This window comes from Mesorhizobium sp. 43Arga (genome assembly GCF_053714255.1).
The window spans coordinates 1-57,671 of the sequence record NZ_JBSKBO010000017.1; the positions used below are offsets into that span (position 1 = coordinate 1).

Below are 57,671 nucleotides of genomic sequence, written 5' to 3' on the forward strand. Positions count from 1 at the left end.
GGCGACGCCGGCCGCCGTGTTGCCGGCGCTGCCGCCGGAGGCTTCGATCGCCGGACCCATGCGGCTGTAGAGCAGTTCGGCGCGGTGGGTGTCGATGAGGTTCATCGCGCCCTTGATGATGCCGTTGGTCTGGAGGAAGTCCTCTTCGCACTGGGCGATGAGGTCGACAATCGCATTGCCGATGCAAAGCACATCATAATCCGGCATCAATGTCTCCGCCAAAAACCAAGCCGGCTTCTCGCCATGCCCGCGCGGGTGCCCTCGTTGCTATGGTCTGCCGCTTGCAGAGCCGTCATTGGCCTCACGCTGCAGCCAAACCTGGCTCACGACGCAACTCGTCCACCTTGTCGGTCCTTTCCCAAGTGAACTCAGGCTCTTCACGGCCGAAGTGCCCATAGGTCGCGGTCTTGCGGTATATCGGGCGCAACAGATCAAGCATCTTGATAATGCCTTTGGGCCTGAGATCGAACAGCTCAAGAATGAGGCGCTCGATCCTTTCTTCCTCGATCGTGGCCGTCCCAAACGTGTTGACGAAAACCGAAACCGGATTGGCCACGCCGATTGCGTAGGCAATCTGCACCTCGCAAACTTCGGCAAGTCCGGCAGCAACGACATTCTTGGCGACGTACCGGGCCGCATAAGCAGCAGAACGGTCAACCTTGGAGGGGTCCTTGCCCGAAAAGGCGCCACCGCCGTAGCGGCCCATCCCACCGTAGGAGTCGACGATGATCTTTCGTCCGGTGAGGCCGCAGTCGCCACGCGGTCCGCCGACCACGAACCGTCCTGTCGGGTTGACCAGGATTCTGATCCCTGTCGTATCCAGGTCGGCCGGCAAGATCGGCTTTATGATCTCCTCAATAACGCCTTCACGCACGGCTTCCTGCGAAACCTCCTCGTCATGTTGGGTCGACAGGACGATTGTATCCAGCGCCACCGGACGCAAACCTTCATAACGGACCGAGACTTGCGATTTCACGTCGGGACATAGCCAGCTGAGCTGTCCTGCTTTACGGACCTCTGCCTGCCTTTTCGTTAAGTGGTGAGCGAGCTGGATTGGCAAGGGCATCAGTGTATCGGTCTCGCTGCAAGCGTATCCGAACATGAGGCCCTGATCCCCCGCCCCCTGATCGAGATCAACTCCTCGTCCTTGATCGACGCCCCGGCTGATGCCCGCCGACTGTTCGTTGATGGCCAGAACGACTGCACAACGCCGACCATCAAACCCGATGGCGTCGTCATCGTATCCGATATCGAGAATGGTATCGCGAGCAACTTGACTGTAATCGATCTGGGCGTCACTGGTGATCTCGCCAGCCAGCACGACCATCCCTGTCTTCACCAAAGTCTCACAGTTTTTCACCAGCGCTTCACAGGCCACGCGCCCCTTGGGATCTTTACTGAGGACCGCATCGAGAACGGCATCCGAGATGTTGTCGGCCATCTTGTCCGGATGTCCGGCGCCGACGGATTCGGAGGAGAAAACGAACTGTCTAGCCATGGAGTAGCCTCGCTTCTGGTAATGGAGTTGCATGGTTCGTTTAGGCTGCCTTCCCGGTCTGAGATGCCAGGTATCGGAAATGCAGCGCATAAGTTCGCAACCTCGTTCCGCACGCCGGCGTGAACAACTGCGTCGTCAGGGTGTGCGAAAATCGTGGAGATAAAGGCAGCGATCTGTTCCATTTCCTCCTCACGCATGCCCATGGACGTCACGGCTGGCGTCCCCACGCGAATCCCGCTTGTGGCGCCCGGATCGCGACGGTCGCCCGGCACCAAATTGAAGTTCGTGATAATGCCTGCCTCAGTCAGGCGCGCCGCATAGGCTTTGCCTGACAGTGGCGATCCCGCAGATCAAGGATCAGCATGTGATTGTCAGTCCCCCGGTGACCAGGTCAAAACCTCGGTCCTGAAGCGCTTCGCCCAGAGCCCTGGCATTCTTCACGATCTGCTGACCGTAGGCACGGAAGGACGGGGTCGCGGCCTCTTGCAAGGCCACAGCCAAAGCCGCGATGACATTCATATGCGCTCCACCTTGCAGGTCAGGGAAGACGGAGCGATCTATACGTTTCGCCAGATTGTATTTGCTCCTGGGGTGATAGCGTGCCTGATAGCGATCTTCATTTTTCGATAAAATGAAGCCTCCACGCTGGCCGCGGATCGACGTGTGAGACGTGCTGGTAACGACGTCGCAATGGCCCACTGGATTGGGGTGGGCTCCGGCGACGATCAGTTCACTTATCTGAGCAACGTCAGCTCCGAGATAGGCCCCCACCTCGAGGGCGATTTCAGCCACTACAGTGTAATCAAGTGCGCGTGGATAAGCAGTTCTGCCGATCCAAATGAGCTTCGGCCCTTCCCGCCTGGCTAGGTCGCGCAAGCGATCGTAGTCGATTTTCTGCGTCGTTTCGTCCAGTCCATAAGGTACGCGCTGGTAATCAATGCCTGGGAAGTTGACGGCCCGGCCGTGGGTGAAATGGCCACCTTCGGGGAGATGCAACGCCATGACTTTGTCTCCAGGAGTCAAAAGCGCACGGTGAACAGCTTGGTTGGCCGACGAACCGGAATACGGTTGGACGTTAGCGTGTTCACTTCCGAACGGCGCCTGCATGCGCTCTACAGCCAGCTTCTCAAGCTCCTCGGCGATCTTATTCCCCGAATAGAACCGGCGCCCGGATCCCTCTCGGAATGTTTGTTTATGAAAATCGAGCCGGTCGCTTCCAAAACGGCGAAGGAGGCAAAGTTCTCGGATGCGACGAGTTTAAGTGTCGTCCGCTCCTGCCGCTGCTGCCTCAGAATCAATTCGCGCACGCGGGGATCCACCCGGGCCAGCGCCGATTCTCCATGGGGGTTTGGTGTTACCCAAGACAGCTCCGGAAATGAGTTCATTGTTATATCCCCTTCTTATTTTCGTTTTTCGTCATTCGCTGCAAGCCTGTGGTTCTCGTTCGGCGATCGGAGCACGAAGCGGCACCAGACTTGCAGCCGCTGGATATCGGACGTTTGCGGGCAGTGTACCATCAGCAACGATATTCGATCGCAAAAGGTCTGTGAATTTGCTTCAAGGATCTGTTGCAGTCGTCAAAATTGAGAATGTAATTCAACGAGCGGTCATGCGTCGCCGCTCGAAGGCGTCTAGCTATAGCTAAGCTAGCGTCTTCTGCTCCCGGCCTGCGGAGGGCAACGGTGCTTAACAGCAGCGGCTCGGTATACAGTATTGAAAACGACATGCGCGCCGACACTCGTGCCGATAGTGTCCCGATGGCTGTGCTCTGACGACTATGCGCGAGCGCGACCGGCATTTTCAGGGCCACCTCGACCGTGCTCGAACCGCTGTCGGAGAAGAAGGCCGACTCGAGAGCTGCCGCAGCCATGTCAGCCAGCGCGGAGCGATTGCTTGATCTGCTTGATGGCAGCGGCCGGCGAGGATCATCTGATCGAGAGTTTCGGGTGCTGCGTTGCGGATCGGCTCATGATCTAGGAGCGGTGGCTGCGGGTGACGACCGACCAGGAGCATCGCATCGCCTCCGCGCGTCTCGAGAGAGGAGCCCTCGATCGGCACGACGGTCGGCGCTCCGGGTGGCATGTTGGGGAATAGCAAACAGCGAGCGGCTCAATGTGGCGCTCCAGGAAGTCGGCGACACGAGCCCCGCGGGGCTGCGGTAAGCGCCTCGGCACGTACACGCCTGCCATGTCTGCGGTGAAACGGAACCGCCATGCGCCACCGGCGAAGCGGATTTCGTTCATGCTTCTATGCTTCAACGCGTCCAAACGGAGCACCGATTCCCTGAGCGCTATGACCACACCTCAGTCGCCTTGTCGGAGCACTTTCCGCCGGTACTCTCTCGGCGAGCGCAATAATGCGGAATCAAGGGCGGCTTCGTCGGAACACGCCGCGTCTTGTGCACAGGGGAAGGAGAACCGCGGGATCGGTTATTGAATCGCAATTCTATCACCGGTCGCGCGGTTCAATAACTGCGGCGGTCGAGGCGCATCTGCGCGGGGACGCGCTAGACTGCTAATCAGCAGTGCATAGCACCACCGGCCTGACCCGTGCGGAGCGCTATGCCGAAGAGGCGGGGCGGCTCCCCCGATCGGCGACGGGCACCGTTGAGCAACTGCGGAGTGTGGGCGCAAGTGCGCGAGGTTCAGGCGGATTTGACCGGAATATGGATATTTACTCAGTTCGGTGGCGGCGGATCAGGAGAGCGTCCAATCGTGGTGCTGAGCTGTGACCGTGAGCGCCAGCCCCCATTAGAAAACTCTTGATGACTCCCAACCACGAACTCCGTCAGGTCATCGCAAGTCGAGTTCGCTGCATTCAGCACACTTGGCCAAGTTCACGGCAATGCATCGGCTGTCCGGACGGCCATCAAGGCATTAGGCGTCGACGTAGCAGTGCCGCCGAAAGGCAGAACGGCACCACAGTGTATAGGCACAGCGCGCCGACATGCAGGCCGACAGCACCGGCCGGGTGGCCAAGGATGGCCGGACGAATTAGCTCGATTGAATGTGCAAGCGGCAGGAAGCCGCCTACCTGCTGAAAAACCCCAGGCATTCGGCTCACCGGGAAGACAGCTCCGGAGAGGAAAAGCATGGGTGTGATGACGAGCGTCTGGTAAAAAATGACGTAGTCGTAACTGGGTGCGAGCGACGTCACGACCATCGCCAGGCTCGCGAAAGCAAGGCCAGTGAGAGCAAGGACAGGCAGCGCATAGAGCGCGGAGGGCCATGTCACATAGCCCAGCATAGTGGCTACAATCATGATTCCGGTGCCGGCCATAAAAGCCTTCGTGGCTGCCCACGCCAATTCACCCAGCACGATGTCGCCGAGCGTGAGCTGTGTGTACAGGATTCCTTCCCAGGTCCGCTGCATTCGGCCGAAAGTTGCATAGATCGTTTCGAAAGTGGAGGAGGTCATCGCGCTAGCGGCGACCATGCCCGCTGTTAGAAATGCTATGTAGGACGTGCCCTCAATGCGCCCCACCATCATTCCGAGGCCAAAGCCGAGCCCGAACAGCGAGATCATAGGGTCGGCCAAGTTGCCGATAAGCGAGGCAAGCGCCGCCTTTTTCCATGCGAGGTAGTTACGGCGCCATACCGCGACCCAGTTCCACGCATTGGCTGGCAGAGCCGCCGCATTACGTTCGCCTATCATCATTTCTCCATCCCGCGCCCGGTCAGCCGCAAAAAGACGTCTTCCAGGTTCGGTGGACGCTGCAGGAGACGCAGACCCGCGTGTCCGTGGAGCTGCACCCGTACCTGCTCGGGATCGTGCGCATAGCAAAAGAGCGTCTCGCCGCTCACCTCGATGCGCTCAACGTGGGGCTTGATTATCGCACTCAGCTCATTCGGGTCACCACCGTATATCTCAAGCACCTGGCACCCGATCTGCTCTTCGATCAGCGCGTGTGGGCGCCCCTCGGCGATAATGCGCCCTGCCTCTAGGACGCACAGTCGGTTGCACAGTCGCTCGGCCTCTTCCATGAAGTGGGTGGTCAAAATGATCGTCTTGCCTTGCGCCAGGAGCCTGCGCAGCCGCTCCCAGATTAGGTGGCGCGCGTGCGGATCAAGGCCTGTGGTGGGCTCGTCCATCACAAGCAACTGCGGGTCATTGATCAGCGCTCGCGCGAGCGTCAGGCGCCGCTTCATGCCACCGGACAGCGCGCCGACGCGTGCATCGGCCTTGCTCTCGAGGCGGGCGAACTCGAGCAGCGACGGTATCACTGCTTTCAACGCGCGTGTGCTCATGCCGAAGTAGCGCCCGAACACGAGCAGGTTTTCACGTACGGTGAACTCGAGGTCGAGGTTATCGAATTGAGGGACCACCCCAATGCGCCCGCGTGCCAGCCGAGCGCGTGCTGGTACTGGCATGCCGAGCACCGTGATCCTGCCGGAATCAGGCGGTGTCATGCCAAGGAGCATACGCGTAATCGTGCTCTTGCCCGCGCCGTTCGGACCCAGCAGGCCAAAGCATTCTCCCGCCGCCACAGTGAACGACAGCCCGTCCACAACCAACTTGTTGCCGTAGGACTTGTTCACGCGGTCAAGGTCGATGGCTAGCGCGGACATGTACTCGTCTCCCCCTGCAGAACGCCGCCGACCAGCATCAGGTCACATGGAGAAAATTGCGAAGACTCGAGCGGAGAGAGGAGGGGGACGTCGCTGATGACCGAGATCGGTGAATTGGGCGCACCGTGCCAGCAGTCGCTCACGAGCCTATCACCACCTTTTGCATCCTGACCGCCTCCCGCGACGGCGGTCCCACCCGTTTCAAGATACTCGGCAATCTGATTGGGCAGAGCCTCGCCTTGCTTCTCCTGTTCAAAGTGACAGAAGAGGCATCCGTCCTCGACATGGGCAGTCGCCCCGTCACGCGTTAGATTCATGCCGCAGGTGCGCATAGTGCCTCCATTTTATCGCCCGCGCGCTATTCAGCCTTCACAGAGAGGTCTACCTTCACTCAGACGCCGCCTCGGCTCCTGGGTGTGCGGTCGTGAACCGCTCGTGGAGCTCTGCTCCTTCCTCCCCACCAGACAAAGCATCGCTAAGAAGTACCCGACCTGAGTGAGCACGGCGCAGAGAACCGACTGACCGAACGAACCGGTCAAGCAATAGGTCGCCGCGGCGAAGGCCGCTGATGCACCGATCACGTGTATCAAGAAATATGATACTTCCATTCGGCTCTCCTAGTCTCCCGCTTTCGTCGGCCGGAATTCGATCCACCCCGAATCGAACGTCGAAACCGGAGCACGCCGTCTTTGTTGATGATTCACATCTACACCTGCTGACGGTCGGCGTGGTCTTATGGGGCATGCTGTTGCGGTGTCGGCGCCAGCGGCGTGCCCAAGCACCGACCAGTGGCATCGCGCGCTGAACGAAAGCCAAATGCCGCCCGACATAGTCGCAAGCCTTCGGATAGCCGCGCGCATACCGGCCTTGACCGCGGCGGCCGTATAGAATTTCCGCAGCGACAATCAGATCGACGGCTCCTGGCTCGAGAACATTTCAACCTCTCCGACCCTGAGGCAGACGTGTTGAGCTCGTTCTTCGGTTCCGCCTTCGAGCTTGCGCTCGCCGCACGACGGCGATGACCGTGAGCCGGCGGTAGTGGGTCGAAAGTTTTCGCCAAACGCGCCGGTCCCGCATCCGATTTGGAGCGCGTTGCTGACAGAACCTGGGGAAAGCGACGGCTCGAGCGCTTCAGGGTGATTCCCGCGCTCGAACGCCTTGCCGTCGAGCCGCCATGAATCGTCCGTGGCCAATTCTAAATGCAACCAGCGACGGCCACCATCCTCTGCCAAGACTTGTCTCCTAGTCCGATAGGCAATCACTCTTGGGTGCCGAAGCCGGATGACGTCACCGTCGAGAACGCCCCCAAAAGAGTGGGCCAGCGCGATGGCGCCGCACTATCCGGCAAGTCCGTGGCTATCGAACCAACATCGGGGTTTCTGATCGGGACGCCTTTGCCACCGCCGCTGGGAACCGTGGCAGCAGAGTCGCGCGACAACCAATCGCTGTTGCTCAATGTGCAAAGCGCATACGCTTTCAACGGAAGTAAAAGGAACAGATTGATGGGCGTGTGTAGACAAAACCCCAGAAATCGTAGTTCGCGAGCACGAAACGCTGCCACACTGCAGCGGATCATGGTCATGGCCGTAATCATGGCGCCTGTCCACCAAGGCACTGTTTCAGTCAGCGCCAGCTGCGCGATCCCCGTTAATACCGAGACGGCGAGGAGCAGCGGCCCGACATTTTGTCCGACCACGTCCAATGTGAGATAGCGATCGAGACTGGGTAGCAGGCGCAGCGAAAGCAGCGTGTCTCGGAAGGTGCTCCGCGCCCATCGCAGTTGTTGGCGCAAGTATGGCCGCAGCCGATCCGGCACGACCGTTGCTGCAATCGCGTCCGGAATGTACTCGGTCCGCAGGCCTGCTTTCAGCATGAGGATCGTGAGATGGCGATCCTCACCGAAATCGCTTAGCTTGCCACGAAACTGCTGCGTTTCGTACTGATCAAGAACCATGAGAAGCGCCGACCGGCGGTACATGGCACAGGGGCCACAGCAGCACATGACCGCACCGAAACGAGCCTGCGCCGCGCGCTCCTCGTTGCAAGCAAGCCAGTACTCCATGTCGATCAACCAGGTCAGCCAATTCTCGTTCCTGTTGCTGGCTATCAACTGACCCATGGCCGCGCCGATCTGTGTATCTCTCATTTTCAGCGCAAGCTTCGTCACGGCGTCGGAAGCCAGTGTCGTGTCGGAGTCGACGTTGAGCACCAAGTCTCCGGATGAGCGGCGTATGGCGGCGATCTGTGCCTTGCGCTTTCCAACATTCTGCGGCAGCAGAATGAAGTTGAACCTCCCGTCGAGCGCGTAAAGGTCGTGAACAGGTCCCACGGCAAGGCGATTTGCAGAGCCGTCATCGACTACATAGACTCGCAGTTCTCCGCCATAGTCTTGGTCCGCAATTGACGCTAGGCAGGCCGAGAGCGTGCCCGGATCCTCATTGTAGCAAGGGATGATGACGTCCACGCTCGGCAGACGATGGGAGCCGGCCTGGCCGTCCGAGGTCGACGACAGGTCGGCCGGTGAAGCATAAACCGTCTGCATGCTTTTGTACGCGGCCGAGAGCAGCGCATAGGTCGAGACAGCACCAGTGCTGATTGCGTCGAGCAAGGTCATGGGGTTTCACTTCGTTGAGTGGTGTCGGGGAGGGAGCGGATTGCAAATCCCCGCTCATGAAGCTCTGGAATGAGACGAGACAGAACCGTCAGCGTCTGGTCCCGCAGACCGGCCTGAGTGTCCGGCCTGAACTCGTCGGGAGGGCAGCCATCGTGCAACAGCACCATTGCGCCTGGACGGACAGAGGCAATGACTGCGTCGACAATCGCGTCGACCCCGGGACGAGACCAGTCGCGAGGGTCGATCGACCAGTGGACCGGGACGAGACCAGCACGCCCACAATGCGTGAGCACTTGTTCGGTCCAGTTGCCATACGGCGCGCGCATATGTACGACCGAAGCTTGTGGACAGGCGATCCGAATGACCCTGTCTGCCTCGAGTATTTCATAGTGTACCTGGGAGGGCCGGCATCCAGACAAGTCTGGATGCGTCATCGTGTGATTGCCGACCCGGTGCCCTTCTGCAATCATTCGTTGGATGAGTTTGGGCTGGTCTGCCGCATACGCTCCGATAACGAAGAAGGTTGCCGACGCGTGGTTTTCCGCCAGCAGATCGAGGACGTCCGGTGTGCAAACCGGATTAGGACCGTCGTCAAACGTCAAATAAACTGCGCGTCGGCCAGTGCCGTCGGCACATTCATCATCGACTTCGGATATGCAGTCGAGGGGTCTCACAGCTCTGGTCCGTTCCGTTCGATTAACGTGCCGGCGGGCCATTCGGACATCGGCTGCGCAATCGGGAGAACAATTAGGACTACGTCCTCCGTGCGGGTTGGCGGTTTGTCCAGACGCGCACATGGAAGGGTCGATCGCACGCGGATCCCCGGCATGATCGTCGCCAGGCCATTTCGACTGAACCTTGCAATGTGGTTCTGGAGTGCCGGTCGAACCGTGCCAAAGGCGAATGGGACGTTGAGTTCCCGCAGTACTGGATGCATGACCCGGACTGAATGGGCAATCCAGAGCCCCTCAAGATCCGGACGTACCCCGTATAGGCCAAGTTCTGCCACCAGAAGATCGACGGTGCCGATCCTGATGAAGCGGCGCAGCAGGCCGATGTGAGCCGCCACCCCCTTGCAGTCATAGCCGATTGCACGCAGCTCAGGCCTCGCACCGCTCCAACTTTGGCTGCCTTCGAATGGTTTTGCGTTGAAACTGCCGGTCTTCCCATAAATCTTGCGGAGGAACGCGGAAAGTTCCACATGGTCGTCAAGATCAAGTTCATTCTCCCAACGCAGCCTCCAGCTCAACTGAGAGCGAATGGAACAACATGATCTTTCTTGATGTCTTGACTCACGCATCACGCGATCCGATTTAGTAACAATTCGAAAGATATGCGTTATGGCCCGATTAGCTTGACGGGAGCTTGGTAGGTTCAATCAACGCGATATGGGCTGGGCATCGTCCCGAAGCACATGACAACAGACATAGGAATCAGTTTACGCTCTCTCAAACCAGGGCTTCCTCTGGAATTCAGGTCGTAGACAGAAATCCTTATTTGGGTTTCGATTGTAAGCTTCGAGTTACTTAATGCAGTATTTGCTAAAATAGGTAAAATCGATTGTTTTGATGGAAATCATCCAGGTCATGGATGGCAGCTGACCTGAGCACCTCAAGCGTCACGAGCAGCCTTACGCCCGTTCCGACACACACGGCCTGTTGTAATCTGGACGGCCGATCGCGAGTACGCACGTAGCCGACCAAGGCGCCCCGCCGTCGCTGGAGATACGGAGTCGAGGCCATCTTCCAGCTTTGGGTCGCAAGGTGGCGAGCAATCGTTAAGGCGAGCATAGAAACCATTGCTTACGACAACCTGACGAAGTCGCGATCCATGGTCGCCCATTTTTGCAGAACTTGACGCACACAACCGCTTCTTCCGCGAGTGCCAGATCAGCTAAGGGGGGTACGACAGGCCGCGGGCTGCCGGAAAATGATTTCGTCGTGATCTGCTAGCGGTTGCCGCATTGTGACCTCATCTCTCGCTGCTCCAGGTGCCACAGACGCATAAAGGTCAGCACTGCCCGGGCCGCGCCTTGTGCCTGGCCATGGCTTGCATCGAATAGGAAATACCGTGGCGGTTTAGCGGATGGCCCGCCCCGAATTGCCTGTGAACTTCCATCCGAATTGGCCGAGTATTTCCCCTACGTCTGGCCGGCGAAGGGGCATGCCCAGTCGCCACTTCGCGCATGGCCCAGGTGAGGCGCAGTTCTCTGGCTTCCGCCATTGCGTTCATGATCGAGCTGTTCGGCGTTCGTTTCGCCCACCGCGTGAACGAACTCCTTGTTGTGTGAATTGGGCTCTCCGTGACTGATCGTGGCAGTGACGAACGGCTTGATCTTGGCGAGGGAGCGGTAAGGTTGCCAAGCTGGGCCTCACCGATGGTTCCCTTGGCGACACCAGATGGGAATGCCCCAGAATCACGAACGCGCGAGCCCCCACCACCCTTGTTGCATGTTCCAGGCTGCCGACGATGTCATTGTTGACGAAATTGCCGGCGATGCGCAGGCAGAGATATCGCCGATGCGCTGATCGAATGTAGTTCACTTCACATGGGGTGGATGTGACGAGATGGACGAAGTCACAGGCGATGGCCATGCCGAATTGCTCGGCCACGGCTCGCTCGAGATCACATTCGCCTACCACAACGGCGACGAAGCCCTCCTCAAGGCAATACGGCAAACTTCTTCAACAGACTGCTAGAGGTTTAGCGACCCTCCTTAAGGTCCCAAATTTAAGCTTCGACTCTTAATGCAGCATTCTCTAAAATGTCGAAATCGATTGGTTTGATGTACGCTATCCAGGGTATGGATGGGAGAAGCGCGCTTCCCTGAGCAGGATCAAGCGTCACGATCCGCTTTTCGTTCGACCATTGCACTCAGTCCGCCCTAGGATGGCGGCCCGCCAAGGAAGTAGGGTCGAATAGCGTGCGCCAAAGCGGCAGCAGAAGCGGCCTGATTTTATGAAATGAGGCCGAGGAGGGCCGCAGTCTATCATTGGAAGAGACCCACCACAGCCGCGCCGAGAAACGGCATGAGCATAACAGAACATGGGGGGCGACTGCCCTTCCCACCAGCGGAGCCGGCAGGTTTTGCTGCGCGGCGCGACGACTTTGTCCGAGGCAGGGGATGATGGCGTCGACTCCTGAAGCACCAGAACGCGTGCTGGCGACAGATCAGTGACGGTACTCGTCTCAAATGGACAAGACGGGCTGATATCCATGACGGTGTCCAGATTTTGACCCCCATGCTCGCCTTTGCCGTCGAGCCTTTTTTGGTCGAAGTGCACAGTTGCGCCCTTGTCGCAAAGGACAGATAAGCTCGCGTTCGCCGGAACCGCGGAGCCTAACGAGGGGCAGGTCGCCGCTTGCCGCCACGACGACCAGTCACACGGTCGCCGATCTCAAAAAATCTCGCGTAAGGTCCGCCTGCAAAGTGGCGCCGCAACTCTTCGAAATTCTCTATCGTTTGGTTCAGGGGGCGAGCTTCCTGGCGCTTAAGGATGGCTTCACCAGGGAGCCCAACAAGCGGTGGAACTTCCAGAAAATCCCAGATCGGTGCCAAGCACGTGAACGGCTCGCTAAGAAGGCTTTCATACTCGACCACATGCAAGTTGGTGGACCCAAAGGAGCGCGCGACGCGATCGTGGAATTCGTCGGCGCTCTTGAAGTAAGCCTCGCAGCAGGCGATTCCCAGTTTCACGGATGGAGCGGCGTCGTTGTCCGAACTGAACTTCAGCCACTGGCGGGTCTGCCTCGCCTGTGTCAGCGATCGCAGCGATTCCAACGTGTTTTTGCGGATCAGGAGGATCACCTTGAGGCCTGGCCAACGGGCAAGCTTCGCAAAAAAGCTCGGACGCTCGTTGAACTGAGGTTCGTTGATCTTGCAACCAACGCGCGTCGCCTTCTTGTTGGTTCCGTTGGGGTAACGCAAGTAGGCAAGCTCAAGAAGCGCGCCATCGCTGCCTGCCAAGCGATCCTTATCGACCCAATTCGTATCGTAAGTGTTGAGCAACTCACCGTTGCTCAGTACGTTCGGGTGCTCGTTCAGCAATTCTTCCAGGTAGTGCGTGCCCGTCCTAGGCATCGCAAGGATCACAAATGGGCCAGGCGACGGCACGGGTCGGGTCATTGCGTGTCTCCGATCAATATTGCTGATGATAGTCGTGTTGACCAAGTGGATAGAATCTTGGATGAAACGGTGCAGCAGGCCTCACACTTTCGGTGCCTTTGCGTCTGGCGTTCAGAAGTCCCCAGGGGTTTCGAGAGAAACGTGGCGAGTTCGACGTGGTTGGCAAGCTCCGTCGATCATTCCCGCCGAACTAGGAAGGCGGATCGAATCACTTCCCCCTGCTGCTTGGCCGGGGCCCGCGTCACGCGATCCAACCAGAAAGTTTGGGATGCGTGGGCAGCTTTGCCCAGTGTCCTAAACCGCTCACGGGGAGCTTTTGTTGTGGGCGCGCCATGCCCATCGGCTGAGCACCTCGGGAGCCAGGCAAAGTGAACAGGCATGATATGTGCTTTCGCGATTGACATTTTTCTATGCAGGTCCTCATACAAGGCGTAAAATCAATTGTTTTGATGCATCCCATCCACGCTATGGATAACTAACAAGTGCGCTTCAAGGGCCTTGATCTAAACCTTCTCGTCGTGCTTGACGCGTTGATGAACAAGCGCAACCTCACCGCTGCCGCACGCAGCATCAATCTGAGCCAGCCTGCCATGAGCGCGGCTGTCGACCGGTTGCGCGACTTTTTCCGCGACGAGCTATTTACGATGAGGGGCCGCGAACTTGTCCCCACTCCGCGCGCGGAAGACCTCGCCCCCGTGGTCCGCGAGGCACTGCTTCACATCCAGCTCTCAATTATTTCCCGGGACAGGTTCAACCCAGTTCAGTCGGAGCGCCGGTTCAAAGTCAGCCTTTCCGATTTCATGACCCTTATATATTTTCAAAAGGTTGTAGAGCGTGTCGCGCGGGAAGCTCCCTCCGTCAGCTTCGAGGTCGTACCTCTCATGGACCACCCTGACGAGCTTCTCCGACGGGGTGAGATCGATTTTCTAATTCTTCCGGACGTGTTCATGTCGAGCGAGCATCCCAGAGCAGCACTGTTTGAGGACACGCTCGTGTGCGTCGGCTGCGCCACGAACAAGCATTTATCGCGTCCGCTTACGTTTGAGCGATACATGTCCATGGGGCACGTCACTGTCAAGTTCGGGCGTACGCGGCAGCCCTCCATCGAAGAATGGTTTTTGCTCGAGCACGGCCGCAAGAGGCGTATCGAGGTGGTGGTGCAGGGCTTTGGCATGGTTCCCGCTATGCTATCAGGCACGGAGCGGATAGCGACCCTACCCTTACGGTTGGTCGAATATTTCGCACCATTGATACCGCTGAAGATCGTTGATCTTCCGCTGCCGCTTCCCCCACTCGCGGAGACCGTGCAATGGCCTGCCATTCACAACAGCGATTCGGCGAGCATCTGGATGCGGGACATATTACTCCAGGAAGCGTCCCGCATGGCTCCGCCGCACAAGATCGCGAAGGTCTGAACGTTCCTCAAGTGGATTGCCGAGACTTTAGCGTGCGGCGGCCCCATTCGACTGGTATCGTCACGCCGCGACCTCTCTCGCGCAATCTACCGTCGCTTTCGCCAAGTTTGTCGGACCGCCCCTTGGGCGACCTCTGGGTTTTGCGGCACCAACGCGTCGCCAAGGCGCAGAGGCGCCGCAAATGACAGGTCAGCTATGCTGCAGGCGCTGATCCAAAATCGGCTCCGTCTCAATCGTCATGCTGGACACCTGGTGACAGGCTCGAGCCAGCAAGCCGAGCCGCGGCTTCGCGTATCGGCATGTCAATGACTGTGACGGCGTATGCTGCGAGGAAACGGCGTTCGTTTTTGGTCAGCACCGACCCATCGATCAGCGCGAAATGTGGCCCGTCAGACCGCTTCATGATCTGCCGGGCGTAGGTGCGCAGCATCTGATCGTCGAAGCGGCAGCCGATGAAGAAAAAACCCCGATTGCTGCGCCGCTGCTTCACCTGATCAGGGATCGGCGTCTGGATATCGAGGTCTGTCAACGCTTCGACATAGTCGGAATCTGAGACCAGGAAGTTTGCCGCCGGCCTGACACTGCCGTGAGGCACATAGAGGACCGTCTCAACCGGGGGTACCACGTCGAGCTCGATCCCGGACAAATCGTAGGCCCTCGTCCAAATGTCCCCGATTTCGTTCGCCCGCGTCAGCCCTTGTATCTCGACGACATCCGTTCGGCCGGTCGCGACCAGGGCCGCGCGCATGGCGCCATCATACCAACTGTCGACGATGAGCGAGAGCGGCAGCGTGGCGAGCCAGGCGTGGAGGACCGTCGGCGCCGCCGGCGCGGCGAAAATCTCGGCCATCCAAGCCTGGAGCGTCCGGCGATGCCGGCGCTGCTCGATGAACTGCGCGACAGACCACATATTGGTGCGGATCTTGGATGGAGCCGGGGCGCGCTTGTTAAGTGCCTCAGCGACTGCTTCTGGAGTATCCGGTACAACGGGCTTTGCGCACCCGAGTTGGAGGAGACCCGGGCCAAGATAAGGAATGATCGCGTCGGCCGCGAGCGCTCCCTTGAGCAGATCAAGCCGCGTGTCTGCATGGCTGTCCCGAGTGATTAAAAGATGGCGCGGGAAAGTGTTCATGCTCGGTCCTCCTGGCTTCATGCCCGTCAACCCGCCGTCCTAATCCCCGTCGGATATTTTCCTGGCCTCAACGGTGATTGGCAGGCGCGTATCTCGCGGAAGGTCGGGCAGGACGAAGCGCCAGCCGTTCCTGAGTATGACGGCCCCGCCCCACAAGCCTTCGTTCTCAACCTGAACGATCGGCTCTTCGAGATCCTTCTTGGGAACATAGGCCGACAGGCCGTTGCCGGTCCTGCGGATCATCAACTTCATCCGGCTGCTCCCTTGCCAGGAGCAGACGTAATTTCCGCCCCGGCATTCTCGAGGCTCACCATTTCGCGCGCACGCATTCCCACGACCGTGCCACGGCCGATCCATTCGACAGCATATATGTAGAACTGCTGGAGAAAGGTGCCGATGTCACGCACGTACCCTTCGTCACCCTTCAACACCAGGCTTTCTCCGATCTCCCTGCCAGGGTAGGTACCGTCATTCTTGATGTGACGTGTGGCGCGGACCCGTTCACCGGGCATAAACCGTGGAGGCTTGCGGATTTCAACCTCGTGTTCGGGCCGAAGGGTCATGGCTGTTCTTCCTCTTCGCAGTTGAGGTTGGAACGAAGAACTCGAGGCGCCTCGCGAGCCGATCGGACGTCAGGCGGGTACGCAGGTCATCTCCACCGGACAGACCAAGGCGCATTGCTGTGCATCGAAGGTGTCCTTGCATTCGGTGCACTTCTCCGGGTCGATAACGTAGGCCTCGCCTTTGAATTTGATTGCACCGGAAGGACATTCGAACTCGCAGGCACCGCATTGGGTGCATTGGGATGCGATGATCTTGAACGCCATTTGTCGTCAACTCCTGGTCAGTTGATTGAGAGATGTCAGGCCGTCGCGGCCAATGGTTTGGCCCCAAACTCGGCGGCGTAGACCGTGCTGATCGCGGTCTCGACATGCTCATAGCCATAATCATCAATGGCCCGGATACCGGCTCCCCTGAGCTGAGCCTTCGGGCAATCCCCGATTTTGGCGCACAGCACGACGTCTATTCCTTCGAGGGCCGCGATCACGCCTTTTAGGGTGGCATCTTCGCCCCAGCCACCCAGGCAATATTGCTCGACCGTCCGATGCCCGACCAAGCGGATTCCTTGCGGCGAGGCCTCATAGAGCTGGAATTCTCTCGCGTGACCGAAGTGTGCGTTGACGCGGCCGCCGCCTTTGCTGGCCACGGCGATAAGAAGTGACTTGCCCGAACCCGCTCCTTTGACCAGCTTGGTCGCCTCGCTTTTAGCCGCCGCTCGATCGCCGCGCTCGCGCGCGACCACCTCGCGATAAACGTCGCGCCTGCTTGCGTCATAGGTGACCTCCTCGCAGATCCGGTCGAGGCTGAACTCCTGGCCACGATCGTCGCCCAGCAAGCCAACGGCATCGGCCCTGCACTGCCGGCAATGGCGCATTAATCTAGCGCCGCCCTCTAGACGATCTTGAAGAGCCTTCAGCTCCATCGCCTTTGGGCCTCGCTGCCCGGTCAGGCCGTAATGGGTGCCGTGCTCCGGGTTCGAAATCAGTGGCATGATGTTGTGCAGGAAGGCACCGCGCTCCTTGACCCATCTATTGACCTCGATCAGGTGCTCGTCGTTGACGCCTGGGATCATCACTGAATTGATCTTGGTCAGGATGCCGCGCGCCGTCAGCATTTCCAGGCCCAACATCTGCCGCTCGTTCAAGATCCGGGCGGCTTCGACCCCGGTGTAGCGGCGTTGCTTGTAAAAGATCCAAGGATAGATCCTCGCGCCAACTTCCGGGTCGACCATGTTGATGGTGATTGTCACGTGGTCGACATTCATGTCGCAAAGCTCGGCGACATGGTCCGGCAACGCCAGCCCGTTGGTGGAGATGCAAAGCTTGAGGTCGGGGATTTCGTTGACGATGCGTTTGAATGTGGCCTGTGTCTTGTTCCAGTCGAAGCAGGCGTCGCCCGGTCCAGCGATGCCGACCACGGAAAGCTGCGGTACTTGATTGGCGACCGCGATCACCTTGCGCACCGCCTGATCTGGCGTCAGCTTTTCCGAGACGACCCCAGGTCGGCTTTCGTTGGCACAGTCAAACTTGCGATTGCAGTAATTGCACTGAATGTTGCAGGCCGGGGCGACCGCCACGTGCATGCGCGCGAAATAATGGTGCGCCTCTTCTGAATAGCACGGATGGTCCTTGACCTTCTCCCAGATGGTCGGCTCCATGTCGCTAGGCCCGGCGGAGGATCCGCACGCTGACGATGCGCATCCAGCCGATTTCGCGGTGGTCTCGCGTTCAGGCGAAATCTTCGGTGTCGACATCGAATAGCTCTGTTCCTGGCTGACCTGCACTTCCAGCCGCAAGAGCTATGCCAACCACGAAAGGCGACGCTCACCCGAAATCTCGGCTTTTCGTGTCTGATTTATCAGCTTGCCTACGACCTGGATTTGTCGGGCTTCCGACATCGGAGAAGCGTGTGGGATCGCCACAGCGACCGTCTCTGGTCCGCACAGGGCGGGGGCACTTCCAAACTTCACATCATCCAGACGTTAGGCCTAGAATTTCTTCACCTCAATACCGTGCCGGCGTAGAGCATAGCCGACTTGCCGCGGCGTGAGACCGAGGAGACGAGCCGCCTTAGCCTGGACGGAGCCTGCCTTTTCCATGGCCTCGATCAGCCGGTCGCGTTCCGTCAGGCGCGGGCTGCCCATTGCGTGACAATTGGGATCGTTCCGATCGGCCGGCAGATGCGATCCTCGGTTCATCGTGCCACGAGCGAGATCGGCGACGGCGTTTGTGCCCTGAGAACAGCCGGCTCCTTTCCAGATGAGCGAAGAAAGACACTGGCCACTCCTGCAGGCGAAATCCGACTGACCTATCGTCTTCGACCGGGCAAGTGTCGCCGTCCTTCGAACGCAGTTTTCCAGCTCTCGGATGTTGCCAGGGAAGGGGCATTGCGAGATCACATCAAGCCCCGAGGATGCGAAGGTGAGATCGCGATTGTTCTCCTTGTCAAACCGATCGAGAAAGAATTCGGCAAGGAGTCGAATGTCTCCGGGGCGCTCCCTGAGCGGAGGCAACGCAATTGGTATCACACTGATGCGGTAATAAAGGTCGTCCCTGAACTCCCCATTCCGCACAGCGGTTTCAAGGTCCTTGTTGGTGGCGCATATAAGCCGGACATCGAACTTTAGCGTTCTGGTGCCGCCGACCCGCTCCAGTTCGCCTTCCTGCAAGACGCGCAGCAGCTTGGCTTGAAAGGAAGGAGAAATCTCGCCGATTTCATCAAGCAACAGGGTTCCGCCATGCGCCATTTCGAAACGGCCGGCGCGCTGCGCGATAGCCCCAGTAAAGGCGCCCTTTTCGTGCCCGAACAGTTCCGATTCCAGGACGGTTTCAGAGAGCGCGGCGCAGTTCAACCTGACGAAGGGCTTGTTCTTCCGAGGTGAGAATTGATGGATTGCCTCTGCGACGGCTTCCTTGCCGGTGCCGCTTTCCCCCCGCAGCAGCACGGGGGCATTCGTGCTTGCCACGACCGGGATCATTTCGAGCACCTGTATGAGCGCGGGACTCTCCCCCACGATACCGTCGATTTTGACGTGCGGATGCCGGTCACGATCCGTCCTTCCATCGCCGGGCGAGGGTTCCGGTTTCTCTTCGGTAAGCCGTTGACCCAACGTGCTCGGAAGGCGATCGAGATAGATGATTTGGCCGACGAGGATGGCGACCATGCTTAGGAAGCCCACGGCCTCGTCATTGCGGAAATTGATCGAGCCGTCCCCGACGCGGTCGATCCACAATGTTCCAAGGGTTTCATGCTGAGCTTTGAGGGGAACACCGATAAAGCTCACCGGCACAGTGTCGCCGCTCAAGGGCATCTGGGAATCAGCCTGAAATAGTTCCGACTTGCTGATATCCTGTTCGACCACCGGGATCCCCGTCGCGACGATTTGGTCTAATACGGCCTTCGGGATGGCTGATTGAAGTGGATAGACGCCGCCAGCAGTGACGACAAACCCCGACTCTCTGTCAGTCCCGGCGACAATGATTTCCCCATGACGCATTTGCACAAACGAGGAGAGTCGGGCTATGGCGTTGGCAAGCCTGGTCTCCAGCCTGAAGGGGGCGGTCAGGACCTTCGATATCTCGTAGATCCCCTCGAGCGGAAGATGCGCTCCGCGCCCGCTTTCGATGGTGTCGCCAGGCTCTGCATGATCGACTTCATCCCGCCGCGTGTAATCCATGGAAGTGCCTCCGAATTTGTCTGGGATGCACTCGCCAAGCACACCTTAAACTGAAGTTTCTAGAGATATCCCGAGCAATCATTACGAGATGCGGGTCGACTTGGGGCTTGCGGGTTGGCGCAAACAATCGGCGGGGCGGCGTATCGAGATCCTTGAAGCTTGCCGGACAGCACCGCCGATTATGTCGCAACCCCTTGTGAAAATTTCATCGCCGAGCGATGGCGAAGATAGCGCTGGCCACCAGGCATCTTCACCGCGCGCTCCTCAAAGCGGATTTGTGGACGTCCGCGAAGCGCCGGGCGAAGCAACCAGACAGCCCGGCCGCTCGGTCCGCCAGACCCAGCAAAAGCGCGTCAGAATCCGAACGTCCACAGTCAAAACCGGCAACGGCGTGCTTTAGAGCAGGTGCGAACTCAAACTGATCCGATATCACTGTGGCGGCATCCGGGCGCTCCTCGATTAAAGCTAAGCTGCTTCGCAAAACAACTTTCCCGATTTGGGAGCCGGATGCACTTCAACAATGCGAGAGGTGCGCTGCAACGCATAAGATGCGACAGGTTGCCGCAATTATAAGTTGCAACCTGGCTCACTCTGCTGCTGAATGCGTCAGCTATCCGAACTTAAAGAGGACACCGAAACCGCCGCGCGGATAGTTCCACGTGATCTCGCCACTCGCCTCGCACAGCACTCGGCATGTGCCGCACTCCATGCACCCGTCGGCTGCGATCTCAACTTGGCCCGTGGCGTTCAGCTCATAGCATTTGGCAGGGCAGATGCATGTCAACGCGAGCAGGCTCGCGCTCGGGCTTTGGTGAGGTCGCACCTTGATGTGGGGGCGCCCTGCATCGATGAGATAACGGTTTTGATATAGCTTGTCTTCGACACGTACGGCCGGCACTGCGATCGTCATCTTACTCTCCCTCAACGCCAGGCCAACGCCATGCGAAGCGCGTCGCCGACCAGCCCCCAGCGCGAACGCGCCTTGATGAACGCAGCAGTGGTCGCTTTTTCCTTATCGATTTTCGGAGTGCCGTCGACCCGCACGAGATTCTGCGCGGCCAGAGAAATCAGCTGCGGGTATGTCACAAAAAAGTTATGCGAGTTGGTGTGCAGCAGTGCCGGCATGTCCTTGTGTTTTCGCAAGTCCTTGAGGACAAACGACCTGTCCAGCATGGTTTTGTAAAGGACGAGGTTCCGCTTGCTCATCCGGGCGTTCCGGCTCTTGATGTCAACGATCGCCTCGCCTGCGATGCGGCCGGAGGTCATGGCGAGATTCGAACCCTCACGGTGAACCGCGTTGTTCAATTGCGCTGCATCTCCGACTGCGACCCAACCGTCGCCGAAGAGCGGCGGGATCGCCTTATAGCCACCTTCGGGAATAAGATGGGCGGCATATTCCTTCACCTCCGAGCCCGCTATCAGCGTTCGGACTGAGGGGTGGTTCTTGAATGCGTCGAGCAGGACGTAGGGGCTCTCCATCGTGGCGGCGAAATCGGAAACGAGACAACCAATGCCAAGTGAGATCGATTCCCTGTTCGTGTAGAGAAACGCGAGGCCCGTCATGCTGCGGGAGATGGTGCCTGCCGCCTCGATCACGCAGCCTTCATTGCCCTTGAGGCCGAAGCGCTGCTCGATCACCTCTTCGGGCAGGAAATGCATTTCCTTGACGGCGAGAGCCACGGTCTCTGGCCTTGGCGTTTCGCGCAGGCGCGACCGCGTGCCAAGCAGTCCGTTAACGCCTTCTGCGAGTACGACCACGTCCGCCAAGATCCTCTCGCCGGCTCTGTCGGTGCGAACGCCTATGACCTTGCCCGTGTTGTCGTATGCGAGCTCTGTCGCCGTCGTCTCGCACAGGAGGGTCGCGCCGGCCTCGCGCACCTTGCGCGAAAACCACTTGTCGAACTGGGCGCGGATGATTGTGTAACGGTTTGGCTTTGCCTCGTTGAAGTCGTCGGACCGATAGTGGATCCCAGTATGGGATGTATTGTCCATCATCCAGAAGCGCTGCTCGATCAGATGCCGCTCAAGAGGCGCGTCATCGCGAAAGTCCGGGATGATCTTCTCCAACATGTTTGCATACATGATGGCGCCCTGAACATTCTTGGAGCCCGGATACTCGCCGCGCTCCAGTTGCAGCACCTTCAGGCCGCAGCTTGCCATCGTGAAAGCAGCTGCGTTCCCGGCCATGCCGGCGCCAATGACGATAGCGTCGAACTTTTCCTCGACCATGGCCGTCTCCCTTAGCTCGCAAGCTTGTCGCGACTGTGCGGCGACAGTCGCCGGGTGAAGGCTTCCGTCAACGCCGGCAGGAAGCGGATCGCATCGGTGGCGATACCGATATGGGCGAAATCGAAAATCGGCGCGTTCGGATCGGTATTGATGGCCACGATCAGATCGGCGCTTTCAATGCCCACCCGGTGCTGGATGGCGCCGGAAATTCCGGCCGCGATGTAGAGCTTCGGTCTGATGGTCTTGCCAGTCTGGCCGATCTGCCGTTCAGCTGGCATCCAGCCCTTCTGGACCAGCGGGCGCGAACAGCCATATTCGGCGCCGAGCGTCCGCGCGAGCTTCGTGACGACCTGCAGGTTCTCCGCCCCGCCCAGACCGAGACCACCCGCGACCACGACATCGGCATAGGCCAGATTCGCCTTGACCGACTGCGCATCGGGCAAGAAGCCAAGGACCTTGGTGACGATCTCTTCTTCGAGCATCGACATCTTGTGTTGGACAACCTGCCCGACTGGCCTTTCCATACGCTGCGGCAACGCCATGACTCTCGGTCGCACTGTCGCCATCTGTGGCCGGCAATTGAGCGTATAAATGGTGCATAGCAACGAACCCCCGAAAGTCGGCCGGGTCGCGGCAAGCGAACCGTCAGGATCCACGTCAAGTTGGGTGCAGTCGGCCGTGAGCCCAGTCAGTAGGGTGGTCGCCACGGAGCCGGCAAGATCCCGGCCACGCATGGTGGCACCCAGAAGCAAAATCTCGGGTTTGTATTGATTGACCAAGTCAGTCATTGCCTTGGTGAAGGGCTCGTTGCGGTAGTCGGCGAGCAGCGGCGCCTCCACGATATAGACAAGGTCGGCACCATAGGCGAAGGCCTGGGCAACGGCATACCCGGAGGCCTCTCCCGGCGGTCCGAGCACGACTCCCGCAAGCTGCACACCGAGCTTGTCGGCCAGCTTACGGCCTTCCCCGAGCAGTTCGAAAGAAACCGGATGGACTTCGCCGCGCTCCAACTCGATGAAAACCCAGACGTGCCGGTAGTCCTTGAAACGCTCGGGCAAATCCTTCTTCATGCCGGCACGACCACTGGCGGCAGGCGGGGTTTCTTGATTCACAAGCGACATCCTAAGCTTCCTCGCCCCGAGCCACCCTCGAAGGCCAATTCGTGTTCCAGCGCCGGCTGGTGCGCGAAAATTGCGGCAATCAGCTCGTCGGCGAGATCTCGCAGCGCCTTGTCTGCAGTGTCGATTTGCACCGCCTTTTCTCCCCGGCTGGGCGGGGCGAACACACGCTTCACGACAGTTGGCGATCCGCGTAGGCCGCATTTGCCCAGGTCCCCGATACCAGCCTCGGCCGCACTCCACCTTACGATCTGGCTGCGCGCGGCGCGCAGAGCATCGTGCAGCGAGCCGCGACGGATCTCGTTGACACCTTCCAGCACCGTAATGAGGCAAGGAAGCTTGCTCTTCAGCATCTGCATGCCGCCTTCCGCGCGGCGCTCGACCGTGATCTCTCGCGCATCGAGATCAAGGGAGGCGATTCTCGCGACATAGGTGAGTTGCAGGAGATCGAGGCGCTTGGCGATGCCTGGCCCGACCTGGGCCGTGTCGCCGTCGATCGTTTGCTTGCCAGTGAAGACGATGTCTGGTGGGCCGAACATCTCGCCGATCTTGCCGATTGCCTGAGACAGAGCGAAGGAAGTCGCCAGGGTGTCGGAACCTGCAAAAAACCGGTCGGTCAGGAGCACGGCGCGGTCAGCGCCGTAGGTGAGCGCCTTGCGCAGCGCATCCTCTGCCATAGGCGGCCCCATGGTGAGCACGGTGACCTCGCCGCCGTCGATGTCGCGTAGTCTCAGTGCTGCTTCAAGGGCAAACAGATCGTATGGGTTGATGATAGTCGGCACACCCTGGCGCATGATGGTGTTCGTCACCGGGTGGACGCGTATCTGGGCGGAGTCCGGCACCTGTTTGATACAGACGACGATATGCATGCGGTCTCTCTGGCTTCTATCGGGATGCGGCTTGGTGGTTGACCTGCCTGCAAGCACCATTCGTACCAACCGTTAAGTATGGCGCCATAGCTTTGAGATGCGGCACTATGCTCCTGAGGCGTCTCCGTAGGAGGCGGGTTTGTGAGCTTCACGACATGTCCTGTGGCAAACGTGTCGCGTTCACTCCTTTCCGAACGGCTTCAGGACGGAATCGAACGGGACGAAGGGGCGGCCCGGCGTGGCGGGCCGATTTGGGTCGCGGTCTTTCAGCACCTTGAAGACTCGTTGCTTGAGTGGCGAGGAAGTCGCGAAGTCCTCATAGGCGCGTTCGAGTGTGGCGCGCGCGCGTGCGGCGATCACCTGGTCGGTGAGACCTGAGAAATCCTCTTCGGCAAGATATTGGCCCATGCGCTTCATGATGTGGAGCCGCGAGACATTGAGCACCTTCGGATCATAGAAGGTGCCAAGGGCCACGAAGAACTCCTCCGCAGCAGACAAGCCTTTCAGCCGCGTGAGAATGTCGGTGACGTCGACGATTGGCCTTTCGGTGGAACAGTGGCTCATTTGTAAACTCCTTGGTGATGATGGTCTCTCGGGCTCGGCTTCCTTCTCCACCAAAATCCGCATTCAAATCCCCTCGCCGTATCCGTTGCAGGCCGGGTAGGGGTCGCGCAGCTTCGCCACCAGTGCGGGCATGACCTCGAGCACCCGGTCGATATCCTTCCCGCTGTTGTAGCGCGACAAGGAGAAGCGGATTGCCCCTTGTGCAGCGCTGCCGGCAACGTTCATTGCTTTCAGGACATGGCTGAGCTCCTGCGAGCCGCAACTGCAGGCCGAGCCAGAGGAACAGGCGATGCCCTCGCGATCGAGAAGAAGCAGCAGGCCATCGGCTTCGATATTCTCGAAGGCGATGTTGGTCGTATTCGGGAGCCGATCCAGCGGATCGCCGGTCACGAAAGCGTGTGGAATGCGCTGGAGAAGCCCGCGCTCCAAGCTATCGCGGAGAGATCTTATCAGCTTGCTGTCCTCATCCATGAATTTCATGGCAAGTTCGGCTGCCTTGCCGAGCCCGACTATACCAGGGGTATTCTCTGTACCGGCGCGCCGGTTGCGCTCCTGGTGCCCCCCCTTGATCAGCGAACGGAAGCGCACGCCGCGCTTGACATAAAGCCCACCGATCCCTTTGGGGCCGTGCAGCTTGTGCCCGGAGAGCGACAGCATGTCGATTGCTGTTGATTTCAGGTCCATCGGGAGCTTACCGACCGCCTGCACCGCGTCCGTATGGAACAGGGCACCGACTTCCTTGGCCGATTTAGCAAGCTCCGCCGTAGGGAAAATCGTGCCGGTCTCATTGTTTGCCCACATGATCGAGACGATTGCCACGTCGCCGGTGAGGGCAGCCTGATAGGCGTCAACGTCGAGCCGGCCACGGCCATCCACCGGGATCTTGTGCACCTTGATGCCGCATGTCTTCTCAAGATGTTCGCAGAGCGCCAGCACGGCCGGATGCTCGACCGCGGAGATCACGATCTCTGTGCGGTTAGGCATCACCCCGAGCGCCGAAAGGATCGCCGCATTGTTGCTTTCCGTTCCGCCCGACGTGAAGGCGATTTCATCGTCGAATTGCGCGCCGATCAGCGCTTGCACCTGCTGACGCGCCTTTTTCATGGCCACGCTCACGGCAGCGCCAAATCCGTGCTTTGACGAAGGATTGCCGAACTGATCCATATACAGCGGCCGCATCGCCTCATAGACTTCAGGATACACTCGTGTGGTTGCGTTGTTGTCGAGATAGACCGGCCTCATGAAGCTCTCCTTGACTGACCGAAAACACGCGCTTTGGGCAAGACCCGGCCGTTGACGAGTCTCTCAGGCAATCAGCCGAAGGACTTCCCACAAGCGCATTTCTCCCGTGCTTTCGGGTTATCGAAGACAAAGCCAGAGGATTCGAAGCTCGTGACGAAATCGACCGTCATACCAGCGACATGGGGTTGCGAGCCTACGTCCACGAACACCCTCACGCCGTCTGTCTCGATGACCGCATCGCCCTCACGCGCAAGGCTTTCCAAGCCCATGAGATACTTCAGTCCCGCGCAGCCGCCTTCTTCGACCTTGATGCGCAGGCCTTCCGCAGGCTCGCTGCCTTGGGAAAGCGCGGTCCTCACCGCGGCGACAGCATTTTCGGTGAGCGTGATCATGGGACGCCTTTCTCCTCGAGTGCGCGATGCGTTCACCGATGTCGACGCATGTACCGTGCCAAGGAGAAAGTTGTTTTCTAAAACACTGCAATGTTGTTAGCCCGGCACGTCGCATGGCGTAAATCGTCGGATATCGCACAACATGCAGCCGATGCGATGGCGTGGGCAGGGCTTTTCCTGCGCCTCCGCTCTTCCTCTAGAAATGCTGGGCACCAAACAAACCGACTGTCGGATTTGTCGATCATCGCGTGTCCGCCAGCGTCCTCTTAGGCCCCTTCAAGTTATTGAATAACATGAGGATCTGTTCTGTCAGGTCTTTCGACGCAATTGGCATGGCTTTTGATGCTCCCTCGTCGCGAGGCGGCAGGAAAGCGACCGCCATTCATGTCACCCGTGACATCGCAACGAAAGAAGGACAACATCATGTCAGGTCTGCCTCAGATCCCCATTCAATGGGCCACGTGGCATTTATATTGGCCACCTCCCAAAACACGTTCGCCGCCATTGTCGATCTTCAGCAAAATATCTTGATCGTCAGCTGCGAGCCACCGGCCACTCCATCGGCACACCGTAGCTTCTGCGTCGACGTTTCGGAATCGCCCCGAGACCGGCAGCGAACTGGTTGACGTCGGGATAGCCGGGGGCGAGGCGACGACGATGGAGCCAACTGGTCTCAAGCGGACTGCGGGACGTCCTGCCCCGCAGTTTCCTCCATTGTTCATTTCAGTCTTCGCCTTGGAAGGTGTCGATTCCGATTTGGATGGCGACGCATGCCCGCCCGGCGACCCGCCGGTTGCAAGATCATTCCACCCAGAGGGGGCAACAACCTGCCGAAGCACTCGCGTCTTTAGCCGGGCCGAGCTCAGCCGTTTGCTTGCTCACCACACCAACGGCCGGGGACACACAAAGTGGAACGCCAACCTTGGGTAAACATCCTCCAGCAGGTTCTTGTTCCGGTCCGCCGCCCCCCTAGCTCACCAAAGCAGAAGCAACCAGATCTAGAAGTTGTGCCCGTGGACAGTCATGCTGATGGCGGGGCAACCGGTCCGAGGAATTCGCTCGCGCATGGGGCGGCGGCGGTTTGGGGCCGGGGCCTGAGCACGCTCACACGTATCACATGCATAAATTTGCGGCACCGGCGGCAGGTTGCCTTCGCGATTGGATCGACTTTCATCGCTGCAATTCTCCAATTGCTCATTCCTGAAGTGCTCGGTGGGGTTGTTGATCAGCTCCGGATCGGCGGTACGTTCGAACGAGCGCTTTGGGTATGGGGCCTCCTGCTGCTCGCACTCAGTGTGCTACGTGGCCTTTTCACATTGGCGCAGAACTACTTTGCCGAATCGGTCGGGCATCACTTCGCCTATGAGCTGCGTCTCGCCTGCTATGAGAAGATCCAGCGCCTCAGCTTCTCCTTTCATGACCGGGGGCATTCAGCCGATCTGATCACAGTCTGCATGCTCGATGTCGAAGGCGTGTGCTGGTATTTCTCCACAGCACTGGTCCGCGCCGTGCTACTGGCCATGCTAATCGGCATTGGCGCCTACATTCTGCTCTCCACCGATCTGGTGCTAGGTATTCTGGCGCTGAGCTTTGTTCCGTTCGTCGCTTGGCGCTCATCGCGCAGCCAGCTCACGCTGCGCGCCACCTGGTTCGAACTGCAAGGGCGGCTTGCGGTTCTAAGCCGCGTCATGGAGGAAAATCTCTGCGGCATTCGCGTTGTCCGCGCTTTTTCTGCGCAGGCGTACGAGATGCTGAAGTTCGATCGAGCGTCCAAGAGTGCGCTCGCACTTTCCCAAGAACGCGTGGACATCCAAGCGCGCAACACTGCGGCGATGACCTTCTCCTTCTTTTTTGCCATGGGGCTGGTCCTCTGGATTGGCGGCAACGAGGTCATCGACGATCACATCAGCGTCGGAACGCTCATGACGTTCCTGTCATTGATGACCGTCCTGCAAATGCCGGTCCGCCAAATCGGGCTGATGGTCAACGCCTTCGCTCGCGCTTCGACATGCGGTTCGCGCCTGTTCGGCTTCCTCGACCTGGACATCACGATCAAGGATGCCCCCCTCGCTAGCCCCCTCGAGATTAGCGAGGGCACTGTGCGTTTTGAGAATGTCTCGTTCGCCTACCCTGGCGCCGAAAACCGCCAGATCCTGCGGAACATCAGTTTTCAGGCCCGCAGAGGCGAGACCGTCGCTATCGTCGGTCCACCCGGCTCGGGCAAGTCGACAATCGCTCACTTGATCCCGCGTTTTTACGATGTCACCGGCGGCACCATCACAGTTGATGGGCAAGATGTCCGCAACATTACCCTTTCCTCGCTTCGCAGGGCGGTCGCGGTCGTGCAGCAAGATCCGTTCTTGTTCACCACAACGGTCGAGAACAACATCGCTTATGGAGACCCCTGGGCCAACGAACCGCGGATCGAACGCGCAAGCCAATCCGCCCAGCTGCACAATTACATCCTGGGCCTGCCCGCTCGCTACAAGACAGTCGTGGGCGAACGTGGCGTTTCCCTCTCGGGCGGCCAGCGCCAGCGTCTCACAATTGCCCGCGCGATAATGTTGCGTCCATCAGTCATTGTTTTTGACGACTCGACCGCAGCGGTCGACGCCGCTACCGAACAGCGCATTCGCTCCGCCATGCGCCGTTTCGCCAAAGACCGCGTGACGATAATCATTTCCCACCGGCTGTCTTCCGTCATGCACGCCGATCAAATTCTTTTCGTTGAAAATGGCGAGATCGTCGAACGTGGCACTCACGAAGAGCTTCTGGTCAAGGGAGGGCGCTACCAGGCCCTTCACAATCTCCAGACGCGCCCACGCGATGACAACGGCGCGAACTGATGTCCCAGATCGTCGAAGGTGAAAGCGAACGCAACGATATCCGCGACGGCATGCGTCCGCCGCGCGCTGTCGTCGGCTCGCATCGGATCGAAGATGAGGTGTTCGGACAGGCTTTTGACAAGAACATTGTCCGGCGGATCTGGGCATTCGTTGAACCTTACCGGATCAAGGCTGTTATCGCCGTTGTCGCAGTCCTGATCTGCACCGGCGTGCAGCTTCTCATCCCGCTGATCATCCGCTACGCGGTCGAGCACGCCACAAGCCGCGATCGCTCTGCGCTGCTTGCGGCCGCTGGCGCCTTTTTTCTCGCGATTCTGGCCAATTACGCTGCCAGCAACATGCAACAGAGCGTGATCGGCAAGATTGTCGAGGGTGTGCTCTTCGACATTCGACGCGCCATGTTCGGCCATCTGCAGAAGGTATCGCTTTCCTTTATGGACCAGACCGAGGTCGGACGTCTGATGTCGCGACTCCAGGGCGATGTCAGTTCAATCCAAGAATTTCTCGAGACATCAGTGCTTTCGGTGGGCGATATCGCACTTCTTTCCGGCATCGTCGTCGTTATGCTGTGGCTGGACCTATGGTTGGCGCTGCTTACGCTTTCGGTCTTGCCAGTCCTCTTCATGGTCCGCATCTTCTGGCTGCCGGGCGCCCGCACTGCCTTCATGGCAGCGACTGAGACCAATTCGGCCGCCAATGGCGCGCTGGCCGAGGCCATTCATGGCGTGCGGGCCGTCCAATCCATGGATCGCCAGCAGGTCAATTTTGTCCTATATGACGACAAGGCCCGTGCCAACCTCAAGACCCAACTGACAGCGGCCAAATACGCCCAGATCATGGTACCGATCGTCGATACCCTCACAGGCCTTGCCATGGCCGCCATCGTCGTGGGCGGTTCAAAGGTCGTGAACGACCGCATTGATGTGGGCGTGACGATAGCATTCTTGTTTTATATCCAGCGCTTCTTCGACCCGATCCGGTCGCTCACGCTGCAGTATTCTGTCATGCAACGCGCAATGGCCTCCGGCAAACGGTTGACAGAGGTGCTCGACCTGGACATCGAGATTCATGACAAGCCGGACGCCAAGGCGCTTTCGCCGCAGATGGACGGTTCGGTCGAATTCAGGAATGTCACTTTCGGCTACGATCCCGAACATCCGGTGCTGAAAAACATTTCCTTGAAGATCAGCCCCGGCGAGACGGTCGCCCTGGTCGGCCCAACGGGTTCGGGCAAATCGAGCGTCATGGCGCTCGTTCACCGCTTCTATGATGTGCAGCGCGGCCAAGTGCTGGTCGGTGGACATGATGTGCGCGACCTGACCCAGGATTCGCTCGGACGGCAGGTCGCCATGGTCCTGCAGGAGCCGTTCCTCTTCACGGGGACGGTCTTCGACAACATCCGCTACCATAGGACGGACGCGACGCGCGACCAGGTCATCGAAGCCGCCAAAGCTGTCGGCGCCCATAACTTCATTGTGAACCTGGCCGGCGGCTACGACACCCCTCTGGGCGAGCGCGGCGGCAATCTCTCGCTCGGTCAGCGCCAGCTCATCAGTTTCGCACGCGCTCTCGTTGCCGATGCCAAGATCCTCGTCCTCGACGAGGCGACCGCCAATATCGACAGCTTCACGGAAATGCTGATCCAGAAGGCTCTGACAAAGCTTCTTGAAGGCCGCACTGGCTTGGTGATTGCCCACCGTCTTGCCACGATCCGCAATGTCGACCACATCATCGTGCTGCAGAACGGAGAGGTGATCGAAACCGGCAACCACGATCAGCTGATGGCCATGGGCGGACACTACTTCAAAATGTACAACCTCAATTATGCGTCGTTCGACACCCTTCCCGAGGAGCATCCCGGTGTCACCGCGCAAAGGGGGGAACAGACTTGATGCCGTGGGCAGCTGTCACGCGGATTGCCAGGAACTGGTCAGCGGGGGAGCGAACGCACGCCGGGTGACTGACCTCGGCCGGACAAACGCCACAGCCACCTCTCACCAATCAAGAACGCCATCGACGTGGATGGTGAAGCTTTCGCCGCTGACGAGCGGGCAGATTTGATCAAGGCTAGCCACGCTTCTCCCGGCGCCGTTGCACGGAGGAGGGGATGTTCATTGCCTCCCGGTATTTCATGACGGTGCGGCGAGCAAGGTCGATGCCGTTTTCCCTCAGCCGCACGGCAATGTCCTCATCGGAAAGCACGGCTTCTTCCGCGGCGATCATCGCCTTGATCTGATGGCGAACGGCTTCGGCGGAGTGGGGGGCGCCGCCTTCGCAAGAGCCGATCGCGACGGTGAAGAAATACTTCATTTCGAACACGCCACGCGGCGTGAGCATGTACTTGTTCGACGTCACCCGGCTGACAGTCGACTCATGCATATTGATTGCTTCGGCGACGGTTTTAAGATTGAGGGGCCGCAGATAGTCCACGCCATGTCTCAAAAAGGCATCCTGCTGGTGGACAATTTCAGCGGCCACCTTGAGGATCGTCCTGGCGCGCTGATCGAGGCTGCGGACGAGCCAGTTCGCGTTCTCCAGGCATTCGTTTAGGAATGTCTGATCCTTCGGGTTTTGGGCGGTAAGCCCGGACACCTCGGCGAAATAGCTATGGTTGACCAGCACCCTGGGCAACGTGTCAGGATCAAGTTCGACATTCCATCCACCTTCGGCGGATGGCTGGACCCACACATCGGGTACAATGGATTCCAGTCCCCCTGATTGGAATCGATGACCAGGCTTGGGATCGAGCGCACACAGTTCGTGCCGCATGTCTAGAAGGTCCTCATCATCGACCCCGCAGAGCCGCTTCAATGCCTTGAAGTCACGGTCAGCAACCATCTGCAGATTGTCGACCAGAGTTGCCATGGCTGGATCGAACCGGTCTTTTTGGCGCAACTGTATTTCCAGGCACTCGCCGAGGCCCCGCGCGAATATCCCCGGTGGGTCAAAAAGCTGCAAGGTTGCTAGAACCCTTTCCACAACAGCCACCGGGAGGTTTAGCATTTCCGCTAGCTCCAAAAGGTCCACCTGAAGATAGCCGGCGTCGTCCAGATGACTGGCAAGCGCGCCGGCAATCATCCGCTCCTGTGGGTTGAACGCGGTGAGGGCGATCTGGCGGGCGACATGTTCGTGCAGTGTTTCGGGATTGGCGACAAACGTTTCCGCGGAAAGGTTTTCCCCGAGCCCGACAGCGGGTGTGTCACGCGTTGACTTCTGTTGCCTTAGCCGCTCCGAAGACTCCGCCCTGAGAGGCCTATCAACAACGGTTTCGCGTTCGCCGCTGAGCGGGTCCTCCCCCAAAATCGGCGAGCCATCAGCCTCACTGTCGTTTGTGGTCATCTCCAAAAAGGGGTTCTTCTCGACTTCCTGCTCTACGAATTGACGCAGTTCCGTGTGCGCCAGTTGCAGCAAGCGAATCGACTCAATGAGTTGAGGTGTGAGGACCAGAGATTGCTTCTGGCTCTGAAGCAGACTTGCTGAAGGCTTCATGATTACCGCAACGCCTCTGGTCTGTGCGCAACTGGTCCTGAGACGTTGACTCCACCAGGCCATACAGCGGCCGTGGTTTTAACGCCCCTCAGGATGCCAAGAATGTTCTGCGGTGACGAGACGCCATAGGGGTCGGTTTCGCAGTTATCGGAGAAACCTTCCTCCTCGAACCATTGCTCCACGACACCATCGTTGATGAGTGCAGCGTAACGCCAGGAGCGCATACCGAAGCCGACATTGTCCTTGGCCACCAGCATACCCATCTTGCGCGTAAACTCGCCCGAGCCGTCCGGAATGAGCTGAACCTTCCTCAGCCCCAAGGCCTTGCCCCACGCATTCATGACGAAGACGTCATTGACCGAGACGCAGTAGATCGCCTCAACTCCCTCTTTCTCGAACTCATCATAGAGCTCTTCAAAATCCGGCACTTGGTAAATCGAGCAAGTCGGCGTGAAGGCCCCAGGCAGCGAGAAAAGGATGACGCGCTTGCCTCTGAAATAGTCGTCGGATGTGTTGTCATCCCAACGGTATGGATTCGGCCCGCCAATAGAGTCATCTCGAATACGCGTGCGAAAGGTTACCAACGGAATCTTATTTTTCACGATCATCAAGGTTGCTCCTCAAAAAAGGGAAACGGGTGCGGTACTTCGGTGTTGGGACGACACAACGCCGACCGCCAACCGGGCATGAGTATGAAGGCCATGGGCGTTCCCAATCCGGGGAGCCCTGGTTCCTGCTCTTCGGCATCCGACAACAGCAATGTGGTTGACCTGGATGCTCTGGCACGCCTTCGGCGGCCATGCCGTTGGAGGGGAAACCGATGAGGAACGGTTGGTCCTCGCGCAAAAGGTGCCGGTTCCGTCACGTCAACATGGATGTCGCGACGGACACAGCGATATCCATCGAAAGCAACAACCTCTTGACCGGCATGGTCGCCACGCTCCAATTGAATCGTCCGGCGGACTCTCAAACCGCCGCAAACGTCCGCCGATCTCTGAACGCACCGGAAATGTGTTGCCTCACGGTCAATAACGGCGGTGGCGCGCAAAGCGCGCGCAGCCGGCGGCATAGCGAAATGCGCAGGATGCAGGCCGCATCCACATTGCCATTGGGCTTGCAGCAAGGCTCATCTCCTTAGTCCGTGAAGCGTTTGCGGATATCGACGCATTTACCGTGCCAAGGGGGAAATCGTTTCTGAAACAAGCTGGCGGTTCCAATATGCCTTGTCGCATGTCGGACATCGGACAAGGGCAGTCGGATGGCTCGGGCAATTCCGCGTCTGCTGCGCAGAATCCTGTCCACCATTCCTGAGGATGCTGAAACGGACACCGCAGTGTCGGGTTTGTCGAATTGGTTATGCTCGTGTCGTCCGCTTCTTGCCGCGCTCCCAATAAGGTCACGAGAAATGCCTTCTAGGGTTCCCGTTGTGTCGTTGGCGCCCCAGTTGGCACGCCGTTTGAATCCGTCACCACGAGCGGTAGGACGCAGGCTTTCCAAGTCGCGGATGACGTCGCCACCGAGGGACGAAGCAGGGAAGCAAAATGTCAGGTCAGTCTCAGGGCATTGTTAGGAAACCGGGCCTCACTGGCGGAGTTCGAACGCCCTATCGGCCTGATCGGCTTCTACACCAATACGCGCCTGGCGCCGTTCAATGGCCTTCGATTGATCCGGCGGTCAGGTTCGATGAACATGTCCTTGCGTGCGTCCTCTCAAGAGCGCTCGAGGAGATCGATGCCGGCGAGGCGACTGCGACACAGGCAACCGGCCTTTCGCGCGCCGAACTGCGTGATGTCCTGACCGACCGTCTCCCGCATGTCCCTTCCAGTGCCTTCGCCTTGGAAGAGGCGACCGACGTCGAGCCGGAGATGGAGGAACAATTGCTCCGCGACCTGCTGCTGGCGCAGGCCCGGCCGGAAGACCCGGCGAGCGCCCAGTTTGCCAAAATCATCGCTCGGCGCGCCATGCGCGATGACCATCTCTGGCAGGATCTTGGCCTTTTCAACCGGGCCGAACTCAGCCGCTTGCTCGCCACGCATTTCCCGACACTGGCAGCCGGCAACACCAAGAACATGAAATGGAAGAAATACCTGTACCGTATGCTCTGCGAGGCTGATGGCTTTTCAATATGCACCGCGCCCAGTTGCCGCCAATGCAATGATTTCGAAAGCTGCTTTGGCTCCGAAGAAGACGAAAGCGGCCTTGCGCGGATCCGGGAACGACATCGGTCTGAATGAAAGCCGCTTCCTTCAGAGCTACGCCGCCAGCGGTTGCTGGGAGAGGGAGGTTCATCCCTTCGCACTTTTTGTGACGGTGCGCTCGAGCGGGAGGCCGAACCCCATACGGCCCCAAGGAGGCGTCAGATGAAGAAAAGCGAAGCTGCGAGCAATCCTGTTCCAGGTCATATCCCGCCCGAACTGGTAAGGGACTTCAGCCTGTTCACGTCGCCTGGGATGCCACCCACGGCCAACGGGGATCCCCACGCAGCCGTGGCCTGCGTCCATACCGGGCCGCCGATCTTTTACGCCCCACACAACACGCGCGATGGCCGGGGTACCTGGGTCATCACGCGCGCCAGAGACCAGCGTAGCGTGCTGCAGGACACCGAAACCTTTTCCAGCTACCGCAGCATCTTCGCCTCCGCGCTCGGCGAAAACTGGCCGATGATCCCACTCGAACTCGACCCACCGGCTCATGGCAAATTTCGTTCACTCCTCAACCACTGTTTTCGCCCCAGCGGGTAAGAGCGCTGGAACCCGCTATCCGGGAGCGGGCGACCGTACTCATCGACAGGATCGCCGCCTCGGACACAAGCTGCGATGTTATGAAGGATTTCGCCTTCCCTTTCGCGGTCAACATCTTTCTTCGCTTTCTCGGGCTGTCCGACGACCGACTCGACATATTCGTCGGCTGGGGGAAGGATCTCCTCCACGGTGAGGCTGTCCGCTGCGGCCGCTATTGCGATCTATTTCAGAAGCGGGAAGGGGCATGGCGGATTGCCGAACGGACGGTGGTCTACGATTGGCTGGAGGAGCAGATCCCGCCGGCGGGCTTCGAGCCAGAGCGGTTCGGGCCCCGGCAGCCGATCGGAGCACCGCATCCAGTCGACCCGGTCTACGCGCTCACCACGCGCCGCGGCCGAGGCAAAAGACTGTGACTGTGGTGCGATGTCCCAGCCCCTCTCCGGCGAAAGCCTGTCAGCTCGCCTTGCTGCGGAGAAGATTCGTGACCCAGAGCGGACCTGGCCCACTTGGGCGGAGATCCTTCCGACGCCTGGCGTCGCAGGGGCCGAGATCGGTGGCGCCGATGGCGGCGATGGCTCATGAACCGGCTGGCAGGACGCATCGTGATCATTACAGGCGCTGCAGGCGGGATCGGCCATGTCCTGGCGAATACCCTTGCTGCAGGTGGAGATGTCGTCGTTGCGGTGGACCTTCCCGGCAGTGGGGTGCTTAAACTCGCCCGCGGTCTCGGCCGTCCGCATATCGGCCCCGAGTACGATGTCTCGAAGGAGGAGGACATCCTTGCGCTTTACCGCCGGGTCGAAGCACAGTTCGCGCAGATTGGCGTACTCGTCAACAACGCTGCTATTGGGCCCACCATGGATGCCACTGTCGAGACCAGTATCGAGTCCTTTCTTCCGGGTTACGATCGCCGACCGGAAGCGGCCTACCGCAGTGTGGTGGACTGAACGACCACCAACACAGCGTCGACACCGCGGCCAACGCCTCGACGCACATCTCAAGCATCCCCCGCTCAGCCAACGTCCGTGAAACAAGGAACCATCATGGAATTCGCGACATTCATGCTGGCCGCTCAACGGGGCTATCATCAATCGTCCAGCAGTGTGATCCGCAACTCCATTAGACAGGCGGTGGTTTCCGAGCAGGTTCAATTCAACACCGTCTGGTTCGCCGAGCACCACTTCAACAATTACAGCCTGATTCCGTCGCCCTTGATGATGGTGGCGCACTGAGTCGGTGTGACGAACACCATTCGGCTCGGCACCGGCGTGTGCGTTCTCCCGCTCCATCAGCCACAGCGCCTCCTCTCCCAGATCGGCTTCGCCGACGTCGTATCGAACGGCCGCCTCGAGCTCGGAGTCGGCTCGGGGTACCAGCAGTTCGAGTTCGAGCGTTTCGGCCTCGATGTCGATGAGACGCCAGCTGTATTTTTCTGAATATTTGGATATTCTTCTGAAGGGCCTCAACCAAAAGATCTTCGAGCACAATGGCCAGTATGAGAAGATACCGCCGACAGCGATCTCGTTACGCACCCTTCAGAAGCCGATCCCCCGATCTGGATTGCTGCCGGGACCGCGCCCAGCTTGGGCCGGGCCTATCGTGAGGGACACAATCTTTTTGTCACGGCATTCCATAGCGGCTTGGAGACAATGCGGATGCTGCGCGAAAGCATCGAAGGCGGCTTGCGAGGCCAAGAATGCCGCCCACGCCAGGATATCGCTGTTGCGATGCTGCGGGGTTTCAAATTCGCAAGGGCCTGAATTGAATTAGTCTGTGCTGGCGTGGGGCTGGGCTCGACAGACTCCTTTTGAACGACGTCGCTCTTGGTTCGACCAAGCGCGCCCCAATTTCACGGGCGGGAATGGGAACCCAGCTTCAACCTTCGGCGTGATGGCCCAGTTCGTCAGGGTGTCGTCAGCAACGATCTCTATCGAGGCCGTGGTGATCCGCCTGTGAGTCAAAGCAGGCAGGGTGACTTTGATCTCCAATTTGACCAGGAGTTAGAAAATGAAGAGGTCCTTCCTGCTGCCGGCCACTGCAGTTGGCTTGCTCGCTCTGTTTATCACAGCGACATCGTTTGCGTCGGAAGTCAACGACCGCTTGGCTCCAGCGCCCACGCCCACCCGGCACCCGGGACATGCACGGCATTAAGCGACGACGCCCAAGATGCCTCCGTTGATCCGGCCGGTGTTCTTGGGTTCGGCGAAAGAATCCGCTGCTTTCTAGGGCTGGGGAAGTGCGCCCCCGATCCTCGGTTCTGAACGATTAGCTCTCTCCATCGGAATGAGACCTTGCCGTCGGTGGCCGGGATCAGTCAGAGCATCTGCTCCGGTCCGCCTGGCCCCTGATGGCTGCTCCGTCAGGATGTCGTCAGCAGCGGTGCGTAGGTTCGTCAAATAGGCTCGCCCCATCCTGCGGCTCAAAGCCGGCAGAGTGGCATGGACCCGATCTGCCGTTCCCAAATTGATCAACGGAGACAGAAATGAAGAGGACCATTTTTCAGCGGCAACCGCGATTGGCTTGCTGGGCTTTCTTGTGACAGCGAGATCTGTCCGGAGTCGATCAATCGGACTCGGCAACGGCCACGACACCGAGAGACGATGAGAACCATGACGCCACAACCCAAGCAGATGATCATCCCATAAAGGACAACCACGATTGCATCTGCCTGAACGTGCCATGGGCTTGCTGGGTGTGAGAGCGAAATCGTCTGCGTCCGAAGTCACGACCCTCGGCTCCAGTAACGGCCGCGGCAACAGGAGATGATAGGTTCGATGCCAGCGCCTGAGCAGCCGATGATCCTGCTGGTGGAGGCAAGCGACTCAACCAGCCCGGACGGGCTCTCGCGCACCGGCCATGTGCGGTTTTTGGTAGAGATGGTCATCTCTTACAATGATGGTGTGAACATCCACGCGGCCATTGTCAGGGGTTTGTCGATTGCGGAACTGTGGCTGTGGGTCACTGTCTACATAACCAATCGACACCTATGTAGGCTTTGTCGGATCCGCGACATAGGTGTTTGGCCAATATCAGCCGTCTTGCATGAGGATAGACAGCTGAAAACAAATGCCAATTTTTCTTCAGGTCGGCACCACGCAGGTTGGCACGAGTTTTGATCCGTTCTTAGGAGCGGCACGTGATCTGCCGACCGGTCATTCGCGTATTGGCCCCACTATATGGAACGAAGGAAGGAAAGCTACATGTCGCGTTTGCGTCAAATCGCATTCTACGGAAAGGGGGGCATCGGGAAGTCTACCACCTCCCAAAATACGCTCGCTGCCCTTGTCGACCTCGGGCAGAGGATTCTCATAGTGGGCTGCGACCCTAAGGCCGACTCTACCCGTCTTATCCTAAACGCCAAGGCGCAAGACACTGTGCTCCACCTTGCCGCACAGGAAGGATCCGTCGAAGACCTCGAACTCCAAGACGTGCTGAAGATCGGTTACAAGGACATCAAGTGTGTCGAATCCGGCGGACCCGAGCCGGGCGTCGGTTGCGCAGGCCGAGGCGTCATCACTTCCATCAATTTCCTTGAGGAGAACGGCGCCTACGAAGACGTGGACTACGTCTCGTACGACGTGCTTGGTGACGTTGTGTGTGGCGGCTTCGCAATGCCTATCCGCGAGAATAAGGCTCAGGAAATTTACATCGTCATGTCCGGTGAGATGATGGCGCTCTATGCTGCCAACAACATCGCCAAGGGTATTTTGAAATATGCCCATTCGGGCGGCGTGCGTCTCGGCGGGCTGATCTGTAACGAGCGCCAGACCGACCGCGAACTCGATCTGGCCGAGGCTCTCTCGAAAAAGCTGAATTCCAAGCTCATCCACTTCGTACCGCGCGACAACATCGTCCAGCACGCCGAACTGCGTAAGATGACGGTGATCCAATATGCGCCAGACTCCAAGCAGGCCGGGGAATACCGCGCCCTTGCCGAGAAAATCCACGCCAATGGCGGCCAAGGCACCGTCCCGACTCCCATCACCATGGAAGAGCTCGAAGACATGCTGCTCGATTTCGGCATCATGAAGACGGAGGAGCAGATGCTTGCCGAGCTTGCGGCAAAGGAAGCCGCACCTGCGGCCGCTCAATAGTCCCGCCCAAGGCGCCGGGTATCCCGGCGCCTTCACCGAACGGCGTCTACCAGGCGCCAGACGACGAACATCAAAAAGGGCAGCTTTATGAGCCTTGACTCCCAAAATGACGGCGCCTTGCACACCAAGCTCATCGAGGACGTGCTATCGCGATATCCAGACAAGACGGCAAAGCGGCGCAAGAAACACTTGGGCGTCGCTACCAGCAGCCACGAGGTTGCCGGAGAGGCGGAGCCATTCTCCGAATGCGACGTCAAATCTAACATCAAGTCCATTCCCGGTGTGATGACGATCCGGGGCTGCGCCTATGCGGGTTCCAAAGGCGTGGTGTGGGGGCCGGTGAAGGACATGGTCCACATCTCGCATGGGCCTGTCGGGTGTGGCCAATATTCCTGGTCGCAGCGCCGCAACTACTATGTCGGCACCACGAGCATCGACAGTTTTGTGACGATGCAGTTCACCTCGGACTTTCAGGAAAAGGATATCGTCTTCGGCGGCGATAAGAAGCTGGAAAAGATCATCGACGAGATCGAGGAGCTTTTCCCGCTGAACAACGGCATTAGCATCCAGTCGGAATGCCCGATTGGGTTGATCGGCGACGACATCGAAGCGGTCTCGCGCAAGAAGGCCAAGCAGCACGAAAAAACCATCGTGCCGGTGCGCTGCGAGGGATTCCGCGGGGTCTCGCAGTCGCTCGGCCACCACATCGCCAATGACGCAATCCGCGACTGGGTCTTTGAGAAGAAGGAAAATGAGTTCGAGGCGGGCCCTTACGATGTCAACGTCATCGGCGACTACAATATTGGCGGTGATGCCTGGGCATCACGTATCCTGCTCGAGGAGATGGGCCTGCGCGTGGTCGGCAACTGGTCGGGTGACGCTACGCTCGCCGAAATCGAGCGCGCGCCGAAAGCCAAGCTCAACCTCATCCATTGCTATCGATCGATGAACTATATCTGCCGGCACATGGAAGAAAAATACGGCATCGCCTGGATGGAGTACAATTTCTTCGGACCCTCCCAGATCGAAGCCTCGATGCGCACCATCGCCAAGCATTTCGGCCCGGAGATCCAGGAAAAAACCGAGTACGTGATTGCCAAATACCGCCCGCAGGTGGAAGCGGTCATCGACAAGTATTGGCCGCGCCTCGAGGGCAGGACGGTGATGCTATACGTTGGTGGCCTGCGCCCTCGGCACGTGATCTCCGCCTACCAAGACCTTGGCATGGAGATCGTCGGGACAGGCTACGAATTCGGACACAACGACGACTATCAGCGCACCGGTCATTACGTGAACGAGGGCACGCTGATCTATGACGACGTGACTGGTTACGAACTGGAGAAGTTCATTGAGGGGATCCGTCCTGATCTCGTCGGCTCCGGCATCAAGGAAAAGTACCCGGTCCAGAAGATGGGAATACCATTCCGTCAAATGCACTCCTGGGACTATTCCGGCCCCTATCACGGATATGACGGCTTCGCCATCTTCGCTCGCGACATGGACATGGCCATCAACAACCCGGTCTGGGACCTCTACGACGCGCCCTGGAAGAACAGACCCGCGCCGTCGGCGGCCATCGCAGCCGAATGAGAACCTTGCTTCGCATCGCCTGCGAGGCCTCGAGCGCCTGCGGTCCTTGATTCGCGGGAGACCCGAACATCCTGAAGTCCCTGTGCCGCCGGATGGCGCCGCCAGATCAATAGAGGTAATCATGCCGCAATCGGCCGAAAAAGTTCTCGATCATGCTCCTCTGTTCCGCGAGCCGGAATACAGGCAGATGCTCGCCGCAAAGAAGCTGAATTTCGAATGTCCGCATCCGGATCACATCGTTACGGACCAACGCGAATTCACCAAAACCTGGGAATATCGCGACAAGAACCTCGCTCGCGAGGCGCTCGTCGTTAATCCGGCGAAGGCCTGCCAGCCACTTGGCGCGGTGTTCGCCGCCGCGGGCTTCGAACGCACCATGTCGTTCGTCCACGGCAGTCAGGGATGCGTGGCCTACTACCGTTCGCACCTGTCACGCCACTTCAAGGAGCCGTCGTCGGTGGTCTCGTCCTCCATGACCGAGGACGCAGCGGTGTTTGGCGGCCTGAAGAACATGATCGACGGGCTCGCCAACACCTACAAGCTCTACGAGCCGAAGATGATCACGGTCTCCACCACCTGCATGGCAGAGGTGATCGGTGACGATCTACATTCGTTCATCGAAAATGCCAGGCAGGAAGGCTCAGTCCCGCAGGACTTCGAAGTGCCTTACGCACACACCCCAGCCTTCGTCGGCAGCCATGTCGATGGCTATGATGTCATGGTCAAGGGTGTATTGGAAAATTTCTGGAAGGGGAAGCAACGCTCCGCAGTCGCCAACAGCGTAAACATCATCCCCGGTTTCGACGGCTTCTGCGTCGGCAACAATCGCGAGCTTAAGCGTCTGCTGGATCTGATGGGTGTATCCTACACCTTTATCCAGGACGCTTCGGATCAGTATGACACCCCGTCGGACGGCGAATTTCGCATGTATGACGGCGGCACCAAGATCGAGGACGTGAAAGCGGCACTCAACGCCGATACAACGCTGTCGCTGCAACATTACAACACCCGCAAGACGCTGGAATATTGCGAGGAAGTCGGGCAGACAACGGCCTCCTTCCACTATCCCATCGGGGTCGAAGCCACCGACGAGCTTCTGATGAGGGTGTCGGAGATATCCGGCAAAGAAATCCCGGAGGCGATCCGCCTCGAACGTGGACGCCTGGTGGATGCGATGGCCGACAGCCAGTCGTGGCTGCACGGGAAGAAATACGCCATCTATGGTGACCCGGACTTCGTTCACGCTATGGCCCGCTTCGTCATGGAGACAGGCGGCGAGCCGACCCACTGCTTGGCTACCAATGGCACCAGTGCCTGGGAAGCTGAGATGAAGAGGCTGCTCGCGACCTCCTCCTTTGGCAAGGAGGCCCAGGTCTGGGCGGGCAAGGACCTATGGGCGATGCGCTCTCTGCTCTTTACAGAGCCGGTGGACCTGCTGATCGGCAATTCTTACGGCAAGTATCTGGAGCGTGACACGGGCACGCCATTGATCCGACTGATGTTCCCGATCTTCGACCGTCATCATCACCACCGTTTCCCGCTCATAGGCTATCAGGGTGGACTGCGCGTGCTGACGACGATCCTCGACAAGATCTTCGACAAGCTCGACCGAGAGACGATTGAGACGGGCGTGACGGACTATTCCTTCGACTTGACCCGCTAAAGCAGCGGCCAGCCACCGTCCGGACGGACTTTTGGAGACCGGCGCAATGTTCTTGCCCAATGCCAAACTGCGAGACGTCTTCAGCGAGCCCGCTTGCGAGAAGAACCAGGGCAAGGATGCCAAAACGCGCAAAGTGGGTTGCTCCAAGCCGCTGACGCCGGGAGCTGCAGCCGGAGGCTGCGCCTTCGACGGTGCCAAGATTGCATTGCAGCCCATCACTGACGTGGCGCATCTGATCCACGCGCCGCTCGCCTGCGAGGGCAACTCCTGGGACAACCGGGGCGCGACGTCATCCGGGTCGGCCTTGTGGCGCACAAGCTTCACGACCGATCTCACCGAACTCGACGTCGTGATGGGGCAGGGGGATCGCAAGCTTTTCAAGGCCATTCGCGAGATCAGCCAAGCTTATGCGCCGGGGGCGATCTTCGTCTACTCCACCTGCGTGACCGCGCTGATCGGCGATGACATCGATGCCGTCTGCAAGCATGCAGCGGCAAAGTTCGGCTTGCCCGTGGTGCCGATCAATGCGCCGGGCTTCGTCGGCTCTAAAAATCTCGGCAACAAACTCGCCGGCGAGGCGTTGCTCGACCACGTCATCGGCACCGCAGAACCCGATGATGCCGGCTCTTGCGATATCAACGTCCTGGGCGAGTTCAATCTCTCCGGGGAGTTCTGGCAGGTAAAGCCACTCCTTGATCGACTCGGCATCCGCGTGCGCGCCTGCATTCCGGGCGACGCACGTTATCTCGATATCGCCTGCGCGCACCGCGCCCGGGCAGCGATGATAGTGTGCTCGACCGCTCTCATCAGTCTCGCCCGCAAGATGGAGGAGCGCTGGGATATCCCGTTCTTCGAGGGTTCCTTCTACGGCATCACCGCCACCTCGCAAGCACTTCGCAACATCGCTGATCTGCTCGTCAGGAAGGGGGCCGACCCGGAACTTGTCGATCGCACCGAGGCGCTGATTGCCCAGGAGGAGGCGCTTGCCTGGAAGAAGCTCGCCGCCTACCGCCCAAGGCTTGAAGGCAAGCGCGTGCTGCTCAATACCGGCGGCGTCAAGTCCTGGTCGCTCGTCAATGCGCTGATGGAGATCGGCATCGAGATCGTCGGAACGTCGGTCAAGAAATCGACCGTTGAAGACCAGGAGCGCATCAGACAGACGCTAAAGGAAGAGAACCAGATCTTCGAGTCCATGGCACCGCGCGAGCTTTACGCCCTGCTCGCACAGGGCAAGGTCGACATCATGCTGTCGGGCGGGCGCACGCAATTCGTCGCGCTGAAGGCAAGGACACCCTGGCTCGACATCAACCAGGAGCGTTACCACCCCTATGCGGCCTACGACGGCATGGTTGAGCTCATACGCCAGATCGACCTCGCCATTCACAACCCGATCTGGTCCCAGGTGCGCGAGCCGACCCCGTGGGATAGCCATCCTGCCGTGGAGGATGACCTCACAAGCACAACCAGCGCCAGTTCGACGGGGCGCGCAGCCCAGAAATTTGCTGACACCACGGCCAAGGCCGTCGGCCAGGGTTGAGGAAACCGATGGCCAGCATTCTTGCCCAGACCAAATCGGCCGCGGTCAATCCGCTGAAGTCGTCACAGCCGCTGGGTGCCGCGTTCGCCTTTCTCGGAGTCGATGGTGCAGTTCCGCTGTTCCACGGCAGTCAAGGCTGCACCAGCTTCGCTTTGGTGCTCTTCGTGCGGCATTTCAAGGAAGCGGTGCCCCTGCAAACAACGGCGATGGATGAATTGGCGACAATCCTCGGCGGCGCCGAGCATCTCGAAGAGGCGATCCTTAACCTCAAGACCCGCACCAATCCAAAGCTGATTGGGGTCTGCACCACGGCGCTGACTGAAACCCGTGGCGAAGATTTCGCAGGCCACATTGCCAGCATCAAGCTCGAGCGTGCGCAAGAGCTCACGGGTACGCAGATCATGCTGGCCAACACGCCGGATTTCGACGGCGCGATCGAAGAGGGCTGGGCCAAGGCCGTTACCGCGATGATCGAAGGCATGACTCGGCCCGGCGAGCAGGTGCGGAAGCCCAAGAAGATCGCCATCCTGTCCGGCTGGAACGTCAACGTGGCCGACATCGAGCAGTTGCGCGAGATGGTGGAAAGCTTCGGCCTCGAGCCGGTGATCCTGCCGGACGTCTCCGGCTCGCTCGATGGTACGGTGCCGGACCGCTGGATTCCCACCACCTGTGGCGGCACCAGCGTCGAGGACATTCGCGGGCTTGGCACGGCGGCGCACTGCATTGCCATTGGCGAGCATATGCGCTGCTCTGCAGACGCGCTGCGGCGGCTGACGGGAGTGCCTTACATGCTGTTTCACTCCCTAACCGGATTGAAGGCCGTCGATCGGCTTGTCTCGCTTCTCTCGTCGATTTCGGGCGCGGCGGTGCCGGCCAAGATACGCCGTCGTCGGGCTCAATTGCAGGATGCCTTGCTCGACGGACATTTCCATTTCGGCGGCAAAAAAATTGCGATCGCTGCCGAACCGGACCATCTCTACCAGCTGGCGACCTTTTTCATCGGTATGGGCGCCGAAATCGCGGTCGCAGTGACCACGACCGATAGGTCAAAGATTCTTGAGAAAATTCCGACGCAATTGGTGCAGGTCGGCGATCTTGGAGATCTGGAAACTCTTGCTGCCGGCACTGACCTTCTTGTGACCCATTCCCACGGGCGCCAGGCGGCACAGCGCCTTGGCATTCCGCTCATGCGCGTCGGCTTCCCCATCTTCGATCGCCTCGGCAGCCAGCACAAGTCCACAATCCTCTACCAGGGGACGCGCGACCTCATCTTCGAGGTCGCCAACATCTTCCAGGCCAACCAGCATGCGCCGAGCCCTGAGACCCTTGATCCATTCCGCAACCGAGAAATGCCAAATGACCTCGCTTCGTCGCCTCTCGCTCGTCACTGACGAGGTCCACGCATTGCCGCCAGAAAGGCAAGCCGGCGCATTACGCGTGGCGATCGCCACGCAAGACTTGAAGGACCTCAACGCCCATTTCGGATCGGCCAAGCGCTTTGCCGTCTACGACGTAACGCCTGCCGAATGGAATTTCGTGGAAGCAGTGGCGTTCGATGACGTTTCCGACGAAAGCGGAACGCATCGAACCGAGGGCAATGACCGCATCGCCCCAAAAGTGTCGGCATTGAAAGGCTGCCATCTCCTGTTTTGTCTGGCGATCGGCGGGCCTTCCGCAGCCAGGCTCGTTGCAGCAAAAATCCATCCGATCAAAGTGCAGCGCCCTGAACCCATCGCTGGCGTCCTGTCGCGAACCCAGGAGATGCTCAGGAAGGCTCCTCCGCCGTGGCTCCGCAAGGTGTTAGCGGACGCCGGCGTTCCCCGAAAGAAGCCGTTCTTCGAAGACGACGAAGATTGAAACGAGGAGATACGCAATGGCTGATGCGGCGGTCATCCCTGCTGTCAATGAGGACGAGGCGGCGCTTGCCACGCCTTTCGTCAGGTGCCTCGTGCGGCTGGTTCGCGCGCAGGACTCTTACGGTTCATGGGAAGGCAAACCGGACCCAGAGCTGCTGGCCGACTTCATTGTCACCAAGGAAAAGCGTCGTGAAATCCCAATCATCGGCGATCCTGATCCGGACGTGCTGTGGAGACTCGATATTTACTACGCCGCTGTCGGGCTTGCAATCGAGGAGCGCGCCGGCCTGATGGCATCGCCCATGATGAAAATTAGCCATGAGGGCTTTGGGCGCGTGCTTCTCACGGCCGGGCGATTGGTGGTTCTGTCGAAGACGCTTCGCGACGTTCACCGGTTCGGCTTCGAGACGTTCCGACTGCTTGCCGAGGCCGGTACGAAACTGGTCGACGATGCGATCTTTGCCATCGAAATCTATCCCGAAGCGGCCCGGGCATGACCCAACGCATTCGAGGAATCATGTCCAGAACCTTGAGGAGTGCAGAAGAACTTCGGGAGCCGCCGGCGCGCCGGACCCTGGGAGGGAATTCAAGGGCACGGCAGGTCTGGCACCTGCGTCAGCCCAAACGGGCCACGAACTGGCCGGCTACGCTCTCGATGAACAGGGCGGCAGACAATGGAACGAATGCGCTGCCATCGTCCAAGTCTCTACTGCTGAAAGTAAATGGTGCAGCTTCGAATACAAGTACAAGAATACTAGGAGAGATCACTCAAATGGCTTTTAGAACCGTGTTGTGTGTCACGGAAGTTGAACACTCCGATCGGGACGTCAGAACCGCCGCCGACCTTTGTGCCGAGGTTGGCGCATGTCTGTCCGTACTGGTCATAAAATTTTCCAAGCGTCGGCCGAACGGCGCGGGCGTCTGGCCTGAGCACACACCGGACGTGGCCAGACTGGAAAGAGGAATTCGCGAAATCGATACCCTTTCACAGAATATCGTCAGACTGGAAAAACGGTCCAAGGAAATCCATTCGCTGCTGGAAACCATGTGGGCTCGCTGTGACGTGGACACCGACTATTGCGACAAGGCCAATGTCGGTGACCTGGTGCGGCGGCGGGCCCTCCTTGCGGACCTGACAGTCATCGGACCCTCGCTTCTCGATGACGACGATCTCGGGCCTCTTGCTATTGACGGTAGCCTGTTCCAATCGGGAAAGCCGGTGCTTCTGGTGCCGCGTGGCGCCAAGGCTTCTCTTAGGCCGCGGCGCATGCTGGTTGGTTGGGATTCGCGAGTCGAGACCTCGCGTGCCGTTCGGGAAGCGTTGCCTCTGCTGTCCGATGCAGAGGATGTTCGTGTCATATTGCTCGATCCGCAAGCAACCGGGGACGCAAACCGCCCCGGGCGGGGAACCGACATCGCCGGCTACTTCGCCCGGCACGGTATCCGGGTGGCTATCGACCGGCTGCCCAGGCCCGTCCAGTCGCTGCCCACAGCCCTGACGCAGCACGCGATCGACACGTCCGCCGACATGGTCGTGATGGGCCCCTATGGTCACCGCCGGTTGCGTGAGCGGGTCTTCGGCGGTGTGACCAGATGGATAGTTGAGAAGCCGCTATTGCCGCTGTTTGTGGCGCGCTGAAGATCGAGGCTTTTGTCGCACGAAGCAATCGAGCCTGGCCGAAACGGTTCGGCTGGAGGTCGCGCCGTGCAACCGATTCGGAGGAAGGGATGTCGGACCTTGAGGAACTGCAAAAGAAAGTCCGCAAGCTCCAATCGCGCGCGGGAACCGCGAAGATGGACTTGCACGACCTTGCCGAGGACCTCCCGGTCGGCTGGCGCAAGATAAAGACCGCGGAGAAAACGTTCGACGTTTTTGCCGAGTTGGACGCTGCAAGGAGAGAACTCGCAGCCTGGGAGAATTTACGATGACCAGCCCGTTCGTTACCCGCGACGGCTCCAGATGGATGCCAGACTATCTGACCTTTATCGATGGCAAGACCTGCATCGGCTGCGGCCGCTGCTTTAAGGTCTGCTCGCGCGAGGTCATGCATCTTTACGGCGTCGATGACGCGGGTGAAATCCTGGGCGTTTGCGATGACGAGGACGACTTCGAGGGCGAGCTCAATCGCATGATCATGGTCGTCGACCATGCCGGCCGCTGCATCGGCTGCGGAGCCTGCGCTCGCGTCTGTCCGAAGAACTGCCAGACCCATCTTGCGGCCGACAACGCCGCAGCTTGATCTGCCTGACAAACAGGAGAACGTCGGTGCCCCTCAGAATGTTTTGCCACATCATGGCGGTGGTCCTGCCCATCAATGCTGTAGCTGTCTATCTCGCTTCGCAATCCGTCGGATCGGCAGTCGTCAAGACGCTCACTTGTGCGCTCTTTCTCCAGGCCGGCTATTTCGCAAGCGTGCTCTTTCTCTTCTGGCGATCTGCCAGTCCTGGCAGCACTGCACAACAGGCCAAGCATTTGGACGGCGGCAAGGAACCCCCCGCCGGAGAGAACATGCTAGAAAAGTTCGAACGCCACCCGCTCACCTTTGGCCCGACCCCCCCCATCGAGAAGCTCGACCGTCCGGCCAACATCTGGGGGGAAAGGTGGGCATCTACGCCAAACGCGACGACGGCAACTCCGGTCTCGCATTCGGCGGAAACAAGCTCCGCAAACTCGAATACATCGTCCCTGACGCGATCGCGTCAAATGCCGACACGCTTGTCACCACGGCGGCGTGCAGTGCAACCACACACGCATGGTCGCAGCGGTCGCCGCCAAGATCGGCATGAAATGCCTCCTGGTACAGGAGATCTGGGTGCCGCATGAGGATGACGTCTACGACCGAGTCGGCAACATTCTCTTGAGCCGCATCATCATTGATATCCGGAAAGGCCTCTTTCCAGAAGGTTCGAATGTCCTCTACGTCCATCTGGGCGGGGCGCCGGAAATGCTTACGGCTATATGTTTCGCAACGGCTGAGGTTTGCAGATATTAGCCGCAATCCAGCTCAAGTGCCTGGCCGACAGGTGAATTCCAATTCCCAGTTCGGCAAGAGAGCTCTTGCGCTACGCTCGCGCCGATCCGCGGCTGGAATTCATTTCCAGATGGTCGCGCGTTCAGTCAAAACCGTTGTCGTCCCGGTCGATCAGGATGCGCTCTGCCGCACCGTCGAGATCGTCGTATTGGCCGCTACGCAGTGCCCATAGGAAACCGGCCAATCCAAGCGCGCCGAGGAAGAGCGCAACCGGGATGAGATAGACAAGGATCGTCACCGGGACTGGACCAGCATGTCAGAGCGTGCGGGCTTTTCAGGCGCAACATTCCCAAGCCCCGCACGCTTCGTGAAGGCGTGAAGCCGCATGGCGTTTGCGACAACGATCAGTGATGAGGTGGACATCGCGATCGCCGCGACGAGCGGCGTCACGTACCCAGATATGGCGAGCGGGACGGCAAAGATGTTGTAGACGATTGCAATGGCTACGTTCTGGCGGATCAGCCGACCCGCCTTTCGTGAAATATCCAATGCCAAAGGCACCGCCAGAAGGCCCTCGCGCAGGAAAACGAAATCGGCGGCATTGCGACCGATGTCGGCCGCGGTGGCGGGAGCCATCGAGACGTGCGCAGCCCTCAGAGCCGGTGTATCGTTAAGGCCGTCGCCTACCATCAAGACCTTGTGGCCCGCCCTGGTCAGTGCCACGATGCGCTCGACCTTGCCGGTAGGAAGAAGCGACGGCACGAAGTTGCCGATGCTCAAGGACTTGGCCACCTCACCGCAAGCTTTGGAGGTATCCCCGGACAGCATTTGGATGGATACGCCAGCATCCTTCAATTCCTTTACCGCGGTCCCGGCGTCGGCGCGCGTGGCGTCCTCGAAGTCAAACGAGGCCACTGTCACACCGTTCCTCGAAAGCACCGTCCCGCTGTAGCTGCCAGACTTACAGTCCCCACCGGCCCTAGCTTTCCCTTCGGCCCATCCCCGTCGGCCCAGGCGCCAAGTGTTCGCCTGCCTGGTGGCCTCGATGCCGAAGCCAGGGTGCTCGGTGATCGAAGAAAGCCTCGGCTGATTGGAAGAACCTGAAAAGACGGCGATCGCCGTTGAGTACGGATGGCGAGAATGCGTAGCCATGTCGGCTGCGATTGCCAATATGGCCGGATCGATGGATGGCGCGTTGACAAGCCGCGGCCGTCCAAAGGTGAGTGTTCCGGTCTTGTCGAACACGGCTGTGTCGATCGCCGCCAGCCGTTCCATGGCCGAACCATCCTTGACCATGACGCCGGCATCGAACAAGCGTCGCGCCGCGACCACCTGCACGATCGGGACGGCGAGGCCGAGTGCGCACGGACATGTAATGATGAGAACCGCGATTGCGATCGTCCCTGCCAGATGCCAGTCGCCCGAGGCAATGATCCAACCAATGAAGGTCACGAGTGCGGCCAGATGCACCATCGGCGCGTAGAGGGCGGAGACGCGGTCGGCAATCCTGCGGTACTGCGAACGGCCACCCTCGGCGGCTTCCATCAGCCGAACCATTTCCGCCAGGAACGACTCCTTTGCGGTCGCCGTCACTCGCATTGTGAGCGGACCAGTGAGGTTGAGCGTGCCGGCATGTATATGCGCTCCGGGGCCAACGGCACGAGGCGTGCTTTCACCGGAAACGAGCGAGAAATCGAGATCCGAGCTGCCGTTGAGGACATCGCCATCGACGGGCACGCGCTCTCCAGCGCCAATCACCAGGTCCATGCCCGGCTCGATCTTCCCGAGCGGCAGGTATTCGCGAATCCCGCTGCCGCGCTGCACCATGGCACCGCGTGCGGCGAGCCGCGAAAGGCTACTCACGGCGGTGCGTGCCCGCTCTCGCATCACGTGGTCCAGCGTGCGGCCGATCAACAGGAAAAAGAGCAGCGACACCGACGCATCGAAATAGGCATGCTCACCATGGGTGATCGTCTCGTAGAGGCTCATGGCATAGGCGAGTGACATCCCGACGGCGATCGGAACGTCCATGTTCATCCGCCCATGGCGAAGCGCATTCCACGCCGAACGGAAATAGATGCCGCCGGCGAAGGCGAGGGCAGGGATGGCAATCAGCGCCGAAACCCAGTGGAAGAGGTCGCGAGTGGCCCCTTCGGCACCAGACCAGACGGAGACCGACAGCAGCATGATGTTGCCTGCGGCAAAGCCGGAAACGGCAACGGCCCGGATCAGTTGCGACAACGCCTTGTCCTTGTTGCCGGCCTCTGGATCGAACAGATGCGCCTGATAGCCAAGCCGTCCGAGCGTGGCGAAAATCGGTGGCACCTGGTCGCCACGCCAGCGCACTGACACGCGTTTGGTGGATAGATTCACGCGAGCGCTCTCGATGTGCTCCAGCTTCGCCAGCGCCGTCTCGATGGCTTGTATGCAGGCCGCGCAGTGAACCGTCGGCAACGACAGATCGGTCTGGTGAGTGTCGCCACCCAGACTGCGGCTGGCCAGTTTGATCTCCTCGCTCGACGGCAGGGCTGACGCCGTGTCGACGACGCCCAATGCCATCTCGGCCCCCGGCGCGCAGCAGCTCATTGCAGGGCTCCCTTGGAGATCATGATGCGACGAACATCGCGAAATGGCGAAGCAAGGCCCGCATCGGCGTCGATCTCGACGATCCAGACGCCGTCCTTTGGTGCATCACGGGCAGCAAATTCCTGGGTGTTCCCTGCCGAGCCACCAGAAGCCGCGGCAAGTGTCACAGCTCTGTCCTGCGCCTCGTAGGCCGGGTGCCGAAACAGGACCCGCACGCCGTGCAGCGGAACCATCGTGCCCTTAGCGTCGGCAACGCTGTAGCGAACCTCGCCGGAGACAATGGTCAACCTGCCTTCCCAGCCAAGGGCCGCTTGTGCCCGTCCTTCCCTGGCCTTTTCGTTGAACTGCTGGCTGGCCACATATGTGTTCTCCACCACAAGGCCGGTCCAACTCGTACTGGCGAGCGTTGCCATGGTCAGGTTGACGCCGATCACGATGCCAAAGAAACCGAAAACCGTCAGGAGCATATGCTTGCCAGTGAATTCGCGTCTACTTTGCTTGTTGGCTTTCATCTGGCAATCTCCGGCGCGTTGAAGCTGGCGGTGTACTCGGCTGATTCAGCGCTTGCCTCGTCGTGAATCCGAAACTTGAAGCGTTGCACCGGTTTGTTGATTTGGTCCGCCGGTTGGTGGACGAAAACCTTGAGCATTGTGAGCCGGTCCGGCTCCATTGGTACGGCGAACGAGCGGCCGGCTGGCAGGTCGACGCCGACGATACTCATATCCGCACCGGCGAGCCCGTCCAGGTCGAGCACGATCGTTCTCGGCTGGGGGATCATGTTGAGCAGCTTGACGATGTAGCCGTTTCGGATCGAGCCGTCCGAAAGCGTTACAAATTGCGGATTGCGGTCGTGAAGGACATTCAACTCCAGCCGCTCACGCGTCAGCAGCACTGAGATGAGCACCAATCCGATCGCCAACCACGCCCCGAGGTAGAGGAAGGTGCGCAACCGAAAGATATTGCGCAGATGGAAGTGCGCGACACCCTCGAGGAAGGTGGTGCTCGACTTCCTGATCAGCGCCGGGTTCACGGCACCCGTGCCGCCGGCAGTCGCAAGTGCCAAGTTGGCATTGTAGTCCGCCAGCGTTGCATAGGAGATCAACCCGCGCGCACGGCCGAGCTTGTCCATGACGCGATCGCAGGCGTCGATGCAGAGCGCGCAGGTGATACACTCCATCTGCTGGCCATTGCGGATATCGATGCCCATCGGGCAGACCGCCGTGCAGGACTTGCAATCGACGCAATCGCCGACAGGCTGTCCTGAGGCCAAGGCTTTCTTGGCGTGCCTTGAACGGGGCTCGCCGCGCCAGTCGTTATACGTCACCGTCAGCGAATTTTCGTCGAGCATGGCGGCCTGGATGCGTGGCCAGGGACACATATAGGTGCAGACCTGCTCGCGCATCAGTCCGGCAAACATGTATGTGGTTCCGGTCAGAATGGCGATGGTGACATAGGCGACGGGTGCAGCCGTGCCGGTGGCGACTTCGCCGAGCAGCTTCGGCGCATCGGCAAAGTAGAAGATCCAGGCCCCGCCCGTGGCAAGAGCGATGACCAGCCACACGGCATGTTTGATCGCACGCAGAAGCAATTTTCGCGTGCTCCAGGGACCGGCCTCAAGTCTTATCCGGGCATTGCGCTCGCCTTCGATCGCGCGCTCAACGAAGAGGAACAGGTCGACCCAGACCGTCTGCGGACAGGTGTAGCCGCACCAGGCCCGCCCGACCGTGGACGTGACCATGAAGAGGCCTATGCCGGCCATTATCAAAAGGCCCGCAACGTAATAAAATTCCTGCGGCCAGATTTCGACGAAGAAGAAATAGAAGCGCCGGTTCGCGAGATCGAGCAGGACGGCTTGGGGCGGCGCAAAGGGGCCTCTATCCCATCGCAGCCATGGCGTCAGAGAATAGACGGCCAATGTGATCACCATGACCAGCCATTTGAACTGGCGGAAACGACCCGAAACATGCTGCGGGAAAATCTTCTTGCGCGCTGCATAAAGCGGTTGCCGAACGTTGGCGGAGTTCACAGCCTCGGCTGCGCGCCGTTCGATCTGCCTTTGGTCCAGCACCGCGCCTCCAGTCCAGCAGTCTGCAGCTTCCCGTCGAGCAAGCTTTGCCGCAGGGGCGGCCGCGCCGCCTTGATGCAAGTCAATCCCATGAGCCGAAAGGTAGGTCGAGGCCCGGCTAAAGCCGGGCCTCGTCGCTTGACGGTGGTGGGGGCGAATAGGCCGCTTCTCCTATTCCCCACCGCCAAGCGAATGCACATAAACCGCAAGCTCCTTCACTTTTGTCTCCCCCAAGCGCGCTCCCCATGCTGGCATCACACCCTGCTTGGGTGCGCGGACCTGCGCGGCGATTGCGCTTTCCCCCGAGCCATAAAGCCAGATCGCGTCAGTCAGGTCGGGTGCCCCAAGCTCCCGGTTTCCCTTTGCGTTTTCCCCATGACAGGCAGCGCAATTGTCCGCGAACACGTTGGCGCCGGACTGGATCAGGGTCTTGTCGCGCACCGGCCCTGAAAGGCTAGCAACATACGCGCTGACCTGGCTGATCTGCTCGGGTTGAAGCACGTCTGCGAAGGCCGGCATTTCCGACTGGCGAGTATCCAGGTCAGGAGAGAAGCGGATGCCGTGGGTAATGGTCTGCTGAACCTCCTCGGCCTTGCCGCCCCACAGCCAGTCGTCGTCGTTGAGATTTGGAAAGCCCTTGGAACCTTGGGCGCCAGAGCCATGACACTGCACGCAATTGACCTTGAACGTCGCGCCGCCGGCTGCGACAGCAAATTCGCGCAGCGCATCGTCGGCAGCGATTTCGGATACGGTCTTCTGCTGAATGGCGGCGACATACTTGCTTTTGGCGACTTCCGCCGCCGCTAGCTCATTTTTGACGTCGTTGCGGCTGGAGTAACCGAGCACGCCCCTCGTCGCTGAAGACAGCATGGGCCATGCGGGGAAGGCAACGGTGTAAGCCAGCGCCCAGGCGATGGTCACGTAGAAGGTTATAACCCACCACCGCGGCAACGGGTTGTTAAGCTCCCTGATGCCATCCCATTCGTGACCGGTCGTTGAGATGCCAGAGACTTCGTCGATATGCTCGCGGCTCATGATCAGTCATCCTTGAAAGGAATCTGGGCACCTTGATCGGCCCGCGTCCTGCCGCCCGGGCGCAGGGCAAAGGCAATGCAGCCGACGAAGAACAGCGCCATGCCAAGCAGGCCCCAGCTGTCGGCGAACTCCCGCATCAAATTATAGCCCATGCGTCCCCCCTCAGCGGTAGCCTGCGGATTCGTCGTAGGTCTTGAAATCGACCAGCGTGCCGAGCATCTGCAGATAGGCGACCAGCGCGTCCATCTCCGTGACCTGCCCTGGATTGCCGTCGAAATCACCGACCTTGGCCTTGGGATAGCGCTTCTCGAGGGCCGTCGTATCCGCGGCCGGGTCTGCTTGTGCTTTCAGGTCGGCGTTGGCATTGGCGATCATGTCTGGCGTGTAGGGGACGCCGACGCGAGCGTTCGCGACGAGATGCCTTGAGAAGTCTTTCACGGCGATTTGTGTGTCCTTGAGGAACCCGTAGCTCGGCATGATCGATTCAGGCACGACCGACTGTGGGTTCGTCAGGTGCTGCGTGTGCCACTCGTTGGAATATCGATCGCCGACGCGCGCCAGGTCCGGACCGGTGCGTTTCGAGCCCCACTGAAACGGATGGTCGTACATCGACTCTGCCGCCAGGCTGTAATGCCCATACCGTTCGACCTCGTCGCGGAACGGCCTGATCATCTGGCTGTGGCAGAGGTAACAACCTTCGCGCACGTAAATATTACGGCCGACGAGCTCCAGCGGCGAGTAAGGCCGCATGCCTTCGACCTTCTCGATCGTGTTGTCGAGGTAAAAGAGTGGCGCGATCTCGACGATGCCGCCGATGGTCACCACCAGCAGCGATCCGATGAGAAGAAGCGTGGCGTTCTTCTCGATGATCGCGTGTTTGTCCATCAAGCCCATGTCTGGCTCCTTATTCGGCAGGCTGGAAAGCGGTCCCGGAACCCGGCAATGGCTGTTCGTCGCGCTGCCGGCCAAGAATGGTCATGGTGATGTTCCAGGCCATGATCAGCATGCCGGCGAGATACATCGCGCCGCCCGCGGCGCGCATGATATAGTACGGATGCATGGCGGCCACGGTCTCGGCGAAGGAGTAGACCAGGAACCCCTGCTCGTCGTATTCGCGCCACATCAACCCCTGCATGACCCCGGAGACCCACATCGCCGCCGCGTAGACCACGATGCCAAGTGTCGCCAGCCAGAAGTGCCAGGTGACGAGGCGCAGCGAATAGAGACGTTCGCGGTTCCACAGTTTCGGCACCATGTAGTACAGCGCGCCGAACGAGATCATGCCGACCCAGCCGAGCGCGCCCGAGTGAACATGGCCGATGGTCCAGTCCGTGTAGTGTGACAGCGAATTGACCGTCCTGATGGACATGACCGGACCTTCGAATGTCGACATCCCGTAAAAGGCGATCGCGGCAACCATCATGCGAATGATCGGGTCGGTGCGGATCTTGTCCCAAGCTCCTGACAAGGTCATTAGGCCGTTGATCATGCCGCCCCAGGAGGGCATCCACAGCATGATCGAGAACGCCATTCCAAGCGTCTGCGCCCAGTCAGGCAGGGCGGTGTAATGCAGGTGATGCGGCCCGGCCCAGATGTAGAGGAAGATCAACGCCCAGAAGTGGATGATTGACAACCGGTAGGAATAGACCGGCCGGTTGGCCTGCTTGGGCACGAAATAATACATCATGCCGAGAAAGCCGGCCGTGAGGAAGAAGCCGACGGCGTTGTGGCCGTACCACCATTGCGTCAGGGCGTCCTGGACACCGGAAAAGGCCGAGTAGCTCTTGGAGCCGAGGAAGGAGGCCGGCATCGACAGGTTGTTGATCACGTGCAGCATGGCTATGGTCACGATGAAGGAGAGATAGAACCAGTTGGCGACGTAGATATGCGGTTCCTTGCGCTTCAGGATCGTTCCGAGGAACAGGACGAGGTAGGCGACCCAGACGATGGTCAGCCAGATGTCGACATACCATTCGGGTTCGGCATATTCGCGGCTCTCGGTAATGCCCAACAGGTAACCGGTCGCCGCCATGACGATGAAGAGCTGATAGCCCCAGAAGACGAACCAGGCGAGATTGCCGCCGAACAGCCGGGCACGGCAGGTGCGTTGGACAACGTACAGTGACGTGCACAGCAGCGCGTTACCGCCAAAGGCGAAGACGACCGCCGACGTGTGCAGCGGCCGCAGCCGACCGAAATTGAACCATGGCTGGATATTGAGGTCCGGATAGGCCAGTTGCAGAGCAATGACCACCCCGACAAACATCCCGACCACACCCCAGAACACTGTGGCGATGGCTCCATAACGGATCGGCCCATCCATATAGGCCGATCGATCAGTCGGCGCTGCCGGTTTGAATTCGATGTTGCGCAGCAGAATGGCCGTGAAACCGGCAAGCACCAAGAACAACACCAACATATGTTGCCGGAAAGGTCCGTCCACGCCGAATCCGGCAGCCGCCAGAGCGGCGAATGCGCACAAGCTCAAAATGACGATCTCTGTGCCAAATCTCATAACATGTCCTGACGCCGGATTTGATGCGGACGCAGGTCCGCTCCCAACTAATTCCGCAAACGGCGTGTTGGCGCCTTGATCCATGTCAAGGGCGATGACCGCCAGTCGCACAATTCTGCGTCTTGAATTCACGCGGAGACGGCAGATGGCCAGCTGCAAATCTTCAGTCGTCGTAAAATGCAAAGCCTGGTCGTTTGTCGAAGGCTTTCTTCATGGCAGCCAGCGGTGATGTCTGTCTCTTGCACGATCGCAAGTTGCGGATCTACGACGAGCTGGAGGCGATAGCCGACGGATTGCCCTCGGTGAATCGGTCGAGGTGCCTGCTGAGGGCAAACGAGTTGGTGCCACTGCTGCGCATGAGCCATGCCCGTGAGCAAGTGCATCTCTTTCCTGCGTTTGCGAGAGACGCAACTGATGGCAACCCGATGGCTTCGCTACGCTTGGGTGCCGAGCACATCGAGGACGAGTGCGCGGCACAGGATTTAACCGATACCCTGCTGACAATCGGGCATGGCGGTCGCGCCGCCACCCCTGAGGCCCTCGGTTTCATGTTACGGGCCTTTTTTGTGCGTCACGGCGACACATCGCATTCGAGCGCGAGCACGTCTTGCCGCTTGTCGCACCGCAGGATCGAACGAACCGACCGGAGACCTAGGCTAAGCGTCAACACGCCCAAGT

At 59.4% G+C, this 57,671-nt stretch carries 49 protein-coding genes and 8 pseudogenes (2 of these 57 only partly in view); 23 read left to right on the forward strand and 34 right to left on the reverse strand.

What is annotated here, in order from left to right; genetic code table 11:
* The 9 genes and pseudogenes from ACWGS8_RS32460 to ACWGS8_RS32500 form a co-directional block, all read right to left on the reverse strand.
* Positions 1–207, reverse strand: a pseudogene (locus tag ACWGS8_RS32460) (adenosine kinase); the annotation flags it as partial.
* Between the two features lie 94 nt (positions 208–301).
* Positions 302–1,498 carry a methionine adenosyltransferase gene (metK, locus tag ACWGS8_RS32465; RefSeq protein WP_454584767.1) on the reverse strand — a complete coding sequence of 399 codons (1,197 nt, stop codon included), beginning with the start codon at positions 1,496–1,498 and terminating at the stop codon, positions 302–304.
* A 53-nt stretch (positions 1,499–1,551) separates the two neighbouring features.
* Positions 1,552–2,883, reverse strand: a pseudogene (locus ACWGS8_RS32470) (serine hydroxymethyltransferase); the annotation flags it as partial.
* 1,483 nt (positions 2,884–4,366) lie between these two features.
* Entirely contained in the window at positions 4,367–5,152 is a 786-nt protein-coding gene (locus ACWGS8_RS32475; protein ID WP_454584768.1) for an ABC transporter permease, read from the reverse strand.
* Positions 5,152–6,066: a nodulation factor ABC transporter ATP-binding protein NodI gene (nodI, locus tag ACWGS8_RS32480; RefSeq protein ID WP_454584769.1), complete on the reverse strand. Its 915-nt coding sequence runs from the start codon at positions 6,064–6,066 to the stop codon at positions 5,152–5,154. Before nodI ends, ACWGS8_RS32475 begins: the two co-directional genes overlap by 1 nt.
* 905 nt (positions 6,067–6,971) lie before the next feature.
* Positions 6,972–7,298, reverse strand: a complete 327-nt coding sequence (locus ACWGS8_RS32485; RefSeq protein ID WP_454584770.1) for an SAM-dependent methyltransferase — start codon at positions 7,296–7,298, stop codon at positions 6,972–6,974.
* Between the two features lie 26 nt (positions 7,299–7,324).
* On the reverse strand, positions 7,325–8,680 hold the full coding sequence (gene nodC / locus ACWGS8_RS32490; protein WP_454584771.1) for a chitooligosaccharide synthase NodC: 1,356 nt from the start codon (positions 8,678–8,680) through the stop codon (positions 7,325–7,327).
* Positions 8,677–9,354, reverse strand: a complete 678-nt coding sequence (gene nodB / locus ACWGS8_RS32495; protein WP_454584772.1) for a chitooligosaccharide deacetylase NodB — start codon at positions 9,352–9,354, stop codon at positions 8,677–8,679. Before nodB ends, nodC begins: the two co-directional genes overlap by 4 nt.
* Entirely contained in the window at positions 9,351–9,941 is a 591-nt protein-coding gene (locus ACWGS8_RS32500; RefSeq protein ID WP_454584818.1) for a NodA family N-acyltransferase, read from the reverse strand. The genes nodB and ACWGS8_RS32500 overlap by 4 nt, the downstream gene beginning before the upstream one ends.
* Before the next feature lie 1,306 nt (positions 9,942–11,247).
* Between ACWGS8_RS32500 and ACWGS8_RS32505 the strand changes: the two genes are divergently transcribed.
* The gene (locus tag ACWGS8_RS32505; RefSeq protein WP_454584773.1) at positions 11,248–11,379 is read left to right on the forward strand and encodes a hypothetical protein; all 132 of its coding nucleotides are present in this window, start codon (positions 11,248–11,250) and stop codon (positions 11,377–11,379) included.
* 641 nt (positions 11,380–12,020) lie between these two features.
* Here the strand turns inward: ACWGS8_RS32505 and ACWGS8_RS32510 are convergent.
* Positions 12,021–12,806, reverse strand: coding sequence for a sulfotransferase (locus tag ACWGS8_RS32510; RefSeq protein WP_454584774.1), 786 nt, complete (start codon positions 12,804–12,806; stop codon positions 12,021–12,023).
* Between the two features lie 482 nt (positions 12,807–13,288).
* Here ACWGS8_RS32510 and ACWGS8_RS32515 point away from each other — a divergent pair, with 482 nt between their 5' ends.
* The gene (locus ACWGS8_RS32515) at positions 13,289–14,221 is read left to right on the forward strand and encodes a LysR family transcriptional regulator (protein WP_454584775.1); all 933 of its coding nucleotides are present in this window, start codon (positions 13,289–13,291) and stop codon (positions 14,219–14,221) included.
* A gap of 229 nt (positions 14,222–14,450) precedes the next feature.
* On the opposite strand, the gene ACWGS8_RS32520 is transcribed toward ACWGS8_RS32515, so the two are convergent.
* The 13 genes from ACWGS8_RS32520 to ACWGS8_RS32580 all read right to left on the reverse strand — a co-directional run bounded on the left by ACWGS8_RS32520 (position 14,451) and on the right by ACWGS8_RS32580 (position 26,004).
* Complete coding sequence (locus ACWGS8_RS32520; RefSeq protein WP_454584776.1) at positions 14,451–15,353, reverse strand: SIR2 family NAD-dependent protein deacylase; 903 nt, start codon at positions 15,351–15,353, stop codon at positions 14,451–14,453.
* Between the two features lie 39 nt (positions 15,354–15,392).
* The gene (gene nifT, locus ACWGS8_RS32525; RefSeq protein ID WP_454584777.1) at positions 15,393–15,605 is read right to left on the reverse strand and encodes a putative nitrogen fixation protein NifT; all 213 of its coding nucleotides are present in this window, start codon (positions 15,603–15,605) and stop codon (positions 15,393–15,395) included.
* On the reverse strand, positions 15,602–15,916 hold the full coding sequence (locus ACWGS8_RS32530; RefSeq protein WP_454584778.1) for a nitrogen fixation protein NifZ: 315 nt from the start codon (positions 15,914–15,916) through the stop codon (positions 15,602–15,604). The genes nifT and ACWGS8_RS32530 overlap by 4 nt, the downstream gene beginning before the upstream one ends.
* A gap of 69 nt (positions 15,917–15,985) precedes the next feature.
* Positions 15,986–16,180, reverse strand: coding sequence for a 4Fe-4S binding protein (locus tag ACWGS8_RS32535; RefSeq protein ID WP_454584779.1), 195 nt, complete (start codon positions 16,178–16,180; stop codon positions 15,986–15,988).
* 35 nt (positions 16,181–16,215) lie between these two features.
* Positions 16,216–17,667: a nitrogenase cofactor biosynthesis protein NifB gene (gene nifB, locus ACWGS8_RS32540; protein ID WP_454584819.1), complete on the reverse strand. Its 1,452-nt coding sequence runs from the start codon at positions 17,665–17,667 to the stop codon at positions 16,216–16,218.
* 234 nt (positions 17,668–17,901) lie between these two features.
* Complete coding sequence (nifA, locus tag ACWGS8_RS32545) at positions 17,902–19,590, reverse strand: nif-specific transcriptional activator NifA (protein ID WP_454584780.1); 1,689 nt, start codon at positions 19,588–19,590, stop codon at positions 17,902–17,904.
* Between the two features lie 610 nt (positions 19,591–20,200).
* Positions 20,201–20,500, reverse strand: a complete 300-nt coding sequence (locus tag ACWGS8_RS32550; protein ID WP_454584781.1) for a ferredoxin family protein — start codon at positions 20,498–20,500, stop codon at positions 20,201–20,203.
* A gap of 11 nt (positions 20,501–20,511) precedes the next feature.
* Complete coding sequence (locus ACWGS8_RS32555; RefSeq protein WP_454584782.1) at positions 20,512–21,819, reverse strand: FAD-dependent oxidoreductase; 1,308 nt, start codon at positions 21,817–21,819, stop codon at positions 20,512–20,514.
* 11 nt (positions 21,820–21,830) lie between these two features.
* Positions 21,831–22,940 (reverse strand): electron transfer flavoprotein subunit alpha/FixB family protein, encoded by a 1,110-nt coding sequence (locus tag ACWGS8_RS32560; RefSeq protein WP_454584783.1) that lies wholly within the window; start codon positions 22,938–22,940, stop codon positions 21,831–21,833.
* On the reverse strand, positions 22,928–23,806 hold the full coding sequence (locus ACWGS8_RS32565; RefSeq protein WP_454584784.1) for an electron transfer flavoprotein subunit beta/FixA family protein: 879 nt from the start codon (positions 23,804–23,806) through the stop codon (positions 22,928–22,930). Before ACWGS8_RS32565 ends, ACWGS8_RS32560 begins: the two co-directional genes overlap by 13 nt.
* Positions 23,807–23,986: 180 nt before the next feature.
* The gene (gene nifW, locus ACWGS8_RS32570) at positions 23,987–24,370 is read right to left on the reverse strand and encodes a nitrogenase stabilizing/protective protein NifW (RefSeq protein ID WP_454584820.1); all 384 of its coding nucleotides are present in this window, start codon (positions 24,368–24,370) and stop codon (positions 23,987–23,989) included.
* Positions 24,371–24,433: 63 nt separating this feature from the next.
* A complete protein-coding gene (gene nifS / locus ACWGS8_RS32575) occupies positions 24,434–25,612 on the reverse strand; it encodes a cysteine desulfurase NifS (protein ID WP_454584785.1) in 1,179 nt (392 codons plus the stop codon).
* Between the two features lie 71 nt (positions 25,613–25,683).
* Positions 25,684–26,004: an iron-sulfur cluster assembly accessory protein gene (locus ACWGS8_RS32580; RefSeq protein WP_454584786.1), complete on the reverse strand. Its 321-nt coding sequence runs from the start codon at positions 26,002–26,004 to the stop codon at positions 25,684–25,686.
* A gap of 1,013 nt (positions 26,005–27,017) precedes the next feature.
* On the opposite strand from ACWGS8_RS32580, the gene ACWGS8_RS32585 reads away from it, so the two are divergent.
* Together ACWGS8_RS32585 and ACWGS8_RS32590 are read left to right on the forward strand one after the other, a co-directional pair.
* Positions 27,018–28,850 carry an ABC transporter ATP-binding protein gene (locus tag ACWGS8_RS32585; protein WP_454584787.1) on the forward strand — a complete coding sequence of 611 codons (1,833 nt, stop codon included), beginning with the start codon at positions 27,018–27,020 and terminating at the stop codon, positions 28,848–28,850.
* On the forward strand, positions 28,850–30,742 hold the full coding sequence (locus ACWGS8_RS32590) for an ABC transporter ATP-binding protein (RefSeq protein WP_454584788.1): 1,893 nt from the start codon (positions 28,850–28,852) through the stop codon (positions 30,740–30,742). Before ACWGS8_RS32585 ends, ACWGS8_RS32590 begins: the two co-directional genes overlap by 1 nt.
* Positions 30,743–30,917: 175 nt before the next feature.
* Here ACWGS8_RS32590 and rpoN read toward each other — a convergent pair whose 3' ends face one another.
* Complete coding sequence (gene rpoN / locus ACWGS8_RS32595; RefSeq protein WP_454584789.1) at positions 30,918–32,339, reverse strand: RNA polymerase factor sigma-54; 1,422 nt, start codon at positions 32,337–32,339, stop codon at positions 30,918–30,920.
* A gap of 2 nt (positions 32,340–32,341) precedes the next feature.
* On the reverse strand, positions 32,342–32,947 hold the full coding sequence (locus ACWGS8_RS32600) for a redoxin family protein (RefSeq protein WP_454584790.1): 606 nt from the start codon (positions 32,945–32,947) through the stop codon (positions 32,342–32,344).
* Positions 32,948–33,880: 933 nt separating this feature from the next.
* On the opposite strand from ACWGS8_RS32600, the gene ACWGS8_RS32605 reads away from it, so the two are divergent.
* The 18 genes and pseudogenes from ACWGS8_RS32605 to ACWGS8_RS32690 all read left to right on the forward strand — a co-directional run.
* Complete coding sequence (locus ACWGS8_RS32605; RefSeq protein WP_454584791.1) at positions 33,881–34,573, forward strand: nitrogen fixation protein NifQ; 693 nt, start codon at positions 33,881–33,883, stop codon at positions 34,571–34,573.
* Positions 34,574–34,699: 126 nt separating this feature from the next.
* Positions 34,700–35,283, forward strand: a pseudogene (locus ACWGS8_RS32610) (cytochrome P450); the annotation flags it as partial.
* Positions 35,281–35,493 (forward strand): annotated as a pseudogene (locus tag ACWGS8_RS32615) (nuclear transport factor 2 family protein); the annotation flags it as partial. The pseudogenes ACWGS8_RS32610 and ACWGS8_RS32615, both read left to right, overlap by 3 nt.
* Positions 35,494–35,658: 165 nt before the next feature.
* Positions 35,659–35,973, forward strand: a pseudogene (locus ACWGS8_RS32620) (SDR family NAD(P)-dependent oxidoreductase); the annotation flags it as partial.
* 150 nt (positions 35,974–36,123) lie between these two features.
* A pseudogene (locus ACWGS8_RS32625) lies at positions 36,124–36,847 on the forward strand (LLM class flavin-dependent oxidoreductase); the annotation flags it as partial.
* A gap of 1,007 nt (positions 36,848–37,854) precedes the next feature.
* Positions 37,855–38,196: a hypothetical protein gene (locus tag ACWGS8_RS32630; RefSeq protein WP_454584792.1), complete on the forward strand. Its 342-nt coding sequence runs from the start codon at positions 37,855–37,857 to the stop codon at positions 38,194–38,196.
* An 84-nt stretch (positions 38,197–38,280) separates the two neighbouring features.
* A complete protein-coding gene (gene nifH / locus ACWGS8_RS32635; RefSeq protein WP_454584793.1) occupies positions 38,281–39,174 on the forward strand; it encodes a nitrogenase iron protein in 894 nt (297 codons plus the stop codon).
* A gap of 87 nt (positions 39,175–39,261) precedes the next feature.
* The gene (gene nifD / locus ACWGS8_RS32640; protein ID WP_454584794.1) at positions 39,262–40,764 is read left to right on the forward strand and encodes a nitrogenase molybdenum-iron protein alpha chain; all 1,503 of its coding nucleotides are present in this window, start codon (positions 39,262–39,264) and stop codon (positions 40,762–40,764) included.
* Positions 40,765–40,885: 121 nt separating this feature from the next.
* A complete protein-coding gene (nifK, locus tag ACWGS8_RS32645) occupies positions 40,886–42,427 on the forward strand; it encodes a nitrogenase molybdenum-iron protein subunit beta (RefSeq protein WP_454584795.1) in 1,542 nt (513 codons plus the stop codon).
* 46 nt (positions 42,428–42,473) lie between these two features.
* Entirely contained in the window at positions 42,474–43,964 is a 1,491-nt protein-coding gene (gene nifE, locus ACWGS8_RS32650; RefSeq protein ID WP_454584821.1) for a nitrogenase iron-molybdenum cofactor biosynthesis protein NifE, read from the forward strand.
* Positions 43,965–43,972: 8 nt separating this feature from the next.
* On the forward strand, positions 43,973–45,355 hold the full coding sequence (nifN, locus tag ACWGS8_RS32655; RefSeq protein WP_454584796.1) for a nitrogenase iron-molybdenum cofactor biosynthesis protein NifN: 1,383 nt from the start codon (positions 43,973–43,975) through the stop codon (positions 45,353–45,355).
* A complete protein-coding gene (gene nifX, locus ACWGS8_RS32660; RefSeq protein WP_454584797.1) occupies positions 45,321–45,821 on the forward strand; it encodes a nitrogen fixation protein NifX in 501 nt (166 codons plus the stop codon). The genes nifN and nifX overlap by 35 nt, the downstream gene beginning before the upstream one ends.
* A gap of 16 nt (positions 45,822–45,837) precedes the next feature.
* Positions 45,838–46,317 (forward strand): NifX-associated nitrogen fixation protein, encoded by a 480-nt coding sequence (locus tag ACWGS8_RS32665; RefSeq protein ID WP_454584798.1) that lies wholly within the window; start codon positions 45,838–45,840, stop codon positions 46,315–46,317.
* 275 nt (positions 46,318–46,592) lie between these two features.
* Positions 46,593–47,459, forward strand: coding sequence for a universal stress protein (locus tag ACWGS8_RS32670; protein ID WP_454584799.1), 867 nt, complete (start codon positions 46,593–46,595; stop codon positions 47,457–47,459).
* 89 nt (positions 47,460–47,548) lie between these two features.
* Positions 47,549–47,749, forward strand: a complete 201-nt coding sequence (locus ACWGS8_RS32675; RefSeq protein WP_454584800.1) for a CCE_0567 family metalloprotein — start codon at positions 47,549–47,551, stop codon at positions 47,747–47,749.
* Entirely contained in the window at positions 47,746–48,060 is a 315-nt protein-coding gene (gene fdxB, locus ACWGS8_RS32680; RefSeq protein ID WP_454584801.1) for a ferredoxin III, nif-specific, read from the forward strand. Before ACWGS8_RS32675 ends, fdxB begins: the two co-directional genes overlap by 4 nt.
* Positions 48,061–48,113: 53 nt before the next feature.
* A pseudogene (locus ACWGS8_RS32685) lies at positions 48,114–48,233 on the forward strand (exopolysaccharide production repressor protein); the annotation flags it as partial.
* Positions 48,234–48,329: 96 nt separating this feature from the next.
* Positions 48,330–48,693 (forward strand): annotated as a pseudogene (locus ACWGS8_RS32690) (pyridoxal-phosphate dependent enzyme); the annotation flags it as partial.
* A 241-nt stretch (positions 48,694–48,934) separates the two neighbouring features.
* Here the strand turns inward: ACWGS8_RS32690 and ccoS are convergent.
* The 8 genes from ccoS to ccoN form a co-directional block, all read right to left on the reverse strand.
* On the reverse strand, positions 48,935–49,090 hold the full coding sequence (ccoS, locus tag ACWGS8_RS32695) for a cbb3-type cytochrome oxidase assembly protein CcoS (RefSeq protein WP_454584802.1): 156 nt from the start codon (positions 49,088–49,090) through the stop codon (positions 48,935–48,937).
* The gene (locus ACWGS8_RS32700; RefSeq protein WP_454584803.1) at positions 49,087–51,378 is read right to left on the reverse strand and encodes a cation-translocating P-type ATPase; all 2,292 of its coding nucleotides are present in this window, start codon (positions 51,376–51,378) and stop codon (positions 49,087–49,089) included. Before ACWGS8_RS32700 ends, ccoS begins: the two co-directional genes overlap by 4 nt.
* Entirely contained in the window at positions 51,375–51,890 is a 516-nt protein-coding gene (locus ACWGS8_RS32705) for a FixH family protein (protein WP_454584804.1), read from the reverse strand. The genes ACWGS8_RS32700 and ACWGS8_RS32705 overlap by 4 nt, the downstream gene beginning before the upstream one ends.
* Positions 51,887–53,446 carry a cytochrome c oxidase accessory protein CcoG gene (ccoG, locus tag ACWGS8_RS32710; RefSeq protein ID WP_454584805.1) on the reverse strand — a complete coding sequence of 520 codons (1,560 nt, stop codon included), beginning with the start codon at positions 53,444–53,446 and terminating at the stop codon, positions 51,887–51,889. Before ccoG ends, ACWGS8_RS32705 begins: the two co-directional genes overlap by 4 nt.
* Positions 53,447–53,614: 168 nt before the next feature.
* A complete protein-coding gene (ccoP, locus tag ACWGS8_RS32715; protein WP_454584806.1) occupies positions 53,615–54,478 on the reverse strand; it encodes a cytochrome-c oxidase, cbb3-type subunit III in 864 nt (287 codons plus the stop codon).
* A gap of 2 nt (positions 54,479–54,480) precedes the next feature.
* Positions 54,481–54,630 (reverse strand): cbb3-type cytochrome c oxidase subunit 3, encoded by a 150-nt coding sequence (locus tag ACWGS8_RS32720; protein ID WP_454584807.1) that lies wholly within the window; start codon positions 54,628–54,630, stop codon positions 54,481–54,483.
* Between the two features lie 10 nt (positions 54,631–54,640).
* Positions 54,641–55,372 carry a cytochrome-c oxidase, cbb3-type subunit II gene (gene ccoO, locus ACWGS8_RS32725; protein ID WP_454584808.1) on the reverse strand — a complete coding sequence of 244 codons (732 nt, stop codon included), beginning with the start codon at positions 55,370–55,372 and terminating at the stop codon, positions 54,641–54,643.
* Positions 55,373–55,382: 10 nt separating this feature from the next.
* On the reverse strand, positions 55,383–56,993 hold the full coding sequence (gene ccoN / locus ACWGS8_RS32730) for a cytochrome-c oxidase, cbb3-type subunit I (protein WP_454584809.1): 1,611 nt from the start codon (positions 56,991–56,993) through the stop codon (positions 55,383–55,385).
* 212 nt (positions 56,994–57,205) lie between these two features.
* Here ccoN and ACWGS8_RS32735 point away from each other — a divergent pair, with 212 nt between their 5' ends.
* A protein-coding gene (locus tag ACWGS8_RS32735) for a hemerythrin domain-containing protein (protein ID WP_454584810.1) crosses the window boundary here: on the forward strand, positions 57,206–57,671 show its 5' portion. 59 nt of this gene lie beyond the right edge of the window; only the first 466 of its 525 coding nucleotides appear in the window; it begins with the start codon at positions 57,206–57,208; its stop codon lies beyond the right edge, outside the window.
* Positions 57,657–57,671 carry the 3' end of a Crp/Fnr family transcriptional regulator gene (locus ACWGS8_RS32740; protein WP_454584811.1) on the reverse strand. It continues 723 nt past the right edge of the window, so the window shows 15 of its 738 coding nt (coding positions 724–738); its start codon lies beyond the right edge, outside the window; the stop codon is at positions 57,657–57,659. The genes ACWGS8_RS32735 and ACWGS8_RS32740 overlap by 74 nt on opposite strands.

Bases quoted from the DNA above. Each gene is read 5' to 3' on its own strand.
- ACWGS8_RS32560 (WP_454584783.1), bottom strand. From the start codon at position 22,940: ATGTCGCTTGTGAATCAAGAAACCCCGCCTGCCGCCAGTGGTCGTGCC.
- nifT (WP_454584777.1), bottom strand. From the start codon at position 15,605: ATGAAGTTGATGATCCGCAGGACCGGCAACGGCCTGTCGGCCTATGTT.
- ACWGS8_RS32550 (WP_454584781.1), bottom strand. From the start codon at position 20,500: ATGACGATCGCAGTGCCGGCCGTACGTGTCGAAGACAAGCTATATCAA.
- nifW (WP_454584820.1), bottom strand. From the start codon at position 24,370: ATGAGCCACTGTTCCACCGAAAGGCCAATCGTCGACGTCACCGACATT.
- nifN (WP_454584796.1), top strand. From the start codon at position 43,973: ATGGCCAGCATTCTTGCCCAGACCAAATCGGCCGCGGTCAATCCGCTG.
- ACWGS8_RS32565 (WP_454584784.1), bottom strand. From the start codon at position 23,806: ATGCATATCGTCGTCTGTATCAAACAGGTGCCGGACTCCGCCCAGATA.
- ACWGS8_RS32720 (WP_454584807.1), bottom strand. From the start codon at position 54,630: ATGGGCTATAATTTGATGCGGGAGTTCGCCGACAGCTGGGGCCTGCTT.
- ACWGS8_RS32510 (WP_454584774.1), bottom strand. From the start codon at position 12,806: ATGACCCGACCCGTGCCGTCGCCTGGCCCATTTGTGATCCTTGCGATG.
- ACWGS8_RS32475 (WP_454584768.1), bottom strand. From the start codon at position 5,152: ATGATAGGCGAACGTAATGCGGCGGCTCTGCCAGCCAATGCGTGGAAC.
- ACWGS8_RS32530 (WP_454584778.1), bottom strand. From the start codon at position 15,916: ATGACCCTTCGGCCCGAACACGAGGTTGAAATCCGCAAGCCTCCACGG.
- nifE (WP_454584821.1), top strand. From the start codon at position 42,474: ATGTTCTTGCCCAATGCCAAACTGCGAGACGTCTTCAGCGAGCCCGCT.
- ACWGS8_RS32605 (WP_454584791.1), top strand. From the start codon at position 33,881: ATGTCAGGTCAGTCTCAGGGCATTGTTAGGAAACCGGGCCTCACTGGC.
- ACWGS8_RS32520 (WP_454584776.1), bottom strand. From the start codon at position 15,353: ATGAACACTTTCCCGCGCCATCTTTTAATCACTCGGGACAGCCATGCA.
- nodC (WP_454584771.1), bottom strand. From the start codon at position 8,680: ATGACCTTGCTCGACGCAATCAGCACTGGTGCTGTCTCGACCTATGCG.
- fdxB (WP_454584801.1), top strand. From the start codon at position 47,746: ATGACCAGCCCGTTCGTTACCCGCGACGGCTCCAGATGGATGCCAGAC.
- ACWGS8_RS32600 (WP_454584790.1), bottom strand. From the start codon at position 32,947: ATGATCGTGAAAAATAAGATTCCGTTGGTAACCTTTCGCACGCGTATT.
- nifX (WP_454584797.1), top strand. From the start codon at position 45,321: ATGACCTCGCTTCGTCGCCTCTCGCTCGTCACTGACGAGGTCCACGCA.
- ACWGS8_RS32670 (WP_454584799.1), top strand. From the start codon at position 46,593: ATGGCTTTTAGAACCGTGTTGTGTGTCACGGAAGTTGAACACTCCGAT.
- ACWGS8_RS32555 (WP_454584782.1), bottom strand. From the start codon at position 21,819: ATGGTCGAGGAAAAGTTCGACGCTATCGTCATTGGCGCCGGCATGGCC.
- ACWGS8_RS32700 (WP_454584803.1), bottom strand. From the start codon at position 51,378: ATGAGCTGCTGCGCGCCGGGGGCCGAGATGGCATTGGGCGTCGTCGAC.
- ACWGS8_RS32535 (WP_454584779.1), bottom strand. From the start codon at position 16,180: ATGGCGTTCAAGATCATCGCATCCCAATGCACCCAATGCGGTGCCTGC.
- ccoP (WP_454584806.1), bottom strand. From the start codon at position 54,478: ATGAGCCGCGAGCATATCGACGAAGTCTCTGGCATCTCAACGACCGGT.
- rpoN (WP_454584789.1), bottom strand. From the start codon at position 32,339: ATGAAGCCTTCAGCAAGTCTGCTTCAGAGCCAGAAGCAATCTCTGGTC.
- nifK (WP_454584795.1), top strand. From the start codon at position 40,886: ATGCCGCAATCGGCCGAAAAAGTTCTCGATCATGCTCCTCTGTTCCGC.
- nifS (WP_454584785.1), bottom strand. From the start codon at position 25,612: ATGAGGCCGGTCTATCTCGACAACAACGCAACCACACGAGTGTATCCT.
- nodI (WP_454584769.1), bottom strand. From the start codon at position 6,066: ATGTCCGCGCTAGCCATCGACCTTGACCGCGTGAACAAGTCCTACGGC.
- ACWGS8_RS32675 (WP_454584800.1), top strand. From the start codon at position 47,549: ATGTCGGACCTTGAGGAACTGCAAAAGAAAGTCCGCAAGCTCCAATCG.
- nifD (WP_454584794.1), top strand. From the start codon at position 39,262: ATGAGCCTTGACTCCCAAAATGACGGCGCCTTGCACACCAAGCTCATC.
- ACWGS8_RS32630 (WP_454584792.1), top strand. From the start codon at position 37,855: ATGCCAGCGCCTGAGCAGCCGATGATCCTGCTGGTGGAGGCAAGCGAC.
- ACWGS8_RS32580 (WP_454584786.1), bottom strand. From the start codon at position 26,004: ATGATCACGCTCACCGAAAATGCTGTCGCCGCGGTGAGGACCGCGCTT.
- ACWGS8_RS32705 (WP_454584804.1), bottom strand. From the start codon at position 51,890: ATGAAAGCCAACAAGCAAAGTAGACGCGAATTCACTGGCAAGCATATG.
- ccoN (WP_454584809.1), bottom strand. From the start codon at position 56,993: ATGAGATTTGGCACAGAGATCGTCATTTTGAGCTTGTGCGCATTCGCC.
- ACWGS8_RS32665 (WP_454584798.1), top strand. From the start codon at position 45,838: ATGGCTGATGCGGCGGTCATCCCTGCTGTCAATGAGGACGAGGCGGCG.
- ACWGS8_RS32590 (WP_454584788.1), top strand. From the start codon at position 28,850: ATGTCCCAGATCGTCGAAGGTGAAAGCGAACGCAACGATATCCGCGAC.
- nifH (WP_454584793.1), top strand. From the start codon at position 38,281: ATGTCGCGTTTGCGTCAAATCGCATTCTACGGAAAGGGGGGCATCGGG.
- nifA (WP_454584780.1), bottom strand. From the start codon at position 19,590: ATGGATTACACGCGGCGGGATGAAGTCGATCATGCAGAGCCTGGCGAC.
- ccoO (WP_454584808.1), bottom strand. From the start codon at position 55,372: ATGGGCTTGATGGACAAACACGCGATCATCGAGAAGAACGCCACGCTT.
- ACWGS8_RS32505 (WP_454584773.1), top strand. From the start codon at position 11,248: ATGGACGAAGTCACAGGCGATGGCCATGCCGAATTGCTCGGCCACGGC.
- metK (WP_454584767.1), bottom strand. From the start codon at position 1,498: ATGGCTAGACAGTTCGTTTTCTCCTCCGAATCCGTCGGCGCCGGACAT.
- nifB (WP_454584819.1), bottom strand. From the start codon at position 17,667: ATGTCGACACCGAAGATTTCGCCTGAACGCGAGACCACCGCGAAATCG.